The following is a 57671-nucleotide window of genomic DNA, read 5'->3' on the forward strand; positions in this document are numbered from 1 at the left end:
CGCCAACCAGCGCGCCTCCCCAGATACCTACCGCCACAAAGAGGATAGTCAGTAACGGCAAGGAGATAACCCCGGCCCAGAAGCGCGGCGAGATTACCCGGCGCAGCGGATCGACTGCCATCATCTCCATACTGGAGAGCTGCTCGGTGGCGCGCATCAGGCCAATTTCCGCCGTCAACGCTGACCCGGCACGCCCGGCGAACAGCAGCGCGGCAACCACCGGCCCGAGTTCACGCAGCAGCGAGAGCGCCACCAGCATGCCAAGGCTGGTTTCCGCGCTGTAGGTTGTCAGCACCAGATACCCCTGCAACCCCAGCACCATGCCAATAAACAGACCCGACACGATGATGATAAGCATCGACAGCACGCCGACGTTATAAAGCTGCCGTACCAGTAACGGCGCATGCTTGCGGAACTCCGGTTTGCCGACCAGCGCGTTGAACAACATTAATCCGGCACGCCCGAACGTACTGATGGTTTTTAGGCCACGGTGTCCAAGACCCGCCAACGCATTTAACAGCATGAGTGGCTTAACTCCCTATTCCGAGTAAATCGTCATGATAGTCGCCCGCCGGATAGCGGAAAGGCACCGGCCCATCTGCGATACCGTCCAGGAACTGCCGCACGCGTGGATCGCCATTCTCCTGCAACGCCTGCGCGCTGCCGTGGGCGACGATCTTTTTGTCAGCCACAATATAGGCGTAATCAGCGATACTCAGCACTTCCGGCACGTCGTGGGAAACCACCACGCAGGTGACGCCAAGGGCGCTGTTCAGCTCCGAAATTAACTTCACCAGCACGCCCATGGTGATGGGGTCCTGCCCGACGAACGGTTCATCGAACATGATTAAATCGGGTTCCAGGGCAATAGCACGCGCCAGCGCGGCGCGGCGCGCCATCCCACCCGAGAGTTCGGACGGCATGAGTTTCGCAGCCCCCCGCAGCCCCACGGCTTCAAGCTTCATCATCACCGTACTGTGCAACAGCTCAGGAGGAAGATGGGTGTGCTCACGCAACGGATAGGCCACGTTGTCAAAAACGTTCATATCCGTGAACAGCGCGCCCGACTGAAAGAGCATGCTCATCCGTTTGCGAACCGTGTAGAGGCGCGAGCGAGACATCGCCGGGACATTTTCGCCGTCGAAGAGAATTTCGCCGCTGTCAGGGGGGATTTGCCCGCCGATAAGACGCAGCAACGTGGTTTTACCGATCCCTGACGGCCCCATGATGGCGGTGATTTTACCGCGCGGCACGGTCAGCGAAATATCATCAAATATTAACCGGTTGCCGCGAGAAAAACTGACGCCCCGGACATCGACTATATTCGCCATCGTTTGGCTCATTTATGGTTCCTTACTTACCTTGCTTCACGGCTGGCATGAAGCGTAAATCAGCCCTAAACCCCGCATTTTTACAGAATATTCACTATTGGGGTTAGCGAAAGCTGGCATTTGTTTTACTTTTCCGGCGCATAAAGTCAAAATTAGGAATTCGTTACGTCTCAGACTTCATCTGGCGCCAACATTCGTGCGCAGTGGACCAGCGAGTATACCTGAAGAAAGGACTTTTGATGCTTTTAGCAACAGCACTGTTAATAATTGGTTTACTGTTGGTGGTCTACAGTGCTGACCGTTTGGTCTTTGCCGCATCCATTCTCTGTCGACTCATTGGCATGCCGCCCATCATTATCGGCATGACGGTGGTCAGTGTAGGCACATCGCTTCCTGAAATCATCGTTTCTGTTTCAGCCTCGCTGCATGGGCAGGTCGACCTCGCTATCGGCACCGCGATTGGCTCTAACATCGTCAATATCTTACTGATTTTAGGCTTAGCCGCATTACTGCATCCATTTCGCGTGCATTCTGATGTTTTGCGCCGGGAATTGCCGTTAATGTTAGTCGTCAGTCTGCTGGCAGGCTACGTACTTTATGACGGGGTGCTGAGCGTCGGTGACGGTATATTCCTGCTCGCCCTGGCCGTGATCTGGTTGCTTTACAGCGTGAAGATCGCACGTCTGGCGGAAAAACAGGGTAACGATAGCCTCACGCGTGAGCATCTCGCCGAGCTGCCCCGGGAAGGGACCTTACCCGTCGCCCTGCTGTGGCTGGGCGTCGCGCTGATCATCATGCCAATGGCCACGCGGATGGTGGTCGATAACGCGACGGTGCTGGCGAACGCGTTTGCGATGAGCGAACTGACAATCGGTCTGACGGTAATCGCCATCGGCACCAGCCTGCCAGAGCTGGCCACCGCCATCGCCGGGGCGCGTAAAGGGGAAGATGATATCGCCATCGGCAATATCATCGGCTCGAATATTTTCAATATCGCAATCGTGACAGGGCTGCCGGCGCTAATCTCGCCGGGGCCGTTTAACCCTATGGTTTTCACGCGCGATTACGGTGTGATGCTGCTGGTCAGCGTGATTTTCGCCCTGCTCTGCTGGCGGCGAAAAGAGCAGATCGGCAAAGGCGCAGGCGCGCTGCTGACGGGTGGATTTATCGTATGGCTGGCGATGCTGTACTGGCTTTCGCCTCTTCTCTCTGGGTAAACGGAAACGCATTATGTCGCAAATAGAATTGCAGCCGGGTTTTGACTTTCAGAAAGCAGGCAAAGACGTTCTGGAGATTGAACGTGAAGGTCTGGCGCAGTTAGATCAGTACATTAATCAGGATTTTAGTCTGGCCTGTGAGAAGATGTTCTACTGTGCCGGCAAAGTCGTGGTGATGGGGATGGGCAAATCCGGCCATATCGGACGCAAAATGGCGGCGACCTTTGCCAGTACCGGCACGTCGTCATTCTTCGTTCATCCCGGTGAAGCCGCGCACGGTGACCTCGGCATGGTTACGCCGCAGGACGTGGTTATTGCGCTGTCCAACTCCGGGGAATCGAATGAAATCCTGGCGTTGATCCCGGTACTGAAGCGTCTGCACGTACCGCTGATTTGCATGACCAGCCGACCGGAAAGCAGCATGGCGCGTGCGGCGGATATTCACCTGTGCGTGAAAGTGCCTAAAGAAGCCTGTCCGCTGGGGCTGGCGCCGACCTCCAGCACAACCGCCGCGCTGGTGATGGGCGATGCCCTTGCCGTTGCGCTGCTGGAAGCCCGCGGTTTTACGCCTGAAGATTTTGCCCTGTCTCATCCCGGCGGCGCGCTCGGGCGCAAACTGCTGCTGCGGGTTAACGATATTATGCACACCGGAGATGAGATCCCGCACGTGAGCAAAGAGGCCTCTTTGCGCGACGCGTTACTGGAGATCACCCGTAAAAACCTGGGCATGACGGTTATCTGCGACGATCTGATGAAGATTCAGGGCATTTTCACCGACGGCGACCTGCGCCGGGTATTCGATATGGGTGTGGATGTCCGAACGCTGGGCATTGCTGATGTGATGACGCCAGGCGGGATCCGCGTCCGTCCGGGCACGCTGGCGGTAGATGTGCTGAACCTGATGCAGTCCCGTCATATTACCTCAGTGATGGTTGCCGATGGCGACCAACTGCTGGGTGTGGTACATATGCATGATCTGCTGCGCGCTGGCGTAGTGTAATGAAGGATAAGACAATGAGTAATGCGGGTGCATCCCTTGCAACCTGTTATGGCCCGGTGAGCGCCCACATGATGGCAAAGGCGGAAAATATCCGCCTGCTGATCCTCGATGTGGATGGTGTGCTCTCCGACGGTCTGATTTATATGGGCAATAACGGCGAAGAGCTGAAAGCCTTTAACGTTCGCGACGGTTACGGTATCCGCTGTGCGCTCACGTCCGGAATTGAAGTTGCAATCATCACCGGGCGGAAAGCTAAACTGGTAGAAGATCGGTGTGAAACGCTGGGCATTACCCATCTCTATCAGGGGCAGTCTGATAAGATGGTAGCTTTCCGGGATCTGCTGGGAAAACTGGCCATTGCACCAGAGAATGTGGCATACGTCGGGGATGATTTGATCGACTGGCCAGTGATGGCGGAGGTGGGTCTGAGCATCGCCGTGGCTGACGCGCACCCGCTGCTGATCCCGCGTGCTGATTACGTTACCCATATTCACGGTGGCCGCGGCGCCGTCCGTGAAGTCTGCGATCTGCTTCTGCTGTCGCAGGGCAAGCTTGATGAGGCGAAAGGGCAATCGATATGAGTAAAACCAGACGTTGGGTTATCATTCTGCTTGCGCTTGTCGCCCTGGTACTGATTGGCGTCAACCTCGCTGACCGCGATGATACGCAAGCGGAAGTGGTTAACACGAGCGACCCGACCTATAAAAGCGATCACAGCGACACCGTGGTCTATAGCCCGGAAGGCGCGCTGAACTATCGCCTCGTTGCTCAGCATGTAGAATATTTTTCAGATGACGGTACCTCGTGGTTTACCCAACCGGTCATGACCACCTTTGATACGGACAAAGTGCCGACGTGGTCTATCAAGTCTGACCGGGCAAAACTGACAAATGACCGTATGCTTTACCTGTATGGTCACGTTGAAGTCAACGCCCTGACCGCTGACGCGCAACTGCGAAAAATTACGACGGATAACGCCCAGATCAACCTGGTCACCCAGGATGTCACGTCGCAGGATCTAGTCACCCTGTATGGCACAACATTTAATTCCAGCGGTTTAAGAATGCGCGGGAACTTACGCAGCAAAAACGCCGAGCTGATTGAAAAGGTTAGAACCTCCTATGAAATTCAAAACAAACAAACTCAGCCTTAAAGTTGTTATCGCCAGCGCGCTGCTGGCGGCCAGTCTTCCCGCGCTTGCTGTGACTGGCGACACCGAACAGCCGATTCATATTGAATCCGATACCCAGTCTCTGGATATGCAGGGTAACGTCGTCACCTTTACCGGCAACGTCGTCATGACCCAGGGCACCATTAAAATCAACGCCGACAAAGTGGTCGTTACCCGTCCGGGCGGCGAGCAGGGCAAAGAGATTATCGATGGTTATGGCAACCCGGCCACCTTCTACCAGATGCAGGACAACGGCAAGCCGGTGAAAGGCCATGCCTCGCATATGCACTATGAACTGGCGAAGGATCTGGTCATCCTGACCGGTAATGCTTACCTGGAACAGCTGGACAGCAATATCAAAGGCGACAAGATCACCTATCTGGTGAAAGAGCAGAAAATGCAGGCCTCCAGCGAAAAAGGCAAACGCGTCACGACCGTGCTTGTGCCTTCGCAGTTGCAGGACAAGAACAACGGTCAGGCTCCGGCACAGAAAAAGAGTAACTAATTCGTTATGGCAACTTTAACTGCAAAAAACCTCGCGAAAGCGTATAAGGGCCGCCGCGTCGTCGAAGATGTCAGTCTGACCGTCAACTCCGGCGAAATCGTGGGTTTGCTTGGCCCTAACGGGGCGGGTAAAACCACGACCTTCTACATGGTGGTGGGCATCGTCCCGCGTGACGCCGGCAACATCATCATCGATGATGAAGATATCAGCCTGCTGCCGCTTCATGCCCGCGCGCGTCGTGGCATCGGCTATTTGCCGCAGGAAGCGTCTATTTTCCGCCGCTTAAGCGTGTTCGACAACCTGATGGCCGTGCTCCAGATCCGTGACGATCTGACCAGCGAGCAGCGCACTGACCGTGCGAACGAGCTGATGGAAGAGTTTCATATCGAACATCTGCGTGACAGCCTCGGCCAGGCGCTGTCCGGTGGTGAACGCCGCCGCGTTGAGATTGCGCGCGCGCTGGCAGCAAACCCAAAATTCATCCTGCTGGATGAACCGTTTGCGGGCGTTGACCCCATCTCCGTTATCGATATCAAACGTATCATTGAGCACCTGCGCGACAGCGGGCTTGGCGTACTGATCACGGACCACAACGTTCGTGAAACGCTGGCCGTGTGTGAGCGCGCCTACATAGTGAGCCAGGGCCATCTGATTGCCCACGGTACGCCGCAGCAAATCCTCGAAGATGAGCATGTTAAGCGCGTGTACCTTGGGGAAGACTTCAGACTCTGATAGGGTAGAGGTTAAGTCACGCCGAACCGGAGAAAAACGCTCTGAACATGAAGCAAGGTTTGCAATTACGGCTCAGCCAGCAACTGGCCATGACGCCGCAGCTACAGCAGGCAATCCGTCTGTTGCAGCTGTCCACGTTAGAACTCCAGCAGGAGCTCCAGCAGGCGCTGGACAGCAATCCGCTGCTGGAGCAAACCGATCTTCATGACGAGGTAGACGCCCAGCAGACGCAGGACACAGAAACGCTCGACTCCGTAGATGCGCTTGAACAGAAAGAGATGCCGGACGAACTGCCGCTGGATGCCAGCTGGGACGAAATCTACACCGCGGGTACCCCTTCCGGGACGCGCGCAGACTACCAGGACGATGAACTCCCGGTCTACCAGGGCGAAACCACCCAGTCGCTTCAGGACTACCTGATGTGGCAGGTAGAGCTGACCCCTTTCTCCGATACCGATCGCGCCATTGCCACCTCGATTGTCGATGCCGTTGACGACACGGGCTATTTGACCGTGACGCTGGACGAGATTCTGGAAAGCATCGGCGATGACGAGATTGAACTGGAAGAGATCGAAGCCGTCCTGAAACGCGTTCAGCGTTTCGACCCGATTGGCGTCGCCGCGAAAGATCTGCGCGACTGCCTTCTGATCCAGCTTTCGCAGTTTGCCAAAGAGACACCGTGGATTGACGAAGCCCGGCTCATCATCAGCGATCATCTGGATCTCCTGGCGAATCACGACTTCCGCACCCTGATGCGCGTCACACGCCTGAAAGAAGAGGTGCTGAAGGAAGCGGTGAATCTGATCCAGTCGCTCGATCCGCGTCCGGGGCAGTCGATCCAGACCAGCGAACCGGAATATGTCATCCCCGATGTGCTGGTGAGAAAACACAATGGCCGGTGGGTCGTTGAACTGAACGCCGACAGCATTCCTCGCCTGCAAATCAACCAGCAATACGCCTCCATGTGCACCAGCGCCCGTAACGACGCTGATAATCAATACATTCGCAGCAACCTTCAGGAAGCACGCTGGTTGATCAAGAGCCTGGAGAGCCGTAATGACACGCTGCTGCGCGTCAGCCGCTGTATTGTCGAACAGCAGCAGGCGTTCTTTGAGCAGGGCGAAGAGTTTATGAAACCGATGGTGCTGGCGGACATCGCCCAGGCCGTCGAGATGCATGAATCAACCATTTCCCGCGTGACCACGCAGAAATATCTGCACAGCCCACGCGGTATTTTTGAGCTTAAGTATTTCTTCTCCAGCCACGTGAACACCGAAGGCGGCGGCGAGGCCTCGTCAACGGCTATTCGCGCACTGGTGAAGAAGTTGATCGCCGCGGAGAACCCCGCGAAGCCACTCAGTGACAGTAAGTTAACCACCATGCTGTCCGATCAGGGTATTATGGTGGCACGTCGTACTGTCGCGAAGTATCGAGAGTCTTTATCCATTCCGCCGTCTAACCAGCGTAAACAACTGGTTTGACACAACCGATAAGGAAGACACTATGCAGCTCAATATCACCGGACATAACGTCGAGATTACTGAGGCTTTACGCGATTTTGTAAACACTAAGTTTGCGAAACTCGAGCAGTATTTCGAGAGGATCAACCAGGTCTATGTTGTGTTGAAAGTGGAGAAAGTGACGCATATCTCGGATGCGACCCTGCACGTCAACGGAGGGGAACTCCATGCCAGTGCGGAAGGGCAAGACATGTACGCGGCTATCGACGGCTTGATTGATAAGCTTGCGAGACAGCTCAATAAACATAAAGATAAACTGAAACAACACTAATTGTCCGGGCAGTTAACGGGTGCAGGACGGCCTGTTGTGAAACACAACAGGCCATTTGTACAGTTAGCGCTTAGGTGAAATTATGATAAACAACGATTCCGCTCTTCAACTGAGCAATGTCCTTAACCAGGATTGTACCCGCAGTGGCGTTCACTGCCAGAGCAAAAAACGTGCGCTGGAAATCATCAGTGAGCTGGCCGCAAAACAGCTGGGTCTGCCGCCGCAGATCGTGTTTGAAGCCATTCTGACCCGTGAAAAAATGGGCAGTACCGGCATCGGCAATGGCATTGCGATCCCGCATGGCAAGCTGGAAGAAGATACGCTGCGTGCCGTGGGGGTGTTTGTGCAACTGGAAACGCCTATCGCTTTTGACGCCATCGATAACCAGCCTGTGGATCTGCTTTTCGCGCTGCTGGTTCCTGCCGATCAGACCAAAACCCACCTGCACACGCTGTCGCTGGTTGCCAAACGTCTGGCGGATAAAACCATTTGTCGTCGACTGCGCTCAGCCCAAAGTGATGAAGAGCTTTATCAAATTATCACTGAAGCAGAAGGCAATCAGGATGAGGCATAATCGGGAAAGGGCCTTCAGAACGGCTGCCCTGAGGAGAAACGGAACATGGTGCTGATGATCGTCAGCGGTCGTTCGGGGTCCGGGAAGTCCGTGGCCCTGCGCGCGCTGGAAGACATGGGATTTTACTGTGTAGATAACCTGCCGGTAGTGTTGTTACCCGATCTGGCGCGGACGCTGGCGGACAGGCAAATCTCTGCCGCCGTCAGTATCGACGTGCGTAACATGCCGGAATCGCCGGAAATCTTCGAGCAGGCAATGAACAGCCTGCCGGAATGCTTCTCGCCTCAGCTCTTGTTCCTGGACGCTGACCGCAACACGCTGATCCGTCGCTACAGCGATACACGTCGTTTGCATCCGCTCTCCAGTAAAAATCTTTCGCTGGAAAGCGCCATCGATAAAGAGAGCGATCTGCTTGAGCCGCTGCGTTCCCGGGCCGACCTGATTGTCGACACCTCCGAAATGTCCGTCCACGAGCTGGCGGAAATGCTGCGTACGCGCTTACTCGGCAAGCGCGAGCGCGAACTGACGATGGTGTTTGAATCCTTCGGCTTTAAGCACGGCATACCTATCGATGCGGATTACGTTTTTGATGTGCGTTTCCTGCCGAACCCACACTGGGATCCGAAACTGCGTCCGATGACCGGTCTGGATAAGCCGGTGGCGGCGTTCCTCGACAGACACACAGAAGTACACAATTTTATCTACCAGACGCGAAGCTACCTTGAGCTATGGTTACCTATGCTGGAAACAAACAATCGCAGCTACCTGACGGTGGCGATTGGCTGTACCGGCGGTAAACATCGTTCGGTCTACATTGCCGAACAGCTGGCCGATTACTTCCGCTCACGCGGGAAGAACGTTCAGTCCCGCCATCGCACGCTGGAAAAACGCAAAACATGACCGTAAAACAGACCGTCGAAATCACCAACAAGCTGGGCATGCATGCGCGCCCGGCGATGAAGCTGTTTGAACTGATGCAGGGTTTTGATGCTGAGGTGCTGCTGCGCAACGACGAGGGAACCGAGGCAGAAGCCAACAGCGTGATTGCGCTACTGATGCTGGATTCTGCCAAAGGCCGTCAGATTGAAGTTGAAGCCACCGGCCCGCAGGAAGAAGAAGCGCTGGCGGCAGTGATTGCCCTGTTCAACGCCGGGTTTGACGAAGACTAACGTTCGCCATGTCGGCGGGTAGCGCTGCGCTTACCCGCCCTACCTAAGATTATTTCGCTCCATAAACCCTTCCCCACCCAGCTGACGCATCTGGCGCATAATCCACGCCTGGCGGCTTCGCACGTAGCCTGACGGGGCGCTGGCCTTAAAACGCAGCGGGTTCGGCAGCACGGCGGCAAGCAGTGCCGCTTCGGACATAGTCAGCCTGCTGGCGGGCTTGCCAAAATAGCGCTGCGATGCCGCTTCGACACCAAATACGCCGTCACCAAATTCCGCGATATTCAGGTAGACGGTTAAAATGCGTTTTTTGCTCCACACCGTCTCGACCCCCAGCGTCAGCCCGGCCTCCAGCCCTTTTCTCACCCAGCTGCGACCGTCCCATAAGAACAGGTTTTTTACCGTCTGCTGAGAAAGCGTTGACGCGCCGCGGACGCGGTTTTCATGACGTTCATTATGATCCAGCGCCTTCTCGATAGCCGCCACGTCAAAACCCCAGTGCTCCGGGAATTTCTGATCTTCTGCCGCAATGACCGCCAGCCCCATCCACGGGGAGATGGCATCCATGCTGACCCAGTCAGAATGGGCAACATAGCCAAAATCCCCAGAGAGCCAGGCGCTAATCTGCCGCTCTGCCATCACGGCCGAGAACGGGACGGGCAGGATGCTGAACAGCGCAATACCGCCGCCCCAGAACACAGCCAGGACCAGCACAATACGCAGCAGGATCCGTTTTAACCACCCGCCGGGGGAGAATTTACGACTCATTCGGTCAGGACCAGCACTCTGTCCACCAGCTTTTCAATGCCTGCGGCAGCCTCGGCGATGTTCTGCGCCAGCATATACGCTGGCGTGGTGATGATCTTGTTGTCCTCGTCCACCACAATGTCGTCTACCGGACATGGCACGTGTTCACCGCCCATATCCTCGACAATCTCAGCGGTATCAATGTCGGTTCCGATCGTGAGCCGCAGCGGGAAATCAAAAATTTTCGGCAGCATGGCCGGCGCAATGCAGATAAAGCCCTGCGGCTTACCTGCCGCATGCATCGCCAGCGATAGCGCTTTCAAATCGGGATCGACATGACACGCCGTGCCTTCCGTTGCAAACGTGCTCAGGTTTTTCGCCGCGCCAAAACCGCCCGGCACGATGAGCGCATCAAGCTCAGCGGCATCGGCCTGTGCCAGCGGGTGAATATCGCCGCGCACAATACGCGCCGCTTCAATCAGCACGTTACGGCTTTCCGCCATTGGCTCGCCGGTGAGATGATTAATCACGTCTGCCTGGGTTTTATCCGGGGCGAAGCAGATAACGTCTGCCCCCTGGCGCGATAATGCCAGCAGCGTTAATACGGTTTCATGTATCTCTGAACCATCGTAAACACCACATCCGCTCAGCACGACACCAATCTTTTTCATTCTGACGATCCTTCTATGCAACTCGCTGAAGCACATTAAAAATTCTGATTAAAACGCTATGCTTCACACATTTCACTGATTCATGTAACAAACTGTTTAAGATTTGCTATCTTATCTGCGTGCGGCCTCAATTTTCAGGCGGCGTCCATGCGAAAACAACCCATAAAAATCAGGCGCAGCCACGATTTCCCTGGTGTTGGCGCAGTATTCGCGCACCCCGGTATAGCCGGGGTCATTTTTTTCTGGCATCCACCCAGGCTTTCAGCACTGCCACATCGTTTTGCCACTCTTGTTTCATCTCTTCGACCCAATCACCTACGTTATCTTCCCAGGCAGGTAAATCAGGAGACTGAATCTGTTGGCCCAGCTGCTGGAGATGGCGTAACCCGACAGATCCTGCCGCGCCTTTGATTTTATGCCCCTCTTCGACGATGCCCTTCTGGTCACGCGCCGTCAGGTTGGATTCGAGCACGTTCAGATAGCCCGGCATCATTTTTTCGAACACGGCGAGGCCATCGGTGATCAGTTTTGGTCCCACCAGATCGATATACTGCTCCAGCATGGCGGTATCCAGTATCGTTTGGGCTTTAGCGCTATCAACAGACGTCATGGTGCTCTCCTCTTCATCACAGGTATCCCAGAACTTCTTGATCATCGCCGTCAGGGCGGGTACCGCCAGCGGCTTGCTGAGCACATCGTCCATACCGGCCTCGAGATACTCTTTTTTATCTTTCAACACGTTTGCGGTCAACGCCACCAGCGGCGGCAGCTCGTCAGGAGCATATTTGCGCGTCAGCTCGCGGGAGATATCCAGCCCGGTCATGTCCGGTAGCTGAATATCGAGCAGCACCAGGTCATACTCGCCCGGCGTGAACATCTCCAGCGCGGCTTTCCCGGTCATCGCCACATCCACGCTGTTACCGAGTTTTTCCAGTACCGACCGGGCGACAATGACGTTCAGCTCAATATCTTCCACCAGCAGGACGTGCAGGGCTGGCAGCGGCATATCGTCGTTCTCAAACGTATCTTCCACCTCTTCCGCCACGGCAGGCGCGTGGACGGTAAGCGTAAAGGTGGAGCCTTTACCCGGCTGGCTGGCAACGGTGATATCCCCGCCCATACTTTTCGCCAGACGTTTCGACACCGCCAGTCCAATGCCCGTACCGGTCGCCGGTTTACCGCCGTGGCTGTCTTTAACCTGATAATACATGGCGAAGATCTTATCCTGCTCCTCCTGAGGAATGCCGATACCCGAGTCCTCAACTTCAAAGTGCAGCATGTCGCCTTCGTCATAGCGAATGCGCACCGCAACCTGCCCCTTCTGGGTAAACTTCACGGCGTTGCTGATGAGGTTCCACAGGATCTGCCGCAGACGTGTGCCGTCCGTCACCACTTTATGCGGCAACGGCAGCGTTGGCTCCATCACAAAGCTCAACCCTTTTTGCTGAGCCTGTAAACCTGACAGGTTTTCCAGGTCCGCGAGGAAACCGGTAAAATCAACCGGCTGGTTGTCGAGCTGAACTTTACGGCGTTCCATCTTATCCATGTCGATAATATCATTGAAGATATTGCCCAGCGTGACCGCCGAGACGTGGATCGTTTTCAGGTATTTTTCCTGCTCGCTGGTCAGCTCGGTATCCAGCAGAATGCGGCTCAGCCCCACAATGCCATTCAGCGGGGTGCGCAGTTCATGGCTGATGGTGGAGATGAAGGTGGTTTTATCCCGGCTGGCGCGCTCCAGCGCATCCTGATAGCGCTTACGCTCGGTGATATCGCGGCCAAAGCCCATCAGACCATGACGTTTCCCCACCCGGTCGTAATAAGGCACTTTGCGGATCTCAAAGCAGGCTTTGCGCCCGTCAGGATAGTCCAGCCACTGCTCATAGGTCAGCGAAACGTTATGGCGGAAGACCTTTTCATCCGTCTCCATCACTTTTGCTGCCGCCTCTTCGGAATAGACATCCTGAGGTTTCAGGTGGATCAGCTGCTTTTCGCTTTTCCCGGTCAACAGTTCCATGGCCCGGTTACAGCCGGAGAACTCTTTATCTTCATTACGGTAGAACACCAGATCCGGCGACGCATCGAGGAACGAGCGCAGGAAAGAGGATTGCTGTTCAAGCTGGATCTGCGTCACTTCACGCTCTTTCATCTCAACTTTTAGCTGCTCAAGCGTGGTCTGACGCTCGGCTTCCGCCTTCTCACGGTCTGAAATTTCCTGATTCAGCTGGGCAATGTTGTCCTTGAGCTGGACGTTGAGTTTGAGATCGCGCTCGCGCATCTCTTCCAGCTTATCCACCAGTTTCGATAAACGCTGTCGGGACTCTTCCAGTTGCTCAACCACCACGGAGAGAAAATAGACCGCCCATGGGGTAATCAGCAGGCCAAAGAAAATAGAGCGGATCACGTCGATGCTCTCGACCTGACCATGCAGAACCATGGTCACGGCCATTTGCACGACGATGGCCAGAACGACCAGCGCCAGCGCCAGCAGCATGGAAAAACGCACCAGCCCGAGCTTCATCATCAGGTCGACGTAGTACTGGGCCAGCATTCGAATTTGCTTCATAGAGGATCCCTTCACGACTTTATCGCTCAATAATACTCAAATTCACGGCGAGGCGTTGAAGGTTGTGAGAAAAAGTGCGGAGTGAAACAGGAGATTAGCCTCGCCCCCGGGCAACCGGGAGCGAGGAAGAAGGTTTATCAGGAGCGTTTTAGCAGCATCCAGAGGCTGATCAGGAAGAAACTGGCGCTCGGCAACAGTGCTCCGATAATTGGCGGAATGCCATACACCAGCGTCAGCGGACCGAAAATCTGATCGAGGACGTAGAACACAAAACCAAAGCTGATACCGGTTACCACGCGAACCCCCATCGGCACGCTACGCAGCGGTCCAAAGATGAACGATAGCGCCATCAGCATCATCACGGCCACGGACAGCGGCTGGAAGATTTTGCTCCACATGTTGAGCTGGTAACGCCCCGCATCCTGTCCGCTCGATTTCAGATACTTCACGTAATTATGCAGACCGCTGATGGAGAGCGCATCGGGATCGAGCGCAACCACCCCAAGCTTGTCCGGCGTCAGGTTGGTTTTCCAGGTACCGCTAACGGTCTGCGAACCGGTGATCTGTTTCGGGTTCGTCAGGTCAGATTCATCAACCTGGGATAACCGCCACAGCTTGTTGTTCGCATCAAATTTAGCGGAGGCGGCATAACGCACCGACTGTAAACGACGATCGTTATTGAAGGCATAGATACTCACGCCGCCCAGTTCATCGTCCCCTTTCACGCGTTCGATATAGACAAAGTTCTGACCATCTTTCGCCCATAATCCCTGCTGCGTGGAGAGCAGTGAACCGCCGTACATAGCCTGAGCACGGTAGTTACGCGCCATCTGTTCGCCCTGTGGCGCGACCCATTCGCCAATCGCCATGGTCAACAGCACCAGCGGGATCGCGGTTTTCATCACCGACAGCGCAACCTGCATACGGGTAAAACCCGATGCCTGCATCACCACCAGCTCGCTACGCTGAGCCAGCATCCCCAGGCCCAGCAGCGCCCCCAACAGGGCCGCCATCGGGAAGAAGATCTGCACATCTTTTGGTACGCTGAGCAGGGTATACATCCCGGCGCCCAACGCGTCGTAACTCCCCTGCCCGGCTTTTTTCAGCTGGTCGACAAATTTGATAATGCCCGAGAGCGACACCAGCATGAACAGGGTCATCATGATGGTGGTGAAAATCGTTTTACCGATATAGCGGTCAAGTACGCCAAACGCCTGCATTAGATGGCTCCTTTACGCGTAAACCGGGCACGAAGACGACGCACAGGCACCGTGTCCCACAAGTTGAGTCCGACTGCCAGCAGCAGATACAAACCATTCACGACCCAGGTCCAGATCATCGGGTCAATTTTTCCTTTCCCGCCGTTAGACTTGATTGAGGTTTGCAGCAGGAAGAACACCAGATACAGCAGCATCGCTGGCAGCATCGACAGCACGCGGCCCTGGCGCGGGTTTACCACGCTCAGCGGAACCACCATCAGCGCCATCATAAATACGGTGAATACCAGCGTGATACGCCAGTGCAGTTCAGCACGCGCACGATCGGTATCGGTATTCATTAAGGTGCGCATATCCATCTGCTCAGTATCCGTGGGATCGAGCGCAACGGCCTGATGGCCAATGATGGCCTGGTAGTTCTGAAAATCGGTAATACGGAAGTCGCGCAGCATAGCCGTGCCTTCGAAACGCGTTCCTTTGTTCAGCGTGACAACCTGAGAGCCGTCTTTACGCTGCGACAGCTGACCGGAGTCCGCCACCACCACAGAAGGCCGAGCGTTACCTTTCGGGCGCAGTTGAGCAAGAAACACGTCATTGAAGCGGTTGCCATCAACGCTTTCGATAAACAGCACGGAGTTACCGTCGGTAGCCTGCTGGAACTGCCCCTGCGCCAGCGCCGCCAGCCCCGGGTTAGCTTTTGCTTCCGCCAGCACCTCATCCTGATGACGAGAGGAGGTCGGCCCTGCCCACATGACGTTAACCGCGGCAACAATGCCCGTAAACAGCGCCAGCACCATGGCTGCTTTTACCAGTACGGCTTTACTGAGGCCGCAGGCATGCATCACGGTGATTTCACTTTCGGTATAGAGCTTACCCAGGGTCATCAGCAGACCAAGGAACAGGCTTAACGGCAGGATAAGCTGCGCCATTTCCGGCACGCCAAGCCCGAGCAGGGAAAGCACCAGATTCGTTGGGATTTCGCCATCAACCGCCGCGCCGAGGATCCTGACCAGCTTCTGACAGAAAAAGATCAGAAGGAGGATAAAGAGGATCGCCAGTTGGCTCTTCAGCGTCTCCCGAACCAGATATCTTATGATTATCACTTTAAATACGCCCGTTAAAACTCGTCTTATGCAGGAATTTAGCTTGTTTCATGGCTTAAACGTCATTTATTCTCTTGAGTCGTCGAAATCATCGCTAAGATTAAAAAACCCGGCGGATTCGCGCTTCATGACATTTATTGACGTGTCGAAACCGTAGTAACGTAAGATTAACACGAAGTCACCACAACGGCGGACATGAGTTACGAAAGGTTTCAATTCTATCCGTAGCCGCCGCCGTTGTCTTTAAGATTCAGGAGCGTAGTGCATGGAGTTCAGTGTAAAAAGCGGTAGCCCGGAGAAACAGCGGAGTGCCTGCATCGTTGTGGGCGTCTTTGAACCACGCCGACTCTCCCCGATCGCCGAGCAACTCGATAAAATCAGCGACGGTTATATCAGCGCCCTGCTGCGCCGTGGCGAACTGGAAGGCAAACCAGGGCAGACCTTGTTGCTGCACCATGTTCCGAACGTCCTGTCCGAGCGTATTCTGCTGATTGGCTGTGGTAAAGAACGTGAGCTTGATGAGCGCCAGTACAAGCAGGTTATTCAGAAAACCATTAATACACTGAATGATACTGGTTCGATGGAAGCCGTCTGCTTCCTGACGGAGCTGCACGTTAAGGGCCGCAACACGTACTGGAAAGTGCGCCAGGCCGTCGAAACCGCAAAAGAGAGCCTCTACAGCTTTGATCAGCTGAAAACCACCAAAAGCGAGCCGCGTCGCCCGCTGCGTAAAATGGTCTTTAACGTGCCAACCCGTCGCGAGCTGACCAGCGGCGAGCGCGCCATTCAGCACGGTCTGGCCATTGCCGCCGGTATTAAAGCGGCAAAAGATCTTGGCAATATGCCGCCAAACATCTGTAACGCCGCGTACCTGGCATCTCAGGCGCGCCAGCTGGCTGACGCCTACAGCAAGAACGTCATCACCCGCGTTATCGGCGAACAGCAGATGAAAGAGCTGGGGATGCACTCTTATCTGGCGGTCGGTAACGGTTCCCAGAACGAATCCCTGATGTCGGTCATTGAGTACAAGGGTAATCCGTCAGAAGATGCGCGACCCATCGTGCTCGTCGGTAAAGGGCTGACCTTCGACTCCGGCGGTATCTCCATCAAGCCTTCAGAAGGCATGGATGAGATGAAGTACGACATGTGCGGCGCGGCGGCGGTTTACGGCGTCATGCGCATGGTCGCGGAACTTCAGTTGCCCATCAACGTGATCGGCGTGCTGGCGGGCTGCGAAAACATGCCTGGCGGCCGCGCTTATCGTCCGGGTGATGTGCTAACCACCATGTCCGGCCAGACCGTTGAGGTGCTGAACACCGACGCCGAAGGCCGTCTGGTGCTGTGCGACGTGCTGACCTACGTTGAGCGTTTCGAACCTGAAGCGGTTATCGACGTGGCTACCCTGACCGGCGCCTGCGTGATCGCGCTGGGGCACCACATCACCGGCCTGATGTCGAACCACAACCCGCTGGCGCATGAGCTGATCGGCGCGTCCGAACAGGCCGGCGACCGCGCGTGGCGTCTGCCGCTGGGGGACGAGTTCCAGGAACAGCTGGAGTCTAATTTCGCAGACATGGCGAACATCGGCGGTCGTCCTGGCGGAGCAATCACCGCAGGCTGCTTCCTGGCGCGTTTCACCCGCAAGTACAACTGGGCGCACCTGGACATCGCGGGGACCGCATGGCGCTCCGGTAAAGCCAAAGGCGCGACCGGACGTCCGGTGGCACTGCTGTCGCAGTTCCTGCTCAATCGTGCGGGTTTTAACGGCGACGAGTGATGTAAAACGCCGGGTGGCGGCTACGCCTTACCCGGCCTACACGCCACTCAACCGTAGGCCGGGTAAGCGAAGCGCCACCCGGCTTTGCATTTAAATCCACGACAAGAAGCCCCATATATGAAGAATGCAACGTTCTACCTTCTGGACAATGACACCCATCAGGATGGCCTCAGCGCCGTTGAACAGCTGGTGTGTGAAATTGCCGCAGAACGTTGGCGCGCAGGTAAACGCGTCCTGATTGCCTGTGAAGATGAGCAGCAGGCGATTCGCCTGGATGAAGCGCTATGGGCGCGCCCGCCGGAGAGTTTTGTTCCGCATAACCTGTCGGGCGAAGGTCCACGCGGCGGGGCACCGGTGGAGATTGCCTGGCCGCAAAAACGCAACAGCAGCGCGCGCGACATTCTCATTAGCCTGCGGACAGACTTTGCAGATTTTGCCACCGCTTTCACAGAAGTGGTAGACTTTGTCCCTTACGAAGAATCCTTGAAACAACTGGCGCGCGAACGCTACAAAGCGTACCGCCTGGCCGGTTTTAACCTGAATACGGCAACCTGGAAATAATGGAAAAGACATATAACCCACGCGATATCGAACAGCCGCTTTACGAGCACTGGGAACAGCAGGGCTATTTCAAGCCTAACGGCGACGAAAGCAAAGAGTCCTTCTGCATCATGATCCCGCCGCCGAACGTCACCGGCAGTTTGCATATGGGGCATGCTTTCCAGCAGACCATCATGGATACCATGATCCGCTACCAGCGCATGCAGGGCAAAAATACCCTGTGGCAGGCGGGGACTGACCACGCGGGTATCGCGACCCAGATGGTGGTTGAGCGTAAAATTGCCGCTGAAGAGGGTAAAACCCGCCACGACTACGGTCGCGACGCGTTCATCGACAAAATCTGGCAGTGGAAGGCAGAATCCGGCGGCACCATTACCCGTCAGATGCGCCGTCTCGGCAACTCCGTAGACTGGGAGCGCGAGCGCTTCACCATGGATGAAGGTCTGTCCAACGCCGTGAAAGAAGTCTTTGTGCGCCTGTACAAAGAAGACCTGATTTATCGTGGCAAGCGCCTGGTCAACTGGGACCCGAAACTGCGCACAGCCATCTCTGACCTGGAAGTGGAAAACCGCGAGTCTAAAGGCTCCATGTGGCACATCCGCTATCCGCTGGCCGACGGCGCAAAAACCGCCGACGGTAAAGATTACCTGGTGGTGGCGACCACCCGTCCGGAAACCCTGCTGGGCGATACCGGCGTGGCCGTTAACCCGGAAGATCCGCGTTATAAAGATCTGATCGGCAAATTCGTGGTGCTGCCGCTGGTGAACCGCCGTATTCCGATTGTGGGCGACGAACACGCCGACATGGAAAAAGGCACCGGCTGCGTGAAAATCACCCCGGCGCATGACTTCAACGACTATGAAGTCGGTCGTCGTCATCAACTTCCGATGATCAACATTCTGACCTTCGACGGCGATATCCGCGAAAGCGCAGAAGTGTATGACACCAAAGGCAACGAATCCGACGTTTATTCCAGCGACATCCCGGCTGAGTTCCAGAAGCTGGAGCGCTTTGCCGCGCGTAAAGCCATCGTAGCCGCCGTTGACGCACTCGGCCTGCTGGAAGAGATTAAACCTCACGATCTGACCGTGCCGTACGGCGACCGTGGCGGCGTGGTTATCGAGCCAATGCTGACCGACCAGTGGTACGTGCGTGCCGACGTGCTGGCGAAACCGGCTGTTGAAGCGGTTGAGAACGGCAGCATCCAGTTCGTGCCGAAGCAGTACGAAAACATGTACTTCTCCTGGATGCGCGATATTCAGGACTGGTGTATTTCCCGTCAGCTGTGGTGGGGTCACCGTATCCCGGCGTGGTACGACAACGAAGGCAATGTCTACGTTGGCCGCACCGAAGAGGAAGTGCGTCAGGAAAACAACCTGGGCGCTGACGTTGCCCTGCGCCAGGACGAAGACGTGCTGGATACCTGGTTCTCCTCCGCACTGTGGACCTTCTCTACCCTCGGCTGGCCGGAAAACACCGACGCGCTGCGTCAGTTCCATCCAACCAGCGTGATGGTATCCGGCTTCGACATCATCTTCTTCTGGATCGCCCGCATGATCATGATGACCATGCACTTCATCAAAGACGAAGACGGCAAGCCGCAGGTTCCGTTCCATACCGTCTACATGACCGGCCTGATCCGCGACGACGAAGGCCAGAAGATGTCCAAATCCAAGGGTAACGTTATCGACCCGCTGGATATGGTGGACGGTATCTCTCTGGAAGAGCTGCTGGAAAAACGTACCGGCAACATGATGCAGCCGCAGCTGGCGGAGAAAATCCGCAAGCGTACCGAGAAGCAGTTCCCGAACGGGATAGAATCTCACGGTACCGACGCCCTGCGCTTCACCCTGGCGGCGCTGGCCTCCACCGGTCGTGACATCAACTGGGATATGAAGCGTCTGGAAGGTTACCGTAACTTCTGTAACAAGCTGTGGAACGCCAGCCGCTTCGTGCTGATGAACACCGAAGATCAGGATTGCGGCTTTAACGGCGGCGAAATGACCCTGTCTCTGGCAGACCGCTGGATCCTCGCGGAATTTAACCAGACGGTGAAAGCATTCCGCGACGCGCTGGACAGCTACCGCTTCGACATCGCGGCAGGCATCCTGTACGAATTCACCTGGAACCAGTTCTGCGACTGGTACCTAGAGCTGGCGAAGCCGGTCATGAACGGCGGTTCTGAGGCGGAGCTGCGCGGCACGCGTAATACGCTGATTACCGTTCTGGAAGGTCTGCTGCGCCTTGCGCACCCGATCATTCCGTTCATCACCGAAACCATCTGGCAGCGCGTGAAGGTGATTGCCGGTATTAATGCCGATACCATCATGCTCCAGCCGTTCCCGGCATTCGACGCCGCGAAAGTGGATGAAGCCGCGTCTGCGGATACCGAGTGGCTGAAGCAGGCGATCGTTGCGGTACGTAACATCCGCGCGGAAATGAACATCGCTCCGGGTAAACCACTGGAGCTGCTGCTGCGCGGTTGCAGCGAAGCTGCCGTTCGTCGCGTCACCGAGAACAACACCTTCCTGAAAACCATGGCGCGTCTGGAAAGCATCACCGTGCTGCCTGCCGATGACAAAGGTCCGGTTTCCGTGACCAAAATCATCGACGGCGCGGAGCTGCTGATCCCGATGGCGGGCCTGATCGACAAAGATGCGGAGCTGGCGCGTCTGGCGAAAGAAGTGGCGAAAGTCGACGTGGAAATTGGCAAAATCGAAAGCAAACTGGCGAACGAGGGCTTTGTGGCCCGCGCGCCGGAAGCGGTCATCGCCAAAGAGCGTGAGCGTCTGGTTGCCTTCGCCGATGCGAAGACTAAACTGATCGAGCAGCAGGCGGTTATCGCGGCGCTGTAATGCTTTTACCCCTTACGCTTCAGGGCGTAAGGGGTATCCTTCCTGAAAACTCCTCGCTTGCACTCCCCTTTCTGCGGTGCTATTAACAGCAGTTGTGTGTCAATTTTTGTCATGAGTAATGCTATGAGCGTGATTACCCCCGTCGCGACGACAATGCGTCGGATCACTGAGCAGGACAACCCGGCTATCGCCGCCGTTATCCGCACGGTTTCTGCCGAATATGGCCTGACCGCCGACAAAGGCTACACCGTGGCCGACCCAAATCTGGACGAACTTTTTCAGCTGTACAGCCAGCCGGGCCATGCCTACTGGGTCATCGAGCAGGACGGCCAGGTCGTGGGCGGCGGCGGCATTGCCCCACTGCTTTGCAGCGAGCCGGATATCTGTGAACTCCAGAAAATGTATTTCCTGCCAACGATACGCGGACAAGGCCTGGCGAAAAAGCTGGCGCTGGTCGCCCTGGAACATGCACGCTCACAGGGCTTTAAACGTTGCTACCTTGAAACCACCGCTTTCCTTAAAGAGGCCATTGGCCTGTATGAACATCTCGGCTTTGAGCATATCGATGCGCCACTGGGCTGCACGGGCCACGTGGACTGCGAAGTCAGGATGCTGAAAAATCTGTAAGTTTTGTTCCTGCCGTCTTCTGTTAAGCGTCTGTAAACTGAATGCTCTACACTCACAGTTCACACCAAAACAGGGGAAAAGCGATGTCGAAGATAAAAAGCTACGCCGCACCGCAGGCGGGTGCAGAACTTGAGCTGTACGAGTACGATGCGGGCGAACTAAAAGCGGAAGACGTCGAAGTACAGGTTGATTACTGCGGGATCTGCCACTCAGATCTCTCGATGATCGACAATGAATGGGGCTTCTCCAGCTATCCGCTGGTGGCCGGGCACGAAGTCATTGGCCGCGTCGTGGCGCTCGGCAGCGCCGCGCAGGACAAAGGGCTGAAAGTGGGCCAGCGCGTGGGTATCGGCTGGACGGCACGCAGCTGCGGCCACTGCGACGCCTGTATCAGCGGCAATCAGATCAACTGCCTTGAGGGCGCAACGCCGACCATCCTGAACAAGGGCGGTTTCGCCGATAAGCTGCGCGCCGACTGGCAATGGGTTATCCCGCTGCCGGACAGCATTGATATTGAATCCGCAGGTCCGCTGCTGTGTGGCGGTATCACCGTCTTTAAACCGCTGCTGATGCATCACGTCACCGCCACCAGCCGCGTGGGCGTGATCGGGATTGGCGGTCTGGGCCATATCGCCATCAAGCTGCTGCACGCGATGGGCTGTGAAGTGACGGCGTTCAGCTCTAACCCGGCGAAAGAGCAGGAAGTGCTGGCGATGGGTGCGGATAAAGTGGTGAACAGTCGCGATCCCCAGGCGCTCACCGCTCTGGCAGGCCAGTTTGACCTGATCATTAACACCGTGAACGTCGATCTCGACTGGCAGCCGTACTTTGAAGCCCTGGCCTACGGCGGTAACTTCCACACCGTGGGTGCGGTGATGAAGCCGCTGCCGGTTCCGGCGTTTACCCTGATCGGCGGCGATCGCAGCATATCCGGCTCTGCTACCGGCACACCATATGAGTTACGCAAGCTGATGAAGTTTGCCGGACGCACAAAAGTGGCGCCAACCACCGAGCTGTATCCGATGTCAAAAATCAACGAAGCGATCCAGCACGTGCGCGACGGCAAAGCCCGCTACCGCGTGGTGTTGAAAGCGGATTTCTGATGTGAGATTGCCGGGGAATGTGCGGCCTGATGCCCTCACCCCAACCCTCTCCCACAGGGAGAGGGCGCAAACACTAAAAACGGTAACGGTTGTTACCGTTTTGCATCTACCATGGTCTTAAACACTTCCGCCACCGCGACCGCCCCCGGATCCATCACCCCGTCCAGATTCTCTTTATTCACGTACGACGAGCGTCCCGCGCCGGCTTTCGCCATTTTCGCCGTTGCTTCAGCCCCTTGCTGCGCGGCCTGCGCTGCCGCCTGAATATTGCCTTTCTGTAACGCCTCCAGCGCCGGTTGCAGGGCATCGATCAGCGTACGATCGCCGAGATCTGCACCGCCATACTGCTTCATCTGCGCCAGTCCGCTCAGCAATGCTTCAGGTAGCGACTGTCCATCGTGAAGCTTTTGTCCTGCCGCAGTGAAGAAGATCGACATCAACACCCCACTCGATCCGCCCATCACCGTTGCCAGCCGCTCGCCAACCAGCAGGAGGAATGTCGGCACGTCGTTAAGGGGCAGGTTGTTCTCCTCAAGTCGCTGCGCAATATCCCGCGCCCCTTGCGCAAAGGTGGAGCCCGTATCGCCATCGCCTACTTTGGCATCCAGCGCGTTAAGGCGATTTTCCAGCTGGATCAATGTTTTCGTTACCGAGGCGACGGCCTCGCTCACCTGCGGATTGTCCGACGGGGTATATTCCACGCGATCATGAAGGGCGCTATGGGGGACGGTACGCAGGGGCGCGAACGCGACGGGCTTCTGCCAGCCCAGCGTCTCGACCTCGGCGTGAATCGCCTTCTCGAAGAAATCGTTGAGCTTTAACAGCGTTAGCGAAAAGCCTTTCATATCCAGCGCACTCACCAGCGGCGCCGGGCCAATCAGATACGCAATGTTCTCTTTCAACGCCGAATGCGCCAGCTCTTTGGTGAGCAGAGCCATCTCCAGCGCTGACACGCCGCCGAGGTTGTTGATCAGCACCGCAAAGCGCCCGTCACCCGCCTGGGCTTTTAGCGGCGTCACCAGCGTATCGATAATCGCCCTGCTGTTCTGCGTATCCACCACCGATGCCCCCGGCTCGCCGTGAATCCCCAGCCCCAGCTCCACGTGGCCTTGCCTGATGCGTCCTTCTTCATCATCGCTACCCGGCAGGTTACAGGTTTGCATCGCAACCCCCAGGCTCCAGAGGTTATCGCAGGCCTGTTGTGCAATATCCCGCACGTCGTTTAGCGATTTCCCCTGTTCTGCCGCATATCCCGCAATCTTATGCACCAGCGCCGTTCCCGCGATACCACGCGGCTGCTTGTTATCCGGTAGGGCGATATCATCCGCCACGATAACCATCTCGACCTTCAGGCCGTAGCGTTTGGCTTTTTCCGCCGCCAGGCCAAAGTTAAGCCGGTCACCGGTGTAGTTTTTCACAATCAGCAGGCAGCCACGATCGCCCGTCACCGCCACAATGGCATTGAGGACCGCATCCACGCTTGGGGAAGCGAACAGATCGCCACACACCGCTGCGGTAAGCATGCCTTTACCGACGAACCCGGCATGTGCCGGTTCATGGCCGGAGCCGCCACCGGAGATCACCGCCACGCGGCTTTTATCCCAGTCGCCGCGAGCCACCACGCGGATGGCCGGATCGATATCCAGTTTGACGAGATTACCGTGCGGCGCGGAGAGAAGTATGCCTTCAATGGCATCGTTGACAAGCTGTTTGCGGTCGTTAAAAAAGAATCTGGACATAGTTTCCCAAAATTTTGTTTACCGTATGCAAAAGCATAGTCCGCACTGGATAATGCGCCGCAAAGTGAGGAATTTACGCAGACATTTTGCCGTCAGGTTGCCTATACTCCACCCAGGACTACGAGAGGACGTGCATCATGAGTACACCATTGTTAATCGCCAGGACGCTGGAAAAAGAGCTGTTTTTACTGCCCGCGATGGCGAACCGTCATGGCCTGATCACCGGCGCGACCGGGACGGGAAAAACCGTCACCCTGCAAAAGCTGGCTGAGTCGTTGTCAGAGACTGGCGTGCCGGTATTTATGGCTGACGTGAAGGGCGATTTAACCGGGGTGGCTCAGGAAGGTGCAGCGTCAGAAAAACTCCTCGAGCGCCTGAAAAATATCGGCATCACCGACTGGACGCCGCACGGTAATCCGGTGGTGGCCTGGGATATCTTCGGCGAAAAAGGCCATCCGGTGCGCGCCACCGTCTCCGACCTCGGCCCGCTGCTGCTGGCCCGTCTGCTTAACCTCAACGACGTGCAGTCCGGGGTACTGAACATTATCTTCCGTATCGCCGACGATCAGGGGCTACTGCTGCTCGACTTCAAAGATCTGCGCGCCATCACCCAGTACATTGGCGATAACGCCAAATCCTTCCAGAACCAGTACGGCAATATCAGCAGCGCCTCGGTGGGCGCCATTCAGCGCGGGCTCCTGACGCTGGAGCAACAGGGTGCCGAACACTTCTTCGGCGAGCCAATGCTGGATATCAAAGACTGGATGCGTACCGACAGCAGCGGCAAAGGCATCATCAACATTCTGAGCGCAGAGAAGCTCTACCAGATGCCGAAGCTTTACGCCGCCAGCCTGCTGTGGATGCTCTCTGAACTGTACGAACAACTGCCGGAAGCAGGCGATCTGGAAAAACCCAAACTGGTGTTCTTCTTTGACGAAGCGCACCTGTTGTTTAACGACGCGCCGCAGGTGCTGCTGGATAAAATTGAACAGGTTATCCGCCTGATCCGCTCCAAGGGTGTCGGGGTCTGGTTTGTGTCGCAAAACCCGTCGGATATTCCGGACAACATACTGGGGCAGCTGGGTAACCGCGTGCAGCACGCCCTGCGCGCCTTTACGCCGAGAGATCAGAAAGCGGTGAAAGCCGCGGCGCAAACCATGCGTGCCAATCCGGCCTTTGATACCGAAACCGCCATTCAGGCGCTGGGTACCGGTGAAGCGCTGATTTCGTTCCTCGATGCAAAAGGCAGCCCGACAGTTGTCGAGCGTGCGATGGTGATTGCGCCCTGCTCGCGCATGGGGCCGGTAACGGACGATGAACGCAACGGCCTGATTAATCACTCCCCGGTGTACGGGAAGTATGAAGACGAGGTGGATCGCGAATCCGCGTTCGAGATGCTGCAAAAAGGGGTGCAGGCGACTGCCGAATCGCAGGATGCCCCTGCCGCAAAAGGGCAATCTGTTGCCGTGGACGACGGCATTCTCGGCGGGCTGAAAGATATTCTGTTCGGCAGCACCGGGCCACGCGGCGGCAAACGCGATGGCGTGGTTCAGACCATGGCAAAAAGCGCGACGCGTCAGATTACCAACCAGATAATACGCGGCATGCTGGGAAGTCTGCTAGGCGGCCGTCGCCGGTAGCGGGGGAACCCACGGGCGGCCAAGCGCCGACCCCTGTACGCCGTTCTCCTGTAGATAGCGGTCGATTTCCAGCATCCCCGTCCAGCGGTTCTCACACCAGAGCGGTGCCAGAAGCGTTGGGCGGCGGGCGCTGGCCGAGATGCGGTGGTAAACAATCTCCGGAGGCGTGTGGCGAATCATCTCCCCCGCCGTCACCGTATAGTCGTCGAGTTCGATACCACTTAACCGCCCCGCTTCCCAGGCTTTCGCCATTATGCTGCCCTTCACGATATGCAGCGGATGCAGCTTAATGCCATCCACGCCGGTCTCGACGACTTTTTCCAGCGTTTCCAGCCCGTGCTGCTGCCCTTCTCCTGGCAAGCCGACAATCAGATGCGAGCAGACTTTTAATCCACGCTCACGGGCGAGACGCGTGGTGCGCTGGTAGCAGGCGAAATCATGCCCGCGATTGATACGGTGCAGGGTTTTGTCATGCGCGGTCTGCAAGCCCAGCTCCAGCCAGATCTCGTAGCCCTTCTCTTTGTACTCACTAAGTAAATCCAGCACGGCCTCCGGCACGCAGTCCGGACGCGTCCCCACGCACAGCCCGACAATGTTCGCTTGAGCAACCGCCTGCTGATACATCGAGCGCAGTACCTGCACCTCAGCCCACGTGCTGGTGTAGGCCTGGAAATAGGCCAGATACTGCTTCGCGCGATTCACCAGACTCGCCTGATGGGCGAGCTGTTCAGCGATAGATTTATGCTGCTGGGCCTCGTCAGCAAACGAGGCCACGTTACAGAAAGTGCAGCCACCACGCCCGATGGTGCCATCGCGATTCGGGCAGCTAAAGCCGCCGTGCAGCGTCAGTTTGTGAACCTTTTGCCCATAGCGCTGCAAAAGATCCCCACCAAACATATTGACTAATTTCTGTAACTGCATAATCTGATAGACCGTCCCGAAGAAAGGGGACAAGCCTGCCATTTTTAGCCTCTGTCGGCGATGACCTGGATCAATCGCCTTGGACGGCCTTTATCTGTTTGAATAAATAATCACGATTACCGAGATTTCATTCACCCTGTACGTAATTACTTTTCCTTATGTTCTGATGGTTTTTTTCATTTATAGCGCCAGGACTGAAAAACAGTGATTTTATGCGGATTTGAATGCAACACCAGATTAATATTCTGCTATAAATCTGCATTTCAGCACGCTGCATCGATAATACCGCTTTCATATAGTGAGTCAGATCACACTCCCCTGCACCTCCCCGGTGCTTTAAGTGGTTGTAAAAATAGTTAAATACATATTAAAAACAAAAAGATAACTACGCTTTAGCACATTTTTGTATAAATAAGATTGCCATTTGACCTGTGTACCAATTCCCGATAAGTTGGAAATCCGCTGGAAGCTTTCTGGATGAGCGGCCTGCTCATCATATTTATGCAGTAATTGAGATTCCCTCTGAAGCAAGTCCTCAAACTTGTTTACCTGCGCGAAAGGATGAAAAAGAGGGCGAATGCGAGGTCCGCGTATGAAACGCTAACCCCGTCGCCATGCTCTTTCTGCGCCTGTGCGCCACGGTAAAGTTCAGTGGGAAGCCCGACGAGCCTGGGGAGGTTCACTGATATGTTGTACGATAAATCCCTTGAGAAGGATAACTGTGGTTTCGGCCTGATCGCCCACATAGAAGGCGAACCTAGCCACAAGGTAGTGCGTACTGCTATTCACGCACTGGCCCGTATGCAGCACCGTGGCGCCATCCTTGCCGATGGTAAAACCGGCGACGGTTGCGGCCTGCTGCTGCAAAAACCGGATCGTTTCTTCCGTATCGTAGCGGAAGAGCGCGGCTGGCGTTTAGCCAAAAACTACGCTGTCGGTATGCTGTTCCTGAATCAGGATCCTGAAAAAGCTGCCGCCTCACGCCGCATCGTTGAAGAAGAACTTCAGCGTGAAACCCTGTCGATCGTCGGCTGGCGCGATGTGCCAACCAACGAAGGGGTGCTCGGTGAAATCGCCCTCTCCTCGCTGCCTCGTATTGAACAGATTTTTGTCAATGCGCCTGCGGGCTGGCGTCCGCGTGATATGGAACGCCGTCTGTTTATCGCCCGCCGCCGCATTGAAAAACGTCTTCAGGATGATAAAGAGTTCTACGTCTGTAGCCTCTCTAACCTTGTGAACATCTATAAAGGTCTGTGTATGCCGGCTGACCTGCCGCGCTTCTACCTGGACCTGGCGGACCTGCGTCTGGAATCGGCCATTTGCCTGTTCCACCAGCGCTTCTCCACCAACACCGTTCCACGCTGGCCGCTGGCGCAGCCGTTCCGCTACCTGGCGCATAACGGCGAGATCAACACCATCACCGGCAACCGCCAGTGGGCCCGCGCCCGTACCTATAAATTCCAGACGCCGCTGATCCCGGACCTGCACGATGCCGCGCCGTTCGTGAACGAAACCGGCTCGGACTCCAGCTCCATGGATAACATGCTGGAACTGCTGCTGGCGGGCGGGATGGACATCGTGCGCGCCATGCGTCTGCTCGTGCCACCGGCCTGGCAGAACAACCCGGATATGGACCCTGAGCTGCGCGCGTTCTTCGACTTTAACTCCATGCACATGGAGCCGTGGGACGGCCCGGCGGGCATCGTTATGTCCGACGGTCGTTTTGCCGCCTGTAACCTGGACCGTAATGGTCTGCGTCCGGCGCGCTACGTTATTACCAAAGACAAGCTCATCACCTGTGCCTCTGAAGTCGGGATCTGGGATTACCAGCCAGACGAAGTGGTCGAGAAAGGCCGCGTCGGACCGGGCGAGCTGATGGTGATCGACACCCGCGGTGGGCGTATTCTGCATTCCGCCGAAACCGACAACGATCTGAAGAGCCGCCATCCGTACAAAGAGTGGATGGAGAAAAACGTGCGTCGTCTGGTGCCGTTTGAAGATCTGTCGGACGAAGAAGTGGGCAGCCGCGAGCTGGACGATGACACCCTCGCGAGCTTCCAGAAGCAGTTTAACTACAGCGCGGAAGAGCTGGACTCGGTTATCCGCGTGCTCGGTGAAAACGGCCAGGAAGCGGTCGGCTCAATGGGTGACGATACCCCGTTTGCCGTGCTCTCCAGCCAGCCACGCATTATTTATGACTACTTCCGTCAGCAGTTTGCGCAGGTCACTAACCCGCCAATCGATCCGCTGCGCGAAGCCCACGTCATGTCGCTGGCCACCAGCATCGGCCGTGAGATGAACGTCTTCTGTGAAGCTGAAGGCCAGGCGCACCGTCTGACCTTTAAATCACCGATCCTGCTGTACTCCGATTTCAAACAGCTCACCACCATGACCGAGGAGCACTATCGCGCCGACACGCTCGATATCACCTTCGACGTGACCGAAACGAGCCTCGAAGAGACGGTGAACGCGCTGTGCGATAAAGCCGAGCAGATGGTGCGTAACGGCACCGTTCTGCTGGTGCTGTCTGACCGCAACATCGCGAAAAACCGTCTGCCGGTGCCTGCACCCATGGCGGTGGGGGCTATCCAGACGCGTCTGGTGGACAAGAGCCTGCGCTGCGATGCCAACATCATCGTTGAAACCGCGAGCGCGCGCGACCCGCACCACTTTGCGGTGCTGTTAGGCTTTGGCGCCACGGCAATCTACCCGTATCTGGCCTACGAAACGCTGGCCCGCCTGGTAGATACCCGCGCGATCGACAAAGACTACCGCGCTGTGATGCTGAACTACCGTAACGGCATCAACAAAGGTCTGTACAAAATCATGTCCAAAATGGGCATCTCGACCATCGCCTCTTACCGCTGCTCGAAGCTGTTTGAAGCGGTCGGCCTGCATGACGACGTCGCCAACCTCTGCTTCCAGGGCGTGATCAGCCGTATCGGCGGCGCCGGTTTTGCTGACTTCCAGCAGGATCTGGTGAACCTATCGAAACGCGCCTGGCTGGCACGTAAGCCGCTGGAACAGGGCGGCCTGCTGAAATATGTCCACGGGGGTGAGTATCACGCTTATAACCCGGACGTGGTGCGCACGCTGCAACAGGCGGTGCAGAGCGGCGAGTACAGCGATTATCAGCAGTATGCAGAGCTGGTGAATAACCGTCCGGCAGCGACGCTGCGCGATCTCATTGCCCTCAATCCAGGTGATGAAGCGGTCAGCATTGACGAGGTTGAACCCGCGTCTGAGCTGTTCAAACGTTTCGACACCGCGGCGATGTCTATCGGCGCGCTGAGCCCGGAAGCCCACGAAGCGCTGGCGGAAGCCATGAACAGCATCGGCGGCAACTCCAACTCCGGCGAAGGCGGTGAAGATCCGGCCCGCTATGGCACCAATAAAGTGTCCCGTATTAAGCAGGTGGCGTCTGGTCGCTTTGGCGTAACGCCTGCGTACCTGGTTAACGCCGACGTGATTCAGATTAAAGTCGCGCAGGGTGCGAAACCGGGTGAAGGCGGTCAGCTGCCGGGTGATAAAGTCACCCCATACATCGCTAAGCTTCGCTATTCAGTGCCGGGCGTGACGCTGATCTCCCCGCCGCCGCACCACGATATCTACTCTATCGAGGATCTGGCGCAGCTGATTTTCGACCTGAAACAGGTCAACCCGAAAGCGATGATCTCCGTGAAGCTGGTTTCCGAACCGGGCGTTGGCACCATTGCCACCGGCGTGGCGAAAGCCTATGCGGATCTGATCACCATCGCCGGTTACGACGGCGGCACCGGCGCAAGCCCGCTCTCCTCCGTGAAATACGCGGGTTGTCCGTGGGAGCTTGGCCTGGTGGAAACCCAGCAGGCGCTGGTCGCTAACGGCCTGCGTCACAAGATCCGTTTGCAGGTGGACGGCGGACTGAAAACCGGCCTCGACATCATCAAAGCGGCGATTCTGGGAGCGGAAAGCTTCGGCTTTGGTACCGGCCCAATGGTTGCGCTCGGCTGTAAATACCTGCGTATTTGCCACCTGAACAACTGTGCAACGGGCGTTGCTACCCAGGACGAAAAGCTGCGTAAAAATCACTACCACGGCCTGCCGTTCAAAGTGACCAACTACTTTGACTTCATCGCCCGTGAAACCCGCGAGCTGATGGCGCAGCTGGGCGTGAAGCGTCTGGTAGACCTGATTGGCCGTACCGACCTGTTGAAAGAGCTTGAGGGCTTCACGGCCAAGCAGCAGAAGCTGGAGCTGTCTAAGCTGCTGGAAACCGCTCAGCCGCATCCTGGCAAAGCGGTTTACTGTACCGAGAACAACCCGCCGTTCGACAACGGCGTTCTGAACGCACAGCTGCTGCAACAGGCGAAGCCGTATGTGGATGAGAAGCAGAGCAAAACGTTCTGGTTTGATATCCGCAACACCGACCGTTCCGTGGGTGCGTCCCTCTCCGGTTACATCGCGCAAACGCACGGTGACCAGGGTCTGGCGTCGGATCCGATTACCGCGCACTTCAGCGGTACCGCGGGTCAGAGCTTCGGCGTGTGGAACGCAGGCGGAGTTGAGTTATACCTGACCGGCGATGCCAACGACTACGTCGGAAAAGGCATGGCGGGCGGTCTGCTGGCAGTGCGTCCTCCGGTTGGTTCAGCCTTCCGCAGCCATGAAGCGAGCATCATCGGCAATACCTGTCTGTACGGCGCAACCGGCGGTCGTCTGTTTGCCGCGGGCCGTGCGGGCGAACGTTTTGCGGTGCGTAACTCCGGCGCCATCACCGTGGTGGAAGGCATCGGCGATAACGGCTGTGAATACATGACGGGCGGAATTGTGTGCGTCCTGGGTAAAACCGGCGTGAACTTTGGCGCGGGCATGACGGGCGGTTTTGCCTACGTCCTGGATGAAGACGGTGAGTTCCGCAAACGCGTGAACCCGGAGCTGGTGGAAGTGCTGGACGTTGATACGCTGGCCATCCACGAAGAACACCTGCGCGGTTTAATTACCGAACACGTGCAGCATACCGGTTCTTCGCGCGGCGAAGAGATCCTGGCCAACTGGCCGGCGTTCTCTGCGAAATTCGCGCTGGTGAAGCCGAAGTCCAGCGATGTTAAAGCCCTGTTGGGTCACCGTAGTCGTAGCGCAGCAGAGCTGCGCGTGCAGGCGCAGTAAGGAATTCAGATGAGCCAGAACGTTTACCAGTTTATCGACCTTCAGCGTGTTGATCCGCCAAAGAAACCGCTGAAGATCCGTAAAATTGAATTTGTTGAAATCTATGAGCCGTTTTCAGAAGGCCAGGCCAAAGCACAGGCAGACCGCTGCCTGTCCTGCGGTAACCCTTACTGCGAATGGAAGTGTCCGGTCCATAACTACATCCCGAACTGGCTGAAGCTGGCCAACGAAGGGCGTATTTTTGAAGCCGCCGAGCTGTCTCATCAGACCAACACCCTGCCGGAAGTGTGCGGCCGCGTGTGCCCTCAGGATCGTCTGTGTGAAGGCTCCTGTACGCTGAACGACGAGTTTGGCGCGGTAACCATCGGCAACATCGAACGCTATATCAACGATAAAGCGTTCGAGATGGGCTGGCGCCCGGATATGACCGGTGTGCGTCAAACCGACAAGCGCGTAGCGATTATCGGCGCGGGCCCGGCAGGCCTGGCCTGTGCGGACGTGCTGACCCGTAACGGCGTGAAGGCGGTGGTCTTTGATCGCCACCCGGAGATTGGCGGCCTGCTGACCTTCGGTATCCCGGCCTTCAAGCTGGAGAAAGAGGTGATGACCCGCCGCCGCGAAATCTTCACCGGCATGGGCATTGAGTTCAAACTCAACACCGAAGTGGGCCGCGACGTGCAGCTCGACGACCTGCTGAAAGATTACGACGCCGTGTTCCTGGGCGTAGGCACTTATCAGTCCATGCGCGGTGGTCTGGAGAACGAAGATGCGCCAGGCGTGTACGACGCGCTGCCGTTCCTGATTGCGAATACCAAACAGCTAATGGGCTACGGCGAGACCGCCGATGAGCCGTTCGTCAGCATGGAAGGCAAACGCGTGGTGGTGCTGGGCGGCGGTGATACCGCAATGGACTGCGTGCGTACCTCCATTCGCCAGAATGCGGCGCATGTCATCTGTGCCTACCGCCGTGACGAAGAGAACATGCCGGGCTCTAAGCGCGAAGTGAAAAACGCACGTGAAGAGGGCGTCGAGTTCCAGTTCAACATCCAGCCTCTGGGTATTGAAGTGAATGCCAACGGTAAAGTGAGCGGCGTGAAGATGGCGCGCACGGAGATGGGTGCGCCAGATGCGAAAGGCCGTCGTCGCGCGGAGATCGTGGCCGGTTCTGAACACGTGATCCCGGCTGACGCCGTGGTGATGGCGTTTGGTTTCCGTCCTCACAGCATGGAGTGGCTGGCGAAGCACAGCGTAGAGCTGGACTCTCAGGGCCGCATCATTGCGCCAGAAGGCAGCGATAACGCGTTCCAGACCAGCAACCCGAAAATCTTCGCCGGTGGCGACATCGTTCGCGGCTCTGACCTGGTGGTCACGGCGATTGCCGAAGGCCGTAAAGCGGCTGACGGGATCATGAACTTCCTGGAAGTGTAAGCCCCTCTGACTCCCCGGCAGAAGCATAAAGCGGAACGCTGGGGAGCCTGTTTTCAGTAGCCTACCCTTAAGTTAATGGTGCCTTTTTAAGCAAAAAAGCAGCGTAAATCCCGACGTAAACGTTTGCTTTCGTGAAAAAAATGTATATTATGCGGCGGATTTTTTGGCCAAAATTCAAGGAGGCATTGTGTCGCAAGATAACAATTATAGCCAGGGCCCCGTCCCTCTGGCGGCGCGGAAAGGCGTGGTTCCACTCACTTTTGTGATGTTAGGGTTAACGTTTTTTTCCGCCAGTATGTGGACCGGAGGCACGCTCGGTACCGGTCTTTCCTATAATGATTTCTTCCTCGCAGTTCTCTTCGGCAATCTCCTCCTCGGTATTTACACTGCTTTTCTTGGCTACATTGGCGCAAAAACCGGCCTCTCAACCCATCTTCTTGCGCGTTACTCGTTCGGTATAAAAGGTTCCTGGCTTCCCTCCATGCTTTTAGGCGGTACGCAGGTAGGATGGTTTGGCGTCGGCGTAGCGATGTTTGCCATCCCGGTGAGTAAAGCCACGGGCATCGACGTGAACATCCTGATTGCGGTTTCCGGCCTGTTGATGACGTTAACCATTTTTTTTGGCATCTCTGCACTGACGATTTTATCCATCATCGCCGTACCCGCTATCGTCATCCTGGGTAGCTACTCCGTCTGGCTGGCGGTGGACGGCGTGGGAGGATTGGACCACCTCAAATCCATTGTGCCGCAGACGCCGCTCAACTTTTCCAGCGCGCTGGCGCTGGTTGTAGGCTCGTTTATCAGCGCAGGCACGCTGACCGCCGACTTCGTCCGCTTTGGCCGCAATGCCAAAGGTGCCGTTCTGGTGGCGATGGTGGCATTTTTCCTTGGCAACTCGCTGATGTTTATCTTCGGTGCGGCAGGCGCTGCCGCCGTAGGACAGGCCGATATTTCTGACGTGATGATCGCCCAGGGACTGCTGCTGCCGGCCATTGTCGTTCTTGGCCTGAATATCTGGACCACCAATGACAACGCGTTGTACGCCTCTGGTTTGGGTTTCGCCAATATTACTGGCCTTTCCAGCCGTACGCTGTCGGTGGTTAATGGCATTATCGGTACGCTGTGCGCGCTGTGGCTATACAACAACTTCGTTGGCTGGCTGACCTTTTTGTCGGCAGCGATTCCGCCGGTTGGCGGGGTGATTATCGCCGACTACCTGATTAATCGCCGCCGCTATGCCAGCTTCGACCACGCAAAATTTGTGTCCGTTAACTGGATTGCCATTTTCTCGGTCGCCCTGGGTGTTGCTGCCGGGCACTACATTCCGGGAATTGTCCCCGTTAACGCAGTATTGGGTGGCGTCTTCAGCTATTTGGTGTTAAACCCATTCGCCAAACGTACCCTTGCTAATCCTTCGGAGGTTTCCCATGCAGAATAATTCCCTCACTATCCGTCAGGCCCGTTTGCAGGGGCAAGAGGGTTTATGGCAAATCACGATTGAGGACGGACGCTTCAGCCGTATCGATCCTCAGGAAACCGCCTCTGCGCCAGTCGGTCAGGTGCTGGACGCCGAATGCGGGCTGGTTATCCCTCCTTTCATCGAGCCGCATATCCATCTGGATACAACGCAAACGGCGGGTGAACCGAACTGGAACCAGTCCGGCACGCTTTTCGAGGGAATCGAGCGCTGGGCCGAACGCAAGGCGATGCTTACCCACGAAGACGTTAAAACTCGCGCGATGCAGACCCTGAAGTGGCAAATCGCCAACGGCATTCAGTACGTACGTACACACGTTGACGTCTCGGACCCCACCCTTACGGCACTGAAAGCCATGCTGGAGGTGAAGCAGGAAGTCGCCCCGTGGGTCGATATGCAAATTGTGGCATTCCCGCAGGAAGGCATTCTTTCTTATCCGAACGGTGAAGAACTGCTTGAGGAAGCCGTGCGTTTAGGGGCGGATGTCATCGGCGCAATCCCCCACTTTGAATTTACGCGTGAATATGGCGTTGAGTCGCTGCATAAAACGTTTTCCCTGGCCAGAAAGTACGACCGACTGATCGATGTCCACTGTGATGAAATTGATGATGAACAATCGCGCTTCGTTGAAACCGTTGCCGCACTGGCACATCGTGACGGAATGGGTTCACGCGTGACCGCCAGCCATACCACGGCGATGCACTCCTATAATGGCGCGTATACGTCCCGACTGTTCCGCCTGTTAAAAATGTCAGGCATTAACTTCGTGGCAAACCCGCTGGTTAACACGCATTTGCAGGGCCGTTTCGATACCTATCCCAAACGCCGAGGCATCACACGCGTCAAAGAAATGCTGGAAGCGGAGATCAACGTCTGCTTTGGTCATGACGACGTTTTCGATCCGTGGTATCCGCTGGGAACCGCGAATATGCTTCAGGTTCTGCATATGGGGCTGCACGTTTGCCAACTGATGGGTTACGGGCAAATAAATGATGGGCTTAACCTGATCACTACCCACAGCGCGAAAACGCTCGATTTGCAGGACTATGGCGTGCTCGTTGGGAATACAGCAAACCTGGTGATTCTCCCGGCAGAGAATGGGTTTGATGCAGTTCGTCGCCAGACGCCGGCACGATACTCTGTTCGCCACGGCAAGGTGATTGCCGAGACGGTGCCCAGCCAGACAACCTTGCACCTGACGCAGCCGGAAGCGGTGACGTTTAAGCGCCAGAATATCGAATAACATTGCCGGATGGCGGCTGCGCCTTATCCGGCCTGCAAATTACGTTATGCCCGCAGGCCTGATAAGCGAAGCGCCATCAGGCCTATAAACTACGTATCCAGCAAGCGGGCGCGTACCTTCACCACGACTTTCTTTATCTCGCCTGGCTCAAGGATTGCGCATCCTGGCTTATGTGGCTCTCCCGGCATAAATACGGCGCACATCCCCGGCCGGAGGGTGACACACTGTTCACCTGCAATCTCACTGCACAACTGATAATCTTCTTCAGGATGAAAATCTTCACGCTGGCGTGCCGAGCCCGTCACGCCAAAGAGGATGCGCTCTTCTCCCGTCAATAACACCTGGATATCAATATATTGCTCATGCAGTTCCGCTTTCTTCTGGTCTGGAAACTGCGTGGCAAACGTCATCACGTTCATGAAGATATCCTCACCGCGAAGCTCATAACGTCCTGCCGCTTTTTCCAGCGGACGGGCAGCCAGCGCGAGGGTTAGCGCCTCCAGAAGAACGGGATGCAACCCCGTGGAGGGAAGCGTCCGAATCTCACCAAAAAACATCATCTTTCTCCCTGAGCTAACAGCGCCGCGCCCAGTAAGCCCGCATCGTGTCGATAGTGCGCGGCGGTTAATTCAACGTGATAAACAGAAGGATGCTCCTCAAGATACGCGCGGACCCGCGCCAGATACCCTCCTGCCAGCCCGATGCTGCCGCCAATCACCACGCGCTGGCAGTCCATCACCGCTTTCGTGTCGGCAATAAGCCGCGCCATTACCTGTGCAGAACGTTGGACCAGTTCCGCCGCCTGTTTATTTCCCTCTGCCGCGCGCGCAAAAATCGTTTTTGCATCGCATCCTGCAAGCTCTCCCCTGGCTGCGGCGGCAATACCGCGACCAGACGCGATGGCTTCCACGCACCCCACGCGACCACAGCCGCATTGCGGGCCGTTTGGATCGGCGAGCGTATGCCCAAGATGCCCTGCCAGTCCGCCGCTTCCGGTCACGAGTTTCCCGTTACTGACTACGCCGCCCCCCACGCCCGTTGAAACAGTCAGGAATACCATGTCTTTAATTTCCTTCGCACTAACGTGATATTCCGCCCATGCCGCAGCCTGAGCATCATTGATCGCCAGGGTCGGCAAACCAGCAATGTCTTCGAGCGTCTGCACCAGCGGAAAATGGTGCAATCCTCCGAGATTTTGCGGGTTAATCGCCAGCAGATTGCCGTCCTGAATGATTCCGGTTGAGGCAATGGCCGCACGCGTTGCCTGGGTCTGTAACGGCTTGACCAGCTCAGCCAGCGCCTCACGCAGCGCGTCAGGCGTCTTACTGGCGGGCGTAGGGCATTCGCGTCGCGCGTGGATCTGTAAACCGTCATCCACCAGGGCGGCGGCAAGTTTAGTTCCACCTATGTCTATCGCCAGTGTCGTCATAGCACCGCCCCGCTCGGAAATGTTTTTATCCCGTTGTGACATACTTCATCCCTTACGAATGTGCCCGGTACAGGTCCGGGCAAGCGGATTAACTTTTGCTTTTCGCTAAAGCGCTTTTATCGCCGCCAAACGGGACGGCTCCGCTGAAAGGTTTACCGTCAATAGCGTCATGCGTACGCAGGGCTTCTGGCCTGATCCAGCGCTGAACGCGGGAGGGCATATCCAGACCAATAAGCAAGATCACCACAAACGTCAGGCCAAAAGAGAGCGATCCCAGGGCCGTGCCCAGCGCCATATCCTGCGACAGCAGCGCGCCAATCACCGGGGCAATCGCGCCGCCCAACGCGCCAACGTTGTAGGTAAAGCCCAGACCCGCCGCACGCTGGTCGGTATCGAAATAGCCACCGATGAGTTTGGGTAAGATCCCGGAGATCCCCTGCCCCAGCATCTGCTGGAAAAAGAGTAACAAGCCCAACACCCAGACATTGGCGCCGCCGATCGCAAAGACGGGAACAATCAGGAGCTGTGAGGCCAACAGGCTACAGACATAGGCCTTGCGGGTGCCAAGCCAGTCACCGAGAAAACCACCCACGCAGCAGCCTACTGCCGCGCCGAAGCCGCTAAAGAACAGCACCTTCGCCACCGTTGAGGGATCATAGGCCAGGTCGGTTTTCAGATAAGTGGGTAATAGCGCCTGAATCGGCCAGGAGTAGAGAAAGGCGAAGAGCACGACAACCATCAACGTGACGCCCGTCGGCCAGCGTTTACCGCTGCTTTGCACCATAAAGCTGATAAAGACGATGGCGCACAGCAGGCCGAGAATAACGACCAGCCCCGCGTTGTTGAGTTCGCCTGCAAAACAGAACCACAGCGCCGTACCGGCAAACAGCGTCATCGCCATATTGATGACGCGGTATTTGCCGCGATACAGAATATCAACCATGGTGCGCACCGGGGCTTTGCCTTCGTGCTTCGCTTTCCAGTCCTCAGCTTCCGGAATATTTTTCCGCAGCCACAGGGCAAAGACGATGGGCAGAATGCCGATAAAGAACAGCGCCCGCCAGCCCCAGACGGGCACGACAAGGCTGTAGACCTGGGCCGCAACCACGGCGCCGACGGAGAAACCGGAAATCAGAAAACCACTCGCCTTGTTGCGCAGGTGCTTTGGCCAGCTTTCAATCACATAGGTTGCGCTGGAGCCATATTCCCCCGCCATCCCCATGCCTATCACCATGCGGGCGATAAACAGGGTGACGTAACCCGGCGCAAAACCGCAGGCCAGCGTACCGCAGGAAAAGAGCACGATGCTGGTGATCATCGCCAGCTTGCGGCCATAGCGGTCGCCCATGGCGCCCAGCAGCAGGCCGCCGAACCAGCGCGATATAAAGGCCGCCGAAATCAGGCTCGCCGCTTCCACTGTCGTCAGGGCAAACTCGCTTTTTATTTCTGTCAGGACTAAGGCTATCAATACAAAATCGAAGCCATCAAGCAGATATCCCAGCCAGGCGGCGGAGAAGGCGCGCCACTGAGGACGGGTAAGATGGCGGTACCACGGGATGCTTTGGGTAGACTTACTCATTTCACTCTCCCGACGATTTCTCTGTCGTTTTGCCGGATGGCGGCTGCGCCTTATCCGGCCTACGTAGCATGTTTTTGTAGGCCGGCTAAGACGAAGCGCCCCCGGCTATGCGTTAGCGTTTTTCCGCCATTAGCTGCTCCGCCAGCGCTTTCAGCGCTGGCACGAATTTTTCATCCACAGGGGCAAACGGCTTACGGCACAGCGGCACGGATACCACGTCCATATAGTGCAGAACCGTTTTCAGACCACGGAACACCCCGGCTTTAATCAGCAGATCGATCACCGTGTTGCATTCGCTTTGCAGGCGCTGTGCGGTGGCGTTATCCCCTTCACGAACCGCTTTAGCGATCGCCTGGTAGCGCCAGCCCATAATGTTGTAGGTGCTGCCGATCCCCCCGTCCGCGCCGGCCAGCAGGCCGGAGGCGAAGATCTCGTCATAACCGTTGTAGAGCACCAGATCCGGATGTTCACGACGGATCTGCTCCATCTGGAAGAGATCGCCGGAGGTTTGCTTCAGCGCGCCGACGCCGGGCAGCGTTACCAGCGTGTTGATCTGATCCAGCGTTAACTTAACGCCGCTTAGCGCAGGGATGTTATAAACCACCATCGGCAACCCCTCCGCGGAGTCAATAATTGCACGATAGTGGTCGCAATGTTCTTCAAAGCTAAAGGGATAGTAAAACGGTGTGACGGCGGACACAGCGTCAAAACCGACGCGGGCGGCGGCCATGGCTAACTGCTGGCTTTCCGCCGTGCTGACGCAGCCAACATGGGCGATGAGCGTGATTTTCCCCTTCGCCTCTTCCGCCACAATCTCCATCACCTGCTCTCGTTCCGAAAGGCTCTGTACAAAGGCCTCTCCCGTTGAACCGCCGACGTACAGCCCATCGATACCCTGTTCAATATTGAACCGCACCAGACGGCGCAGGCTTTCTTTATCCAGCATCTGCTCAGAGTTAAACGGGGTCAGGAGTGCGGCCATTACGCCGCGTAATTGCGTTGCCATAGTTACCTCAATCGATCGTGTGTTTGTTATAACGACATACCTTTATACCTGTTATACCAGATCAATTAAGCAGAAGTAGAATACAGAACGCTTATATTGCGATCTGCTTCACTAAAGGATCGTTATTTTTTGGCTTTTGAATGCTGGCCGAAAGCGTGCCAGGTGGCGGAGACGCTGTTAAGGTGAGTTTGCAACGCCCGATCCGCTTCATCCGGATCCCGGCGGCGGATCGCATCCACAATTGCGATATGCTGGCGATAGCTGACTTCATTATGCTGATAAAGCTCTGCGTCCGGTACTTTAGGACGCGCCGCAATTAACCAGTCTAGCAGCGCAACGTGGATCGCATTGAAGATCGGATTACCGGGGATCTCCGCCAGCACGCGGTGAAAATCGACATCGGAACGAATAAATAGCGTGTTGTCATCCAGAGACTGGCTGTTGATCTCCAGGGCTTTCGTGAGCTTCACAATCTGATCGTCAGTGGCATATTCTGCGGCATAACGAACAAGGCTGGATTCAAAGAACAGGCGAAGCTGCTCGAAATGGGCAATACCGCCGGGCTGGGTCAGAAAGTCTTTCGCCATTCCCGACAATTCACTGATGATGGTATCGGCAGACGGCATGGTTACGCGGGCACGTTCACCGTTGTTAATCTGCACCAGCCCTTTACGCTTTAGCGCCGCCAGCGCTTCGCGCACCGAGGGGCGACCCACGTTGAAGAACTCCATCAGTTCGCGCTCGGAGGGTAACTGCTCTCCCTGGGCAAATTCCTTCCGACGGATCATCTGCTCCAGCTCTTCTTCCACCATATCAGACAGTTTTTTGCGCGCCAGCGGCCGACGGCGCAGGCTGCGACCAATGGTTTCATCAGAGTTTTCAGCTTTAAGATCAGTCGGTTTCATTGCAGTCCGGTGCCATTGAAGGAAAACAGTTCATCATAACACAGGAAATTAGAGGGGGCGAAAAGGGACCGAAAGCAAAACAGGCCCGTCGGGCCTGTTTGTTTATTTCACAACGCGCAGTGCGGGACGACCACCGCGTGGTGGTGGCTCGTCATCCGGATCGGTGTCGTCATTATGATCGGGTTTATCGCCATCGATGACAGACATTACCGTGTCGCTTTCGCGTTCATCGGATGCCTCATCATCATTCAGGCTGGCAACCTCTTCATCATAAGCCGCTTCCGGCTCAAACATGGTGCCCGCACCGTTTTCACGGGCGTAGATAGCCAGCACAGCTGCCAGCGGCACGGAAACCTGACGCGGCACGCCGCCGAAGCGCGCATTAAAGCGCACTTCGTCGTTCGCCAGCTCCAGGTTACCCACTGCGCGTGGCGCAATATTCAGTACAATCTGTCCGTCGCGCGCGTATTCCATTGGAACCAGCACGCCCGGCAACGTCACATCCACAACCAGGTGCGGCGTGAGCTGGTTATCCAGCAGCCATTCATAGAAGGCGCGCAGCAGATACGGACGGCGTGGTGAAAGTTGTGACATTTCCACAGTCATTAGCCTCGGCCGAGACGCATTTCACGTTCCGGTTCAGTTAAAGATGCCAGGAAAGAGTCGCGTTCAAAGACGCGAGTCATATAGCCTTTCAGCTCTTTCGCGCCAGGGCCGCTGAACTCTACGCCCAGGGTTGGCAGACGCCACAGCAACGGAGCCAGGTAGCAATCCACCAGGCTGAACTCGTCGCTCAGGAAGAAAGGCTTTTGACCAAATACCGGCGCAATCGCCAGCAGCTCTTCACGCAGCTGTTTACGTGCAGCATCCGCTTCAGAAGAGGAACCGTTGACGATAACGTTCATCAGCGAGTACCAGTCTTTCTCGATACGCTGCATGTACAGGCGGCTTTCACCACGCGCAACAGGATAAACAGGCATCAGCGGCGGATGCGGGAAACGCTCATCCAGGTATTCCATAATGATACGGGATTCCCACAGGGTCAGCTCGCGATCCACCAGCGTCGGTACGCTTTGGCTCGGGTTGAGATCGATCAGATCCTGAGGCGGGTTATCCTTTTCCACATGCTCGATCTCAAAACTGACACCCTTCTCGGCCAGCACGATACGAACCTGATGGCTATAAATGTCAGTAGGACCAGAAAACAGCGTCATTACCGAACGTTTGTTGGCAGCGACAGCCATGAAAACCTCCAGGTATATTCAGAATTTTTACTGCTACCAGCCCAACGGGGCCAGCCAGATGATGTATCGCCCATCCCAGAGAAGACACATTGTTCAAGAATCGAACAAAAATCGAGTATTCACCGATATTTGGGCAGAAAATTGGATGATAGTTTACCAGATTTTGATGGCTTTGTGGTGAGGGGATTCCGGAAATGTGGAAAAAGAGAAGATATATGAAATGTTACTGTGGATAACCTGCGCATTATCCATAAAAAAACCCGCCGAAGCGGGTTTTTCGCCAATCGTTCTGCGTAAGCAGAATGGATTAACGTTTGGAGAACTGTGGACGACGACGTGCTTTACGCAGACCCACTTTCTTACGTTCAACCTGACGAGCGTCACGAGTAACGAAGCCAGCTTTACGCAGTTCAGAACGCAGGGATTCGTCGTACTCCATCAGCGCGCGGGTGATACCGTGACGGATCGCACCTGCCTGACCGGAGATACCACCACCTTTAACGGTGATGTACAGATCCAGTTTTTCTACCATATCAACCAGTTCCAGCGGCTGGCGAACTACCATGCGGGCAGTTTCGCGACCGAAGTATTGTTCCAGAGAACGCTGGTTGATTACGATTTTACCACTGCCCGGTTTGATGAAAACGCGAGCTGCGGAACTTTTGCGGCGACCAGTGCCGTAGTATTGATTTTCAGCCATTGCCTATAATCCCGATTAGATGTCAAGAACTTGCGGTTGCTGTGCCGCGTGGTTGTGCTCGTTGCCTGCGTAAACTTTCAGTTTACGGAACATAGCACGACCCAGCGGGCCTTTTGGCAGCATGCCTTTAACCGCGATTTCAATCACACGCTCAGGACGGCGGGCAATCATCTCTTCAAAGGTCGCTTCTTTGATACCACCGATGTGGCCGGTGTGGTGGTAGTACATTTTGTCAGTACGCTTGTTGCCGGTAACAGCAACTTTGTCAGCGTTCAGAACGATGATGTAATCACCGGTATCAACGTGCGGAGTGTATTCCGCTTTATGCTTACCGCGCAGGCGACGAGCCAGTTCAGTAGCCAGACGGCCCAGAGTTTTACCGGTCGCGTCAACAACATACCAGTCGCGCTGTACGGTTTCTGGTTTAGCTGTAAAAGTTTTCATTAAAAGCTTACCCAAATAATAAGTTACACGTTGGTGAACACCCAAACGTTTAGTCAGTTGAGGTTCACACGACAAAGTCCGGCAAACCTACCCCTTCGAATAGCACATGCCGACACATAGAAAGTTTCGGGAAAAAAACCTTCTCGTAACGTGGGGTCGCAAGATTATAGAGAAGTTGAGGTCAAAGATCGACCCTTAAATGTGATTTGGAATGGGTTTTTCGGGGTCAGGTATTGTGCGGTCTGGTGCCCTCACCCCCAGCCCCTCTCCCACGGGGAGAGGGGAGCATTTATTATGGCATATGCTCACGCTTGAGGTACTCTTCGCTCTGCATCTCTTGCAGGCGCGACAGGCAGCGCTGGAACTCAAACTTCAGGCGCTCGCCCTGATAAACCTCATATAAAGGCACCTCGGCGCTGACCACCAGCTTAATGTGGCGCTCGTAAAACTCATCTACCAGCGCGATGAAGCGGCGCGCTTCGCTCTCCATGAGTGGGGTCATAACGGGCACATCCCACAACATAACGGTATGGAACAGACGCGAAAGCGCAATGTAGTCATGCTGGCTGCGGGCGTCCACGCAGAGCGTTGCAAACGAGACGGCCAGCGTCTGGTTTTCTACGCCAAGCGTCGGCAACGGACGATGATTAATCTCCAGCGCTGGCGCGTTATCCCGCGGCGCTCCCGCCAGCGCCAGCCACAGTTTATCCATCTCGCGGGCTGTGTCGGCGTTCAACGGCGAAAGCCACAGGTGTGCCTGCGTTAATGTGCGCAGTCGATAATCGACGCCGGCATCGACGTTCATGATGTCGCAGTGCTGTTTGATAGCATCAATGGCCGGCAGGAAACGCGCCCGCTGGAGACCATTGCGATAAAGCTCATCCGGCGGGATATTGGAGGTCGCCACCAGAGTGATCCCACGCGCAAACAGCGCTTTCATGAGGCCCCCCAACAGCATGGCATCCGTAATATCGGAAACAAAGAACTCGTCGAAGCAGAGCACGTCCGTTTCCGCCTTAAAGCGATCGGCCACAATGTCCAGCGGGTCGGTTTCGCCCTGGAGCGCCGTCAGCTCTTCATGGACCCGCAGCATAAAACGGTGAAAGTGCAGGCGCTGCTTACGCGTGCCGGGCAGGCTCTGGTAGAACATGTCCATCAGCCAGGTCTTACCCCGCCCAACGCCGCCCCACATATATAAGCCACGAACCGGTGCGTTTACCGTGGGCTCTTTTTTGCCCAGTAAACGGCCGAATGCCGCCTTCAGCCCACTGCTCTGCACCGCATCGGCGGGTTTCGCCAGAAGTTCCTGATAAATCGTGTCCAGGCGGTTAACCGCTTCACGCTGGACATCATCCGGCTGGTGTGTGCCCTCGCTCAGGGCCAGTTGGTAACGCGATGAAGGGGACAGGTTTTGCATGATGTTGTTGTTATTCCTTTAGTTAAACCTCACCAGCGCGCGTGGCTGATGAAAAAAAGGCCGTTCTACACTACGCGATGATACGTCAGGATTCCACTTCTGCGGAAATAGCGGTTATAGTGGCATAATCAGGCACAGGCAGGAGCCGAGCCAACACCCTACGGAACAACAAGACAACGGGAGAAGTTCATGACCTGGGAATATGCGCTAATCGGTTTAGTCGTCGGCATCATCATTGGTGCTGTGGCCATGCGTTTCGGTAACCGCAAATTGCGTCAGCAGCAGTCACTGCAATACGAACTGGAAAAGAACAAAGCTGAACTGGAAGAATATCGCGAAGAGCTGGTCAGCCACTTTGCCCGTAGCGCTGAGCTGCTGGATAACATGGCGACAGATTATCGCCAGCTCTACCAGCACATGGCGAAAAGCTCCAGCAGCCTGCTGCCGGAAATGACCGCGGAGACCAACCCCTTCCGCAATCGTCTGGCTGATTCTGAAGCCGGTAACGATCAGGCTCCGGTTCAGATGCCACGCGACTATTCAGACGGCGCGTCCGGCCTGCTGCGCGGTGGCGTAAAACGCGATTAATCGCACAACCTGAATAAATTTTACGGGCGTACCTTATGCGCCCGTCCTTTCTTCCCGTCCCCAGCTATTATTTAGTCAAACACCTCATTGTTCAGCGGTTGAAAATTCAATAACATCAAGATGTTTTTGGGGCCGTTCTTTTTCATTCCAGGATACGAGAGTCAGCATCAATGAAGAAAAAAAACCAGCTGTTGAGCGCCTTAGCGTTAAGTGTCGGGTTATCTCTCTCGGCGTCCTTCCCCGCCAGTGCGGCACTGCCTTCGCAGGTGCCTGGACAAGAAGCCATTCCCAGCCTTGCGCCGATGCTTGAAAAAGTCCTGCCTGCGGTAGTCAGCGTTCAGGTGGAAGGGACGGCACGCCAAAGCCAGCGTATTCCTGAAGAGCTGAAGAAATATTTTGGCGAAGACGCGCCGGATCAGCAGGCTCAGCCGTTTGAAGGCCTGGGCTCAGGGGTGATTATCGACGCGGCTAAGGGCTATATCCTGACCAATAACCACGTGATCAGCCAGGCCGATAAAATCAGCGTTCAGCTGAACGATGGTCGGGAGTTTGACGCCAAACTGATCGGCGGTGACGATCAGAGTGATATCGCCCTGCTACAGGTGCAAAACCCCAGCAACCTGACCCAGATCGCCATTGCAGATTCCGATAAGCTGCGCGTCGGTGATTTTGCCGTCGCAGTCGGTAACCCGTTCGGTTTAGGCCAGACCGCCACCTCCGGAATTGTCTCCGCCCTGGGGCGCAGCGGCCTGAATCTCGAAGGGCTGGAAAACTTCATCCAGACCGATGCCTCCATCAACCGGGGCAACTCCGGCGGTGCGCTGCTTAATCTGAACGGTGAGCTGATCGGCATCAACACCGCTATCCTCGCGCCAGGCGGCGGCAGCATCGGGATTGGTTTTGCCATTCCGAGTAACATGGCGAAAACCCTGTCTCAACAGCTGATTCAGTTTGGCGAGGTTAAGCGCGGTCTGCTGGGCATCAAAGGCATGGAGATGAGCGCCGATATCGCCAAAGCCTTTAAGCTCAACGTCCAGCGCGGGGCGTTTGTCAGCGAAGTGCTGCCCAACTCAGGCTCTGCGAAAGCGGGCGTGAAATCCGGCGACATTATTGTCAGCCTGAACGATAAACCGCTGAGCAGCTTCGCTGAATTACGATCACGTATTGCCACCACGGAGCCGGGCGCTAAAGTGAAGCTGGGCCTGATCCGTGAGGGCAAACCGCTGACCGTGGAAGTGACGCTGGACAAGAGCACCTCCTCTTCCGCCAGCGCAGAACAGATCTCCCCTGCTCTACAGGGCGCTACGCTGAGCGACGGTCAGCTTAAAAACGGCACGAAAGGCATTACCGTCACTACCGTTGAGAAGAGCAGCCCGGCCGCGCAGGCAGGTTTACATCAGGACGACGTGATCGTGGGCGTGAACCGCACTCGCGTGCAGTCTATTGCCGAAATGCGTAAGGTGCTGGAGAGTAAACCGGCGGTCATTGCCCTGCAAATTATCCGAGGCAACGACACCCTCTACATTTTACTGCGTTAACCATTTGCGACTCCGGACATCGCCGCTGCGTGTGATGTCCGGATAACTCATGTTATGCTGCAAACCGTTCCTTTTTTAACGACACACGCATCATGCTTTTAAAGCTCTTTCGTTCAATTGTCATTGGTTTGATCGTTGCCGGTCTGCTGCTGGTGGCTATGCCATCTTTACGCCAGTTCAACAAACTGTCGGCTCCTCAGTTCGACAGCACGGATGAAACGCCTGCGACGTACAATCAGGCGGTACGCCGTGCCGCCCCCGCCGTGGTTAACGTCTATAACCGCGGGCTTAACAGTTCCGCTCATAACCAGCTGGAGATCCGCACGCTCGGTTCCGGCGTGATCATGGATGACCGGGGCTACATCATCACCAATAAACACGTCATTAACGATGCCGACCAGATTATCGTCGCCTTACAGGATGGCCGCGTGTTTGAAGCCCTGCTGGTGGGGTCGGACAGCCTTACCGACCTGGCGGTGCTGAAGATCAACGCCACGGGCGGTCTGCCGACTATCCCGATTAATCGCAAACGCACGCCGCACATCGGCGATGTGGTGCTGGCGATCGGTAACCCGTACAACCTGGGCCAGACCATCACTCAGGGGATCATCAGCGCGACCGGTCGAATCGGCCTGAACCCGTCAGGGCGACAGAACTTCCTGCAAACCGATGCCTCGATCAACCACGGTAACTCCGGCGGTGCGCTGGTGAACTCTCTCGGCGAACTGATGGGCATTAACACCCTCTCATTCGACAAGAGCAACGACGGCGAAACGCCGGAAGGGATTGGCTTTGCTATTCCGTTCCAGCTGGCGACCAAGATCATGGACAAGCTGATCCGTGATGGCCGCGTGATCCGTAGCTACATCGGTATTGGCGGGCGTGAAATCGCGCCGATGCATACGCAGGGCGGTGGTATCGATCAGATCCAGGGGATTGTGGTCAACGAAGTGGCGCCTGGCGGCCCGGCGGCCAACGCAGGTATCCAGGTGAACGACGTTATCCTTTCCGTCAACGGTACGCCAGCGGTCTCTGCGCTGGAAACCATGGACCAGGTGGCTGAGATTCGCCCGGGCTCCATCATCCCTGTTGAAGTCATGCGTAATGACAAGAAGCTGACGATTCAGGTCACCATCCAGGAATACCCGGCCACTAACTGACGGGCATAAAAAAACGGAGCTTAACGCTCCGTTTTTTTTACCGGGATAAGATCACTTGTTAACGAATTCTTCGCCCAGCGTAATGTCTTTCTTCAGCGTATCCAGCATGCCTTCCATCGCGTTTTGCTCAAACGCGCTCAGCGTGCCGATAGACTTACGCTCTTCAACACCGTTTTTACCCAGCAGCAGCGGCTGAGAGAAGAAGCGCGCGTGTTCACCGTCGCCTTCAACATAGGCGCATTCAACAACGCCTTTTTCGCCCTGCAACGCGCGAACCAGAGACAGGCCGAAACGTGCCGCCGCCTGGCCCATAGACAGGGTTGCAGAACCGCCACCCGCCTTCGCTTCCACCACTTCGGTGCCTGCGTTCTGAATACGTTTGGTCAGATCAGCCACTTCCTGCTCGGTGAAGCTCACGCCCGGGATCTGCGACAGCAGAGGCAGGATGGTCACGCCAGAGTGACCGCCGATAACCGGTACTTCCACTTCCGTTGGCTGCTTGCCTTTCAGCTCAGCCACGAAGGTATTGGAGCGGATGATATCCAGCGTAGTTACGCCGAACAGTTTGTTCTTGTCGTAAACGCCCGCTTTCTTCAGCACTTCTGCTGCGATAGCAACGGTGGTGTTCACCGGGTTGGTGATGATCCCGATGCACGCTTTCGGGCAGGTTTCAGCGATCTGCTGAACCAGGTTTTTCACGATGCCCGCGTTGACGTTGAACAGGTCTGAACGATCCATACCCGGTTTACGTGCAACACCCGCGGAGATCAGCACCACGTCGGCACCCTGCAACGCAGGACGCGCATCTTCACCGGAGAAGCCTTTGATTTTCACAGCTGTCGGGATGTGGCTCAGGTCAACCGCCACACCTGGGGTTACCGGAGCAATATCGTACAGGGAGAGTTCTGAGCCTGAAGGCAGTTGGGTTTTCAGTAGTAGGGCAAGCGCCTGGCCGATACCACCAGCAGCGCCGAGGACTGCGACTTTCATCCTAAACTCCTTATTATGGTTAACTTAAGTATCTGTAACTCCGTTGCGGCGACCATAATTCAGCACGTCATTAATTACAATTTTCATCGCTAAAGAATTTGAGGTCGCACGTCTTTCGCCTTCACCTGAATACTATCGGGATGCAGGCAACAACGAATTAAGAGGGGGTTACAATACACCCTGCCACGCCACCAAAACAACATCATTTTGATAACATTTAATTTACTTTTAAGCTTATTTGCGCGGCGTGACCCAGGCATGTTTTCCGATAACGAAATCTGATAAAATCTCTCCCTTTCATAACATTATTTCAGCCTGGTGCCAGGTAGATAATTTGCATAAAAATTCATCCACATGCATAATAATGTTGTTTCTATCGTCATATTCCGGGTGACTTATGCGAAGCTCGTCTAAGCAAGAAGAATTAGTAAAGGCGTTTAAAGCGCTACTCAAAGAAGAGAAATTCAGTTCTCAGGGAGAAATTGTTCAGGCGTTGCAGGAACAAGGCTTCGACAACATCAACCAGTCGAAGGTCTCTCGCATGTTAACCAAGTTTGGAGCGGTGCGTACGCGCAACGCCAAAATGGAAATGGTTTATTGCCTGCCTGCTGAACTTGGCGTGCCAACGACCTCCAGCCCGCTGAAAAACCTGGTTCTGGACATCGACTATAACGATGCCGTGGTCGTGATCCACACCAGCCCGGGCGCAGCCCAGCTGATTGCCCGCCTGCTGGACTCGCTGGGTAAAGCAGAGGGGATCCTCGGGACCATCGCCGGCGATGACACCATTTTTACCACCCCGGCAAATGGTTTCTCGGTGAAAGACCTCTACGAAGCGATTCTGGTCCTGTTCGAACAGGAGCTGTAATTGTCTGCCCCGTAGCGCCTGGCTGCGGGGATCATTCTGCTTTTACCGCGTTTTACCCTGCTTTTCTCTGCCTGCTACTTTTGCAAATAGTGCTTTTTACCGCCTGTTAACATTCATTCAGTGAATGGTCTGCCGCAAAATCGCACTAAAAATCAAATTGTCCTATCCCTTTGATTTATTCAAGAAAAAACCACAAACCTCGCATTGTGCTGCCCTTTTTTATGCATTCTCGTTATAAAAAATGAATTTTTTAACGCGTAATAACAGACGAAACCATTAGTCTGGTATTAATTTTTTGCGTGATTAGTGTATACTTGATTTTGTGATGAGGGTCACAGAACAAAGACCCCAGTAAAATAATTGACGAGGTAAATATTCATGAAAATTAAAACCACTGTAGCTGCCCTGAGCGTACTGTCAGTCCTGTCATTCGGTGCGTTTGCAGCCGACACCATTAATGCTGAACAGGCACAATCCCGTCAGGCTATCGGTACTGTTTCTGTTGGCGCCATCGGTACGTCTCCGATGGACATGCACGAAATGCTGAACAAAAAAGCGGAAGAACAGGGTGCGTCATCCTATCGCATCATCGAAGCGCGCAGTGGCGACCACTGGCACGCTACCGCAGAACTGTACAAATAAACCCTCGTCGTATCTCATCATACGACTTGCCCCTGACCTCCCGGTCAGGGGCTTTTTTATCACTGGCGCACGTTGAAACGCAGTTGCCCTTCCAGCTCCTCCTCCGCTTCATCAAACAATAAAATCAATGCACCAAAGCGTCTGCGTAGTTTTTCAGGCAGATGGGTAAATTCGATTTCCAGCGGTAACGGCAGACGATCGCCGGTAACCACATCCCACAGCATATCAAGATTGCTTACGCTGCCCCGCTCCAGGTCGAACGCCCGAATAAACTCGCGATAGAAGTCTTCCTGACTCTCAATTTCGTCAAAATCAAAGGTATAAATTTTCATTGCCAGCCACCCGGTACAGGCGGGCGGCAAATGCCGCCCTGTCTATTATAATCCCCCGATATGCAGGGTTTTGACTTCCAGAAACTCCTCCAGCCCCAGCACGGACCCTTCGCGGCCCAGCCCGGACTCTTTTACGCCCCCAAACGGACCCAGTTCGGTCGAGACAGCACATTCGTTAATTCCGATCATGCCGCTCTCAATGGCCTGCGAGACGCGGAACACGCGCGAGAGATTCTGGGTATAAAAGTAGGCTGCCAGCCCGTAAGGCGTATTGTTAGCGCGCATAACCACTTCGTCTTCCGACGTGAAGCGGAAGCAAGCGGCAACGGGACCAAAGGTCTCCTCTTCTGCCAGCTTCATGCCTTCATGGCAGTCACCGAGTACGGTTGGCATCCAGAAGTTGCCGCCAAGTTCGTGCGGTTTACCCCCAGCCAGCACCGTGGCGCCCTTCGCTACCGCATCTTCGACGTGCTCACGGACTTTTTCGACAGCCGAAGGCTCAATCAGCGGGCCGACAACGACGCCCTCGTCCAGACCGTTACCCACCTTCAGCGCCTTCACCGCATCGGCAAGTTGATTGACAAACTTGTCATAGACCGTCTCCTGAATATAGAAACGGTTTACGCTGACGCAGACCTGCCCGGCGTTACGGAACTTATTGGCGATCGCGCCTTTGACGGCGGCCTCAATATCCGCGTCCTCGAAAACGATATATGGCGCATTACCGCCCAGCTCCATCGATACCTTTTTCATGGTCTCTGCGGAATTGCGAACCAGCGTTTTCCCGACGGCGGTTGATCCGGTAAACGAGATTTTGCGCACGTCATGGCTGGCCATAATGGCGTCACTAATTTCTGAGGTGCTCCCCGCGACCGCATTCAGCACACCATCCGGCACACCGGCCTGCTTCGCCAGCGTCAGCAGCGCAAAGGCGCTCAGCGGCGTGTTGTTTGCAGGCTTGATGACGCCGGTACATCCTGCTGCCAGCGCCGGGCCGAGCTTACGGGTGAGCATGGCCATCGGGAAATTCCATGGCGTGATAGCAGCAACCACCCCGACAGGTTCACGAGTGGCCAGAATACGGGAGCCGGGTTTAACCGGAGGAATGATTTCACCGTTGGCGCGCTTGGCCTGCTCGGCAAACCACTGAATGAAGCTGGCAGCGTAGTCCACCTCACCCTCAGCCTCTTTCAGCGGCTTGCCCTGCTCGGTAGTCATCAGCCGCCCGAGCCAGCTTTTGTTCTCGATAATCAGTTCATACCAGCGATAGAGGATCGCGGAACGCTCTTTTGCCGTTTTTGCGCGCCATGCGGGAAAGGCCTTCGTCGCGGCCGCAATGGCCTCTTCGGTTTCGGCTTTCCCTGCTTTCGCCACTTTCGCGACCACCTCGCCCGTGGCCGGGTTTAGCACATCAAACGTGGTGTCGAGTGTTTTCCAGATACCGTTAACCAGATACCCGGTCTGAAAAAGAATACTGTCCTGAAGAGCCTGGGTTGTCATGTGTCCTCCCTTCCTGAATGTTTGAACCTGCAAGAATAAGTATAGCCACAAAAAAACCGACGCTTTTGGCGTCGGTTTTCTCTTCGTTAGCTGTCTGTCAGCGCATTCTGGTAGCGGTGCAGCATAAACACCAGCCGCTCTACCGGCTCGGTAACCTGCGGCGGCGCTTCCCAGATCCGCAGTTTCTCCTGGTAGATATCCAGTTCCTCCAGCAGTTGCTTAAAGTAGCGGCGACGTTTGTCATCACTCGATGCCGATATCACATGGTCCGCCGTTCGCCGTAGCTGGCGGTGGTAGGCGGACAAATCATCGTTGATCGGCACTGGCGCGTTCCGCAGACGCTGGTGCGCGATAATCATGGTTAACGCCAGGCGGAAGCGGGCGACATCGCCCGGGAATTTATTCAGCAACAGGAACAGCTGCTGATAGAGCGCCGGCAGGTGGTTCTCCTTGCGCCGCGCGGTGTTGGTAGTCAATGACGATACTGCGGCCGACACAAACTGATTCAGCAGCACACGCCCTGTCCGCGCCTGAGAGTTATCCCGCACCAGCAGGATCACCATCATCGCCAGGAAACAGCCCACCAGCTGACCTAATGCGCTATCCAGGAACTGGCTGAAATGGAAGGTCATCGGGTTATCCAGCACGATGATGTTAATCGTGCTCGCCAGCGCACCCAACGATCCCAGACGGCGTTTTTGTACCTCAATCCCGATAAAGAACGCCATCACCGCCAGGCTGATGCAGAGCAAAAGCATGCTTTGCTGCGTCGAGGGAATAATCACCAGGAAGTAGAGCGCACCAATGGGTAACGCCGCAATGGTGCCGTACAGAAAATCGATCGCGACCATGCGCGGGTTGGGCAGACGCATCGCCAGCGCGGTGACGACGGCAATCATCACCATCGCGCCGCTGCCGGACGTCCAGCCGGTCCACAGCCAGAACAGCGTGCCGAGTATACAGGCCAGGGTGGTACGCCAGAAGTTAACCATCGCATGGTGGCGCTCGGCGGACTCCGGTTTGATCACCACTTCGCCCTGTAACACCTCTTCTTCCGCCGCACTGATTTTGGTGTTGCTAATCACGCCGCGTTTCAGGAGCAGGTAGCGCGTTGCGGCGCCAACCCAGGTATAAATGGTGACTGGCGTATCCCGTTCTCCTGTCCAGGCAATCACACGACGCATGCGTTTAAGCTGTCGATGCACGTCCTGCACCGTCTCCACGGGCTCATCAAACAGTTCGCGGAAAGTATCCGTTACCACTTCGGGGCGGGTGTTCTGAATCAGGTAGGTTTCACACGCCTGGGTGATCAGCGTTAACGAGACGGTATTGATCGCTTTCAGACGACGATTGGCCCGCTCCCAGCGGGAAGACTCCATGTTGAGATTACTGCGCATCCCTTCCAGCGCCTGCGTGCGGCGCACCAGCGCGCTCCAGGCCTTGTCGACCTCTTCGCTGTCGCCGTGCTTAATGCACAGCTGCATAAGCTGGTACTGAGCAACAATCAGCGCGTCCAGCTCACGATCGACTTCCTGCTTGATGGATCGCGGAGAGAAGAGCAGATCTGCGACAATCGCGCAGACGATACCAATGACAATCTCGCTACAACGTTCGACGGCGAACTGCGGAGCAAGCAGCGGTTCACTCTGAATGGTGATGATAATAATCAGCGCGGTATACCCCGCCAGGCCCCAGGCGTACGAGTTCTCCACCTTCACCAGCGAAGAGACCCAGGTGCAAAAACCCGCCCAGATACAGCACACAATCAGCATCAGCAGCGGCGTGCGGATCATCAGGATGATAATGGTCAGGGCGGCGATACAGCCGATAAAGGTGCCGATAATACGCAGCATCCCGCGATAGCGAATTGCCCCGGAGTAAGGTTCGCCACCCGCCGCGAAGGCTGGACCGGCGGCGACGATCGCGGCGGTCAGAACGGCCCAGCGCGGCGTTTCAAGCTGGAAATGGAAGCCAACAAACAGCGCCAGCACAATGGCGCATGCCAGCTTCACGGCGAAGCGGATGTGCTGGCTGGCGATGGAAAAAATGCCCATAGCGATCAACCAAACTCGCGCAGGCGATGGGCGATTTGACGGAAGATAGAATCCTGGCTGGCATCACGGTCTTTTTCACCCGTGATCACCACCGTCGCGGTGGTGCCTGCGGGCCAGAGGTTGCTCTGCTGCTCATCCAGACGAATGCGTACCGGTACGCGCTGCGCCAGGCGAACCCACTCGAGGTTAGAATCGACGGTCGCCATCCCTTTTGTATCATTGGTACTGCTGGAGTTGGTCACCCCCGCGGCCACGCTGTCCACGGTTCCCTTCAGGACCCGGTTGCTGCCGAGCGGCGTGATTTCGGCGCGATAGCCCGGACGCACGCCTTCCAGCTTGGTCTCTTCCATATAGGCGAGGACGTAGAAGGAGTTCTGTTTCACCAGCGCCACGGCAGTTGAGCCGCGCGTGATAAACTCACCCGCATAGACGTTGAGGTTGGTCACCCAGCCATCGGACGGCGCGCGGATAACGGTACGTTCCAGATCGAGCTTCGCCAGATCGCGCGTCGCCTGCGCTTTTGCCAGCTGATGCAGCACGGTTTGCAGCACGTTATTAGACTGGTCAATCTCTTCCCGGGACATAGCCTGGATGCCCAGCTTGTTACGGCGACCTGCTTCACGGCGTTTTTCAGCGGCCAGCGCGTTGTAATACGCCACGTCGGCTTCCGCTTCTTCCAGCGCTTTTTGATAGCGCGGCTGGTCGATGGTGAACAGCACCTGATCTTTTTTCACCAGTTGGTTATCGTGGACGTTGACCGCCGTAATGAGACCGGCGACATCGGGCGCTATCGCGACCACCTCCGCGCTGAAACGCGCATCGCGCGTCCACGGGGATTCGGTGTAATAAACCCAGGCGCGAAAAATAGCGATGAACGCCAGGATGACCAGCGCCATAGTGATGGCAGTGCGGGAGATTTTTCTTGTTAGCGTTTTCACATCAACCTCAGACAAACATGCGCGATATTAAATAGAACAGGCAGCAATACAGCGCGGTATTGAACAATGCAGGATGCCAGACGAAATCATAAATCCCGGTAGGGACCAGCACCTTGCGCACCAGCCAGAAGATCGCCAGTGATAAAAGAAGCTCGAAAAATATCGGTGGGAACGACAAACCGAACACCACGATAACGGGAAACAGACTCATGTTGACCTTGATTAAAGAGAGTGCAGGTTACTGGATTTTTAAGCTCGCGCCGCCGCAGGAGAGCAAGAATTGCCGGGCGAGAGTGGCGCAGCCGTTATGTAATTAATAATATATTAACGTAACTGTTATGCTGTTATCTATCATATGTGATCTAAATCACTTTTAAGCCAGAGTGAATAATGGAACGTCTAAAACGCATGTCCGTCTTTGCGAAAGTGGTTGAGCAAGGCTCTTTTACCGCCGCAGCACGTCAGCTACAAATGAGCGTCTCATCCATTAGCCAGACAGTGTCAAAACTGGAAGATGAGCTCCAGGTGAAGCTGCTCAACCGCAGCACCCGCAGCATCGGGCTGACGGAAGCGGGTAAAATTTACTATCAGGGCTGCCGTCGAATGCTGCATGAGGTGCAGGATGTTCACGAGCAGCTCTATGCCTTTAACAACACGCCTATCGGCACGCTGCGTATCGGTTGTTCTTCAACTATGGCACAAAATGTTCTCGCTGCCATGACGGCGGAAATGCTGAAAGAGTATCCCGGTTTAACCGTTAATCTGGTAACGGGCATTCCGGCACCGGACCTGATTGCCGATGGGTTAGACGTGGTGATCCGCGTTGGCGCGTTGCAGGACTCGAGCCTGTTCTCGCGTCGACTGGGCAGCATGCCGATGGTGGTCTGCGCTTCGAAAAGCTATCTGGCACAGTATGGCGTGCCGGAAAAACCTGCCGACCTGAGCAACCACTCGTGGCTGGAATACAGCGTTCGGCCAGATAACGAATTTGAACTGATCGCGCCGGAAGGGCTTTCCACTAAACTGCTGCCTGAAGGCCGCTTCGTCACCAACGATCCGATGACCATCTCCCGCTGGCTGGTCGCCGGGGCCGGGATCGCTTACGTGCCGCTGATGTGGGTGATCAATGAGATCAACAGCGGCGTACTGGAGATCCTCTTCCCGCGTTACCAGTCCGATCCACGTCCGGTCTACGCTCTGTATACCGAGAAGGACAAACTGCCTCTCAAAGTACAGGTGTGTATTAACTATCTGACCGAGTATTTTGTCGAAGTGGCGGAGCTGTTTCAGGGGATGCGCGGCAGAAGAAAGGAATAATCAATTTATTCATGAACGTAAATGACAGATGAATATAACCAGGATGGATCCCTTGTTCATTCAGGAATATTCCTTCGCCACTATCAGGAATAGATAATTGACACTAACGCCGCCAGCCTATTACTTTATATGCAGTCTGTTCGTCAGACTGTTATAAATTTGTTGCTGATATGAATAATAAAATGTATTTCGCAGGATGACGTTAAACAAGGAAAAGAGATGAATATATTCGAACAAACACCGCCTTCACGCAGGCGCTATGGACTCGCCGCGTTCATCGGTTTAATTGCAGGGATCGTCTCCGCTTTTGTCAAATGGGGAGCCGAAGTGCCACTTCCGCCACGCAGTCCCACCGATTTATTCACCGGCGCATGCGGACCTGAGCAATTAATAAGAGCCGCAAGCCAGATTGACTGCTCCCGCAATTTTTTAAACCCTCCCTATGTATTTTTACGCGACTGGCTGGGCGTTGCTGATCCTAACGCAGCCGTTTATACATTTGCCGGACATATATTTAACTGGGTCGGTGTGACCCATATTATTTTCTCAATCGTCTTCGCTGTGGGGTATTGCGTTGTTGCGGAAGTCTTTCCGAAAATTAAACTCTGGCAGGGTTTGCTGGCGGGTGCGTTAGCCCAGCTTTTTGTGCATATGATCTCCTTCCCGCTGATGGGTCTGACGCCACCGCTGCTTGAGTTGCCGTGGTATGA

At 55.7% G+C, this 57671-nt stretch carries 53 protein-coding genes (2 of these 53 running past the window's edge); 28 read left to right on the forward strand and 25 right to left on the reverse strand.

Annotation, left to right across the window (positions count from 1 at the left end; genetic code table 11):
- A protein-coding gene (gene mlaE / locus SK50_RS21980) for a lipid asymmetry maintenance ABC transporter permease subunit MlaE (protein WP_003861848.1) crosses the window boundary here: on the reverse strand, positions 1 to 523 show its 5' portion. It extends 260 nt beyond the left edge of the window; the window shows 523 of its 783 coding nt (coding positions 1-523); it begins with the start codon at positions 521 to 523; its stop codon lies beyond the left edge, outside the window.
- A gap of 7 nt (positions 524 to 530) precedes the next feature.
- Positions 531 to 1343, reverse strand: coding sequence for a phospholipid ABC transporter ATP-binding protein MlaF (gene mlaF / locus SK50_RS21985; protein WP_017382730.1), 813 nt, complete (start codon positions 1341 to 1343; stop codon positions 531 to 533).
- 227 nt (positions 1344 to 1570) lie between these two features.
- Between mlaF and SK50_RS21990 the strand changes: the two genes are divergently transcribed.
- The 11 genes from SK50_RS21990 to npr all read left to right on the forward strand — a co-directional run bounded on the left by SK50_RS21990 (position 1571) and on the right by npr (position 9490).
- On the forward strand, positions 1571 to 2548 hold the full coding sequence (locus tag SK50_RS21990) for a calcium/sodium antiporter (protein ID WP_003861852.1): 978 nt from the start codon (positions 1571 to 1573) through the stop codon (positions 2546 to 2548).
- Between the two features lie 13 nt (positions 2549 to 2561).
- Positions 2562 to 3548 (forward strand): arabinose-5-phosphate isomerase KdsD, encoded by a 987-nt coding sequence (gene kdsD, locus SK50_RS21995; protein ID WP_003861853.1) that lies wholly within the window; start codon positions 2562 to 2564, stop codon positions 3546 to 3548.
- Positions 3549 to 3562: 14 nt separating this feature from the next.
- Positions 3563 to 4129: a 3-deoxy-manno-octulosonate-8-phosphatase KdsC gene (kdsC, locus tag SK50_RS22000; RefSeq protein ID WP_017693909.1), complete on the forward strand. Its 567-nt coding sequence runs from the start codon at positions 3563 to 3565 to the stop codon at positions 4127 to 4129.
- Positions 4126 to 4701 (forward strand): LPS export ABC transporter periplasmic protein LptC, encoded by a 576-nt coding sequence (gene lptC / locus SK50_RS22005; protein WP_015571983.1) that lies wholly within the window; start codon positions 4126 to 4128, stop codon positions 4699 to 4701. The genes kdsC and lptC overlap by 4 nt, the downstream gene beginning before the upstream one ends.
- On the forward strand, positions 4670 to 5224 hold the full coding sequence (lptA, locus tag SK50_RS22010; protein ID WP_006812136.1) for a lipopolysaccharide ABC transporter substrate-binding protein LptA: 555 nt from the start codon (positions 4670 to 4672) through the stop codon (positions 5222 to 5224). The genes lptC and lptA overlap by 32 nt, the downstream gene beginning before the upstream one ends.
- 6 nt (positions 5225 to 5230) lie before the next feature.
- Positions 5231 to 5956 (forward strand): LPS export ABC transporter ATP-binding protein, encoded by a 726-nt coding sequence (gene lptB / locus SK50_RS22015; protein WP_003861862.1) that lies wholly within the window; start codon positions 5231 to 5233, stop codon positions 5954 to 5956.
- Positions 5957 to 6003: 47 nt separating this feature from the next.
- Entirely contained in the window at positions 6004 to 7437 is a 1434-nt protein-coding gene (gene rpoN / locus SK50_RS22020) for an RNA polymerase factor sigma-54 (protein WP_003861864.1), read from the forward strand.
- A gap of 22 nt (positions 7438 to 7459) precedes the next feature.
- Positions 7460 to 7747, forward strand: a complete 288-nt coding sequence (gene hpf, locus SK50_RS22025; RefSeq protein ID WP_003861866.1) for a ribosome hibernation promoting factor — start codon at positions 7460 to 7462, stop codon at positions 7745 to 7747.
- An 82-nt stretch (positions 7748 to 7829) separates the two neighbouring features.
- A complete protein-coding gene (gene ptsN / locus SK50_RS22030; RefSeq protein WP_003861869.1) occupies positions 7830 to 8321 on the forward strand; it encodes a PTS IIA-like nitrogen regulatory protein PtsN in 492 nt (163 codons plus the stop codon).
- A gap of 45 nt (positions 8322 to 8366) precedes the next feature.
- The gene (gene rapZ, locus SK50_RS22035; RefSeq protein WP_003861870.1) at positions 8367 to 9221 is read left to right on the forward strand and encodes an RNase adapter RapZ; all 855 of its coding nucleotides are present in this window, start codon (positions 8367 to 8369) and stop codon (positions 9219 to 9221) included.
- Entirely contained in the window at positions 9218 to 9490 is a 273-nt protein-coding gene (gene npr / locus SK50_RS22040; RefSeq protein ID WP_003861872.1) for a PTS phosphocarrier protein NPr, read from the forward strand. The genes rapZ and npr overlap by 4 nt, the downstream gene beginning before the upstream one ends.
- A 39-nt stretch (positions 9491 to 9529) precedes the next feature.
- Here npr and mtgA read toward each other — a convergent pair whose 3' ends face one another.
- The 5 genes from mtgA to lptF all read right to left on the reverse strand — a co-directional run bounded on the left by mtgA (position 9530) and on the right by lptF (position 15791).
- Positions 9530 to 10255 (reverse strand): monofunctional biosynthetic peptidoglycan transglycosylase, encoded by a 726-nt coding sequence (mtgA, locus tag SK50_RS22045; protein ID WP_015571986.1) that lies wholly within the window; start codon positions 10253 to 10255, stop codon positions 9530 to 9532.
- Positions 10252 to 10905: an isoprenoid biosynthesis glyoxalase ElbB gene (gene elbB / locus SK50_RS22050; RefSeq protein ID WP_015571987.1), complete on the reverse strand. Its 654-nt coding sequence runs from the start codon at positions 10903 to 10905 to the stop codon at positions 10252 to 10254. Before elbB ends, mtgA begins: the two co-directional genes overlap by 4 nt.
- Before the next feature lie 232 nt (positions 10906 to 11137).
- Positions 11138 to 13471 (reverse strand): aerobic respiration two-component sensor histidine kinase ArcB, encoded by a 2334-nt coding sequence (arcB, locus tag SK50_RS22055; RefSeq protein WP_017382727.1) that lies wholly within the window; start codon positions 13469 to 13471, stop codon positions 11138 to 11140.
- 137 nt (positions 13472 to 13608) lie between these two features.
- Positions 13609 to 14691 (reverse strand): LPS export ABC transporter permease LptG, encoded by a 1083-nt coding sequence (gene lptG / locus SK50_RS22060; RefSeq protein ID WP_001147540.1) that lies wholly within the window; start codon positions 14689 to 14691, stop codon positions 13609 to 13611.
- A complete protein-coding gene (gene lptF, locus SK50_RS22065) occupies positions 14691 to 15791 on the reverse strand; it encodes an LPS export ABC transporter permease LptF (RefSeq protein ID WP_003861881.1) in 1101 nt (366 codons plus the stop codon). The genes lptG and lptF overlap by 1 nt, the downstream gene beginning before the upstream one ends.
- Positions 15792 to 16056: 265 nt before the next feature.
- On the opposite strand from lptF, the gene pepA reads away from it, so the two are divergent.
- The 5 genes from pepA (at position 16057) to SK50_RS22090 (ending at position 22714) form a co-directional block, all read left to right on the forward strand.
- Positions 16057 to 17568 (forward strand): leucyl aminopeptidase, encoded by a 1512-nt coding sequence (pepA, locus tag SK50_RS22070; RefSeq protein WP_003861882.1) that lies wholly within the window; start codon positions 16057 to 16059, stop codon positions 17566 to 17568.
- A 117-nt stretch (positions 17569 to 17685) separates the two neighbouring features.
- Positions 17686 to 18129, forward strand: a complete 444-nt coding sequence (gene holC, locus SK50_RS22075; protein WP_003861884.1) for a DNA polymerase III subunit chi — start codon at positions 17686 to 17688, stop codon at positions 18127 to 18129.
- Positions 18129 to 20984 (forward strand): valine--tRNA ligase, encoded by a 2856-nt coding sequence (locus SK50_RS22080; protein ID WP_017382726.1) that lies wholly within the window; start codon positions 18129 to 18131, stop codon positions 20982 to 20984. The genes holC and SK50_RS22080 overlap by 1 nt, the downstream gene beginning before the upstream one ends.
- 123 nt (positions 20985 to 21107) lie before the next feature.
- The gene (locus SK50_RS22085) at positions 21108 to 21611 is read left to right on the forward strand and encodes a GNAT family N-acetyltransferase (RefSeq protein ID WP_017693907.1); all 504 of its coding nucleotides are present in this window, start codon (positions 21108 to 21110) and stop codon (positions 21609 to 21611) included.
- Between the two features lie 83 nt (positions 21612 to 21694).
- Complete coding sequence (locus SK50_RS22090; RefSeq protein WP_015571992.1) at positions 21695 to 22714, forward strand: NADPH-dependent aldehyde reductase Ahr; 1020 nt, start codon at positions 21695 to 21697, stop codon at positions 22712 to 22714.
- A 92-nt stretch (positions 22715 to 22806) separates the two neighbouring features.
- On the opposite strand, the gene SK50_RS22095 is transcribed toward SK50_RS22090, so the two are convergent.
- Entirely contained in the window at positions 22807 to 24453 is a 1647-nt protein-coding gene (locus SK50_RS22095) for a dihydroxyacetone kinase subunit DhaK (protein WP_015571993.1), read from the reverse strand.
- A gap of 137 nt (positions 24454 to 24590) precedes the next feature.
- Here SK50_RS22095 and SK50_RS22100 point away from each other — a divergent pair, with 137 nt between their 5' ends.
- Positions 24591 to 26093, forward strand: a complete 1503-nt coding sequence (locus SK50_RS22100) for a helicase HerA-like C-terminal domain-containing protein (protein WP_048229932.1) — start codon at positions 24591 to 24593, stop codon at positions 26091 to 26093.
- Here the strand turns inward: SK50_RS22100 and SK50_RS22105 are convergent.
- The gene (locus tag SK50_RS22105; RefSeq protein WP_096152317.1) at positions 26073 to 27014 is read right to left on the reverse strand and encodes a tRNA modification radical SAM protein MnmL/YtqA; all 942 of its coding nucleotides are present in this window, start codon (positions 27012 to 27014) and stop codon (positions 26073 to 26075) included. The two genes, SK50_RS22100 and SK50_RS22105, sit on opposite strands and share 21 nt — an antisense overlap.
- A 687-nt stretch (positions 27015 to 27701) precedes the next feature.
- Here SK50_RS22105 and gltB point away from each other — a divergent pair.
- The 4 genes from gltB to SK50_RS22125 all read left to right on the forward strand — a co-directional run bounded on the left by gltB (position 27702) and on the right by SK50_RS22125 (position 36310).
- On the forward strand, positions 27702 to 32162 hold the full coding sequence (gltB, locus tag SK50_RS22110) for a glutamate synthase large subunit (RefSeq protein WP_017382722.1): 4461 nt from the start codon (positions 27702 to 27704) through the stop codon (positions 32160 to 32162).
- Between the two features lie 9 nt (positions 32163 to 32171).
- A complete protein-coding gene (gltD, locus tag SK50_RS22115; RefSeq protein ID WP_017382721.1) occupies positions 32172 to 33590 on the forward strand; it encodes a glutamate synthase subunit GltD in 1419 nt (472 codons plus the stop codon).
- Between the two features lie 187 nt (positions 33591 to 33777).
- The gene (gene codB, locus SK50_RS22120) at positions 33778 to 35028 is read left to right on the forward strand and encodes a cytosine permease (protein WP_017693905.1); all 1251 of its coding nucleotides are present in this window, start codon (positions 33778 to 33780) and stop codon (positions 35026 to 35028) included.
- Positions 35018 to 36310, forward strand: coding sequence for a cytosine deaminase (locus SK50_RS22125; RefSeq protein WP_017693904.1), 1293 nt, complete (start codon positions 35018 to 35020; stop codon positions 36308 to 36310). The genes codB and SK50_RS22125 overlap by 11 nt, the downstream gene beginning before the upstream one ends.
- A gap of 89 nt (positions 36311 to 36399) precedes the next feature.
- Here the strand turns inward: SK50_RS22125 and nanQ are convergent, their stop codons facing one another.
- The 10 genes from nanQ to zapE form a co-directional block, all read right to left on the reverse strand.
- On the reverse strand, positions 36400 to 36867 hold the full coding sequence (gene nanQ, locus SK50_RS22130) for an N-acetylneuraminate anomerase (RefSeq protein ID WP_023295505.1): 468 nt from the start codon (positions 36865 to 36867) through the stop codon (positions 36400 to 36402).
- A complete protein-coding gene (locus tag SK50_RS22135; RefSeq protein ID WP_026094341.1) occupies positions 36867 to 37739 on the reverse strand; it encodes an N-acetylmannosamine kinase in 873 nt (290 codons plus the stop codon). The genes nanQ and SK50_RS22135 overlap by 1 nt, the downstream gene beginning before the upstream one ends.
- A gap of 88 nt (positions 37740 to 37827) precedes the next feature.
- On the reverse strand, positions 37828 to 39318 hold the full coding sequence (locus SK50_RS22140; RefSeq protein ID WP_015572000.1) for an MFS transporter: 1491 nt from the start codon (positions 39316 to 39318) through the stop codon (positions 37828 to 37830).
- 112 nt (positions 39319 to 39430) lie between these two features.
- Positions 39431 to 40324, reverse strand: a complete 894-nt coding sequence (nanA, locus tag SK50_RS22145) for an N-acetylneuraminate lyase (protein ID WP_017693901.1) — start codon at positions 40322 to 40324, stop codon at positions 39431 to 39433.
- Positions 40325 to 40446: 122 nt separating this feature from the next.
- Positions 40447 to 41229, reverse strand: coding sequence for a transcriptional regulator NanR (gene nanR / locus SK50_RS22150; RefSeq protein ID WP_017693900.1), 783 nt, complete (start codon positions 41227 to 41229; stop codon positions 40447 to 40449).
- Positions 41230 to 41331: 102 nt separating this feature from the next.
- Positions 41332 to 41829 (reverse strand): ClpXP protease specificity-enhancing factor, encoded by a 498-nt coding sequence (sspB, locus tag SK50_RS22155; protein ID WP_026080566.1) that lies wholly within the window; start codon positions 41827 to 41829, stop codon positions 41332 to 41334.
- A gap of 5 nt (positions 41830 to 41834) precedes the next feature.
- Complete coding sequence (sspA, locus tag SK50_RS22160) at positions 41835 to 42473, reverse strand: stringent starvation protein SspA (RefSeq protein ID WP_003860438.1); 639 nt, start codon at positions 42471 to 42473, stop codon at positions 41835 to 41837.
- Positions 42474 to 42780: 307 nt separating this feature from the next.
- A complete protein-coding gene (gene rpsI, locus SK50_RS22165; protein ID WP_003860436.1) occupies positions 42781 to 43173 on the reverse strand; it encodes a 30S ribosomal protein S9 in 393 nt (130 codons plus the stop codon).
- A gap of 15 nt (positions 43174 to 43188) precedes the next feature.
- Complete coding sequence (rplM, locus tag SK50_RS22170; protein WP_003860434.1) at positions 43189 to 43617, reverse strand: 50S ribosomal protein L13; 429 nt, start codon at positions 43615 to 43617, stop codon at positions 43189 to 43191.
- Between the two features lie 292 nt (positions 43618 to 43909).
- The gene (zapE, locus tag SK50_RS22175; protein ID WP_045344044.1) at positions 43910 to 45034 is read right to left on the reverse strand and encodes a cell division protein ZapE; all 1125 of its coding nucleotides are present in this window, start codon (positions 45032 to 45034) and stop codon (positions 43910 to 43912) included.
- 189 nt (positions 45035 to 45223) lie between these two features.
- On the opposite strand from zapE, the gene zapG reads away from it, so the two are divergent.
- The 3 genes from zapG (at position 45224) to degS (ending at position 48320) form a co-directional block, all read left to right on the forward strand.
- The gene (gene zapG / locus SK50_RS22180) at positions 45224 to 45622 is read left to right on the forward strand and encodes a Z-ring associated protein ZapG (protein WP_003860432.1); all 399 of its coding nucleotides are present in this window, start codon (positions 45224 to 45226) and stop codon (positions 45620 to 45622) included.
- Between the two features lie 170 nt (positions 45623 to 45792).
- Complete coding sequence (gene degQ / locus SK50_RS22185) at positions 45793 to 47160, forward strand: serine endoprotease DegQ (protein ID WP_015572006.1); 1368 nt, start codon at positions 45793 to 45795, stop codon at positions 47158 to 47160.
- Positions 47161 to 47252: 92 nt separating this feature from the next.
- Complete coding sequence (degS, locus tag SK50_RS22190; protein WP_048229934.1) at positions 47253 to 48320, forward strand: outer membrane-stress sensor serine endopeptidase DegS; 1068 nt, start codon at positions 47253 to 47255, stop codon at positions 48318 to 48320.
- Between the two features lie 51 nt (positions 48321 to 48371).
- Here the strand turns inward: degS and mdh are convergent, their stop codons facing one another.
- Positions 48372 to 49310 (reverse strand): malate dehydrogenase, encoded by a 939-nt coding sequence (gene mdh, locus SK50_RS22195; protein ID WP_003860429.1) that lies wholly within the window; start codon positions 49308 to 49310, stop codon positions 48372 to 48374.
- A 397-nt stretch (positions 49311 to 49707) separates the two neighbouring features.
- Here mdh and argR point away from each other — a divergent pair, with 397 nt between their 5' ends.
- Together argR and yhcN are read left to right on the forward strand one after the other, a co-directional pair.
- A complete protein-coding gene (gene argR / locus SK50_RS22200; RefSeq protein WP_003860428.1) occupies positions 49708 to 50178 on the forward strand; it encodes a transcriptional regulator ArgR in 471 nt (156 codons plus the stop codon).
- A 378-nt stretch (positions 50179 to 50556) separates the two neighbouring features.
- Positions 50557 to 50820, forward strand: coding sequence for a peroxide/acid stress response protein YhcN (gene yhcN, locus SK50_RS22205; RefSeq protein ID WP_006812160.1), 264 nt, complete (start codon positions 50557 to 50559; stop codon positions 50818 to 50820).
- Between the two features lie 59 nt (positions 50821 to 50879).
- On the opposite strand, the gene SK50_RS22210 is transcribed toward yhcN, so the two are convergent.
- The 5 genes from SK50_RS22210 to aaeX form a co-directional block, all read right to left on the reverse strand.
- On the reverse strand, positions 50880 to 51152 hold the full coding sequence (locus SK50_RS22210) for a barstar family protein (RefSeq protein WP_003860424.1): 273 nt from the start codon (positions 51150 to 51152) through the stop codon (positions 50880 to 50882).
- A 45-nt stretch (positions 51153 to 51197) separates the two neighbouring features.
- Complete coding sequence (locus tag SK50_RS22215; RefSeq protein WP_022649558.1) at positions 51198 to 52652, reverse strand: NAD-dependent succinate-semialdehyde dehydrogenase; 1455 nt, start codon at positions 52650 to 52652, stop codon at positions 51198 to 51200.
- Between the two features lie 86 nt (positions 52653 to 52738).
- A complete protein-coding gene (gene aaeB / locus SK50_RS22220) occupies positions 52739 to 54706 on the reverse strand; it encodes a p-hydroxybenzoic acid efflux pump subunit AaeB (RefSeq protein ID WP_015572008.1) in 1968 nt (655 codons plus the stop codon).
- 5 nt (positions 54707 to 54711) lie between these two features.
- Positions 54712 to 55644 carry a p-hydroxybenzoic acid efflux pump subunit AaeA gene (gene aaeA, locus SK50_RS22225; RefSeq protein ID WP_017382713.1) on the reverse strand — a complete coding sequence of 311 codons (933 nt, stop codon included), beginning with the start codon at positions 55642 to 55644 and terminating at the stop codon, positions 54712 to 54714.
- Positions 55645 to 55651: 7 nt separating this feature from the next.
- Positions 55652 to 55855 (reverse strand): p-hydroxybenzoic acid efflux pump operon protein AaeX, encoded by a 204-nt coding sequence (gene aaeX / locus SK50_RS22230; RefSeq protein ID WP_003860416.1) that lies wholly within the window; start codon positions 55853 to 55855, stop codon positions 55652 to 55654.
- Between the two features lie 179 nt (positions 55856 to 56034).
- On the opposite strand from aaeX, the gene aaeR reads away from it, so the two are divergent.
- Positions 56035 to 56961: an HTH-type transcriptional activator AaeR gene (gene aaeR, locus SK50_RS22235; protein WP_017382712.1), complete on the forward strand. Its 927-nt coding sequence runs from the start codon at positions 56035 to 56037 to the stop codon at positions 56959 to 56961.
- A 219-nt stretch (positions 56962 to 57180) separates the two neighbouring features.
- Positions 57181 to 57671 carry the 5' portion of a YagU family protein gene (locus SK50_RS22240; protein ID WP_017382711.1) on the forward strand. Its footprint extends 124 nt past the window's final position, so the window shows 491 of its 615 coding nt (coding positions 1-491); its start codon is at positions 57181 to 57183; its stop codon lies off the right edge, out of view.

Origin of the sequence: Enterobacter sp. BWH64 (assembly GCF_001037645.1) — a bacterium.
In the GTDB taxonomy this organism is placed as follows: Bacteria; Pseudomonadota; Gammaproteobacteria; order Enterobacterales; family Enterobacteriaceae; genus Enterobacter; species Enterobacter hormaechei_C.

Bases quoted from the DNA above. Each gene is read 5' to 3' on its own strand.
- mlaF (WP_017382730.1), bottom strand. From the start codon at position 1,343: ATGAGCCAAACGATGGCGAATATAGTCGATGTCCGGGGCGTCAGTTTT.
- SK50_RS21990 (WP_003861852.1), top strand. From the start codon at position 1,571: ATGCTTTTAGCAACAGCACTGTTAATAATTGGTTTACTGTTGGTGGTC.
- kdsD (WP_003861853.1), top strand. From the start codon at position 2,562: ATGTCGCAAATAGAATTGCAGCCGGGTTTTGACTTTCAGAAAGCAGGC.
- kdsC (WP_017693909.1), top strand. From the start codon at position 3,563: ATGAGTAATGCGGGTGCATCCCTTGCAACCTGTTATGGCCCGGTGAGC.
- lptC (WP_015571983.1), top strand. From the start codon at position 4,126: ATGAGTAAAACCAGACGTTGGGTTATCATTCTGCTTGCGCTTGTCGCC.
- lptA (WP_006812136.1), top strand. From the start codon at position 4,670: ATGAAATTCAAAACAAACAAACTCAGCCTTAAAGTTGTTATCGCCAGC.
- lptB (WP_003861862.1), top strand. From the start codon at position 5,231: ATGGCAACTTTAACTGCAAAAAACCTCGCGAAAGCGTATAAGGGCCGC.
- rpoN (WP_003861864.1), top strand. From the start codon at position 6,004: ATGAAGCAAGGTTTGCAATTACGGCTCAGCCAGCAACTGGCCATGACG.
- hpf (WP_003861866.1), top strand. From the start codon at position 7,460: ATGCAGCTCAATATCACCGGACATAACGTCGAGATTACTGAGGCTTTA.
- ptsN (WP_003861869.1), top strand. From the start codon at position 7,830: ATGATAAACAACGATTCCGCTCTTCAACTGAGCAATGTCCTTAACCAG.
- rapZ (WP_003861870.1), top strand. From the start codon at position 8,367: ATGGTGCTGATGATCGTCAGCGGTCGTTCGGGGTCCGGGAAGTCCGTG.
- npr (WP_003861872.1), top strand. From the start codon at position 9,218: ATGACCGTAAAACAGACCGTCGAAATCACCAACAAGCTGGGCATGCAT.
- mtgA (WP_015571986.1), bottom strand. From the start codon at position 10,255: ATGAGTCGTAAATTCTCCCCCGGCGGGTGGTTAAAACGGATCCTGCTG.
- elbB (WP_015571987.1), bottom strand. From the start codon at position 10,905: ATGAAAAAGATTGGTGTCGTGCTGAGCGGATGTGGTGTTTACGATGGT.
- arcB (WP_017382727.1), bottom strand. From the start codon at position 13,471: ATGAAGCAAATTCGAATGCTGGCCCAGTACTACGTCGACCTGATGATG.
- lptG (WP_001147540.1), bottom strand. From the start codon at position 14,691: ATGCAGGCGTTTGGCGTACTTGACCGCTATATCGGTAAAACGATTTTC.
- pepA (WP_003861882.1), top strand. From the start codon at position 16,057: ATGGAGTTCAGTGTAAAAAGCGGTAGCCCGGAGAAACAGCGGAGTGCC.
- holC (WP_003861884.1), top strand. From the start codon at position 17,686: ATGAAGAATGCAACGTTCTACCTTCTGGACAATGACACCCATCAGGAT.
- SK50_RS22080 (WP_017382726.1), top strand. From the start codon at position 18,129: ATGGAAAAGACATATAACCCACGCGATATCGAACAGCCGCTTTACGAG.
- SK50_RS22085 (WP_017693907.1), top strand. From the start codon at position 21,108: ATGAGCGTGATTACCCCCGTCGCGACGACAATGCGTCGGATCACTGAG.
- SK50_RS22090 (WP_015571992.1), top strand. From the start codon at position 21,695: ATGTCGAAGATAAAAAGCTACGCCGCACCGCAGGCGGGTGCAGAACTT.
- SK50_RS22095 (WP_015571993.1), bottom strand. From the start codon at position 24,453: ATGTCCAGATTCTTTTTTAACGACCGCAAACAGCTTGTCAACGATGCC.
- SK50_RS22100 (WP_048229932.1), top strand. From the start codon at position 24,591: ATGAGTACACCATTGTTAATCGCCAGGACGCTGGAAAAAGAGCTGTTT.
- SK50_RS22105 (WP_096152317.1), bottom strand. From the start codon at position 27,014: ATGCAGTTACAGAAATTAGTCAATATGTTTGGTGGGGATCTTTTGCAG.
- gltB (WP_017382722.1), top strand. From the start codon at position 27,702: ATGTTGTACGATAAATCCCTTGAGAAGGATAACTGTGGTTTCGGCCTG.
- gltD (WP_017382721.1), top strand. From the start codon at position 32,172: ATGAGCCAGAACGTTTACCAGTTTATCGACCTTCAGCGTGTTGATCCG.
- SK50_RS22125 (WP_017693904.1), top strand. From the start codon at position 35,018: ATGCAGAATAATTCCCTCACTATCCGTCAGGCCCGTTTGCAGGGGCAA.
- nanQ (WP_023295505.1), bottom strand. From the start codon at position 36,867: ATGTTTTTTGGTGAGATTCGGACGCTTCCCTCCACGGGGTTGCATCCC.
- SK50_RS22135 (WP_026094341.1), bottom strand. From the start codon at position 37,739: ATGACGACACTGGCGATAGACATAGGTGGAACTAAACTTGCCGCCGCC.
- SK50_RS22140 (WP_015572000.1), bottom strand. From the start codon at position 39,318: ATGAGTAAGTCTACCCAAAGCATCCCGTGGTACCGCCATCTTACCCGT.
- nanA (WP_017693901.1), bottom strand. From the start codon at position 40,324: ATGGCAACGCAATTACGCGGCGTAATGGCCGCACTCCTGACCCCGTTT.
- nanR (WP_017693900.1), bottom strand. From the start codon at position 41,229: ATGAAACCGACTGATCTTAAAGCTGAAAACTCTGATGAAACCATTGGT.
- sspA (WP_003860438.1), bottom strand. From the start codon at position 42,473: ATGGCTGTCGCTGCCAACAAACGTTCGGTAATGACGCTGTTTTCTGGT.
- rpsI (WP_003860436.1), bottom strand. From the start codon at position 43,173: ATGGCTGAAAATCAATACTACGGCACTGGTCGCCGCAAAAGTTCCGCA.
- rplM (WP_003860434.1), bottom strand. From the start codon at position 43,617: ATGAAAACTTTTACAGCTAAACCAGAAACCGTACAGCGCGACTGGTAT.
- zapE (WP_045344044.1), bottom strand. From the start codon at position 45,034: ATGCAAAACCTGTCCCCTTCATCGCGTTACCAACTGGCCCTGAGCGAG.
- zapG (WP_003860432.1), top strand. From the start codon at position 45,224: ATGACCTGGGAATATGCGCTAATCGGTTTAGTCGTCGGCATCATCATT.
- degQ (WP_015572006.1), top strand. From the start codon at position 45,793: ATGAAGAAAAAAAACCAGCTGTTGAGCGCCTTAGCGTTAAGTGTCGGG.
- degS (WP_048229934.1), top strand. From the start codon at position 47,253: ATGCTTTTAAAGCTCTTTCGTTCAATTGTCATTGGTTTGATCGTTGCC.
- mdh (WP_003860429.1), bottom strand. From the start codon at position 49,310: ATGAAAGTCGCAGTCCTCGGCGCTGCTGGTGGTATCGGCCAGGCGCTT.
- argR (WP_003860428.1), top strand. From the start codon at position 49,708: ATGCGAAGCTCGTCTAAGCAAGAAGAATTAGTAAAGGCGTTTAAAGCG.
- yhcN (WP_006812160.1), top strand. From the start codon at position 50,557: ATGAAAATTAAAACCACTGTAGCTGCCCTGAGCGTACTGTCAGTCCTG.
- SK50_RS22210 (WP_003860424.1), bottom strand. From the start codon at position 51,152: ATGAAAATTTATACCTTTGATTTTGACGAAATTGAGAGTCAGGAAGAC.
- SK50_RS22215 (WP_022649558.1), bottom strand. From the start codon at position 52,652: ATGACAACCCAGGCTCTTCAGGACAGTATTCTTTTTCAGACCGGGTAT.
- aaeB (WP_015572008.1), bottom strand. From the start codon at position 54,706: ATGGGCATTTTTTCCATCGCCAGCCAGCACATCCGCTTCGCCGTGAAG.
- aaeX (WP_003860416.1), bottom strand. From the start codon at position 55,855: ATGAGTCTGTTTCCCGTTATCGTGGTGTTCGGTTTGTCGTTCCCACCG.
- aaeR (WP_017382712.1), top strand. From the start codon at position 56,035: ATGGAACGTCTAAAACGCATGTCCGTCTTTGCGAAAGTGGTTGAGCAA.